The sequence below is a fragment of the Marinobacter nanhaiticus D15-8W genome, from assembly GCF_036511935.1.
Taxonomy (GTDB): domain Bacteria; phylum Pseudomonadota; class Gammaproteobacteria; order Pseudomonadales; family Oleiphilaceae; genus Marinobacter_A; species Marinobacter_A nanhaiticus.
In genome coordinates this window covers 1-57,671 of the sequence record NZ_AP028878.1, presented here as the reverse complement: position 1 = coordinate 57,671, position 57,671 = coordinate 1, and the positions used below count along the sequence as shown (strand labels likewise).

The following is a 57,671-nucleotide window of genomic DNA, read 5'->3' as shown; positions in this document are numbered from 1 at the left end:
TCCCAGATAGGCGAGGTTACGGTCCAGCGCAGCGGTGGGGCGGCGGGCGTTTTCATAGATCGGGTGCATGGGGAATTCGAAGGGCACACCGCCCTGCGCACGAATACCATCCTTTACGCGCTTGACCAGGTCGATGTGATGCCGGTTGCAGGGCGCCAGGTCCGACCCGGATTGGGCGATGCCGATAATGGGCTTGCCACTGGTCAGCTCTTCCAGCGTCATGCCGTAGTTCATGAACCTTTCGACGCACAGGGCGGTGGTACCCGGGTGTTCCGGGTTATCCAGCCACCAGCGCGATCGCAGGTCGCAAGACGATAGACGCTGTTTCTCTCTTGTCATGTTGTTTGCCATATCGCTCAGTGGAAAGGACGTGGCAGACCATCGCGTCGGTACCCGCTGGAAAGGCCTGCGCCGTCATCGAAGCGGGGTGCGGCCTGGACGGTCACTGCGTGCCTGCATCCCGTTGTTGTTTTCGGCATCGTGCGCATCAGACTTGCATAAAAGATACATAAAGAACCGTATGTTGAACAAATAAAAATTTATGTCTAATATCGGACCATGCATCGTGGCAAGCCAACGAAAGTGCGTGTCGATGGTGCGGGCGACAACAAAAACAACCTCCGAAGGAGTGCCTTATGTTCGCTATAAAACCCAGTCTTATAATCGCCAGCGCCCTGCTGGCGTTTGGTCTCTCAGGCGCGCACGCGGCCGAGTACTCGTGGAAGTTCCAGGCCTCGGAAACAGCCGGGGAGCCGAGTTTCAAGATCAAGAAGGAATGGACCGAAAAGATCGCCGAAATGACCGACGGACGGGTCGAGATCGAGCTGATGCCGATCAATTCGGTGGTCGGGCCTACCGAAACCCTGGAAGCCGTCAGCGCCGGTATCCTGCAGGGGCACATGACCGATCCAAGCTACTTTTCCGGTCAAAATCCGGCCTTCGGTATGATGGGGAACCTGGTCGGCGCCTGGAGCGATCCCATGGACTTCCTGGCCTTCATGAAGGAGAACGGCGGTGAGGATTTGTACAACGAATTGGTCGAACCTTACGGCGTTCACCTGATTTCGGCCGCCTGCTTCCCCCTCGAATCCATTCCTTCCACCGTGCCCATCAAAACGCTCGAAGATTTCAAGGGCCTCAAGATCCGCGCACCCCAAGGCATGGTGTACAACATCTTCGAACGTATCGGCGCAGCGCCGGTAAACCTGCCGGGCTCGGAGGTCTACACCGGTCTTGAGAAAGGCGTTATCGATGCGGCGGACTCCACCGTGCTTTCGAACAACGATGCCATGGGTCTGCATGCGTTCGCGCCATACCCGCTGTATCCCGGCTTCCACTCGATGCCGATGATCGCGGTCTCAGTCAACAAGAGGGCCTGGGACAAACTACCGGATGACCTCAAGACGACCGTCAAGTCGGCCTTCGACGACATGGCCTATGACCTGATTTCCCGCCTCCAGCAGCAGGACATCGATACGCTCAAGAAATTGCAGGAAGATCCCGATGTCCATCCCTACGACCTGTCCCCCGAAGAGCGCAAGAAATTCCGCACCGCGGCGGAGCAGGAATGGAAGGTCTGGGCCGAGAAGAATGACATGACCCGGGAAATCTACGACTCCGCCACAGCATTCCTGCGCTCGCGCGACCTGCTGTAAACCCTGTCCGGTGGGCGCGTTCCCGCCTTGGTGTCCAATTTCCGGCGACGGCGGCGCCTCGCGTCGCCTGGAGGCCCTATGTCCCGGTCCAATGTCCCCGAAGATCGCGTCGCAAATGACGAAACCGAGCTCGCCTATCAGGGCGAGGCGGCACGCAATGCGTTCGATCGCGCCGTGCTTCGCTGCGGCCGAGTGGTTGCATGGCTTGCGTTCATCGCCATGGCAATCAGTGTCTATGAAGTTTTCATGCGTTATGGCTTCAATTCGCCGACGTCCTGGGTCCATGAAACAGTCGTGATGCTGGTGGCCACCTTGTTCGCCCTCGGCGGCCCCGTGGCGATGGCGAGCGACCGCCATATCCGTGTCCGCGTGCTTTACGATTCCGCCGGACCGCGCCTCAAGTGTTGGCTTGAACGGTTCAATAACCTAGTGGCGCTGGGTTTCTGCCTGCTGATGAGCTATGCGGCGTACGTCATGTTCTGGAAATCGTCCCATAACCCGATGGGTGAATGGTCGCTGGAGCGTTCCGGGACCTCCTGGAACCCACCGTTTCCCAGCCTGATCAAAGGTATCATCCTGCTGGCCATCGCTATCATGACGATCCAGGCCATCCTCCACCTGGTGGAATCGTTCAGAAGGACACCCGACCGGGTACCTCCCGGAGGGCATGCTTGATGGAGATCGCAGAAGGAACCCTCCTACTGATTGGCGCAATCTTCGCGCTCTTGGTCACGGGTTTGCCCTTGGCCTTTATTACCGGACTGGTTGCACTGATCTTCGCATTTGGCTGGTTCGGCCCGATGTCGTTGCCACTGGTCACGAGTCGCGTCTATGGCTTTATCACCGAGTATTCACTGGTCGCGGTGCCGATGTTCGTGTTCATGGCTTCGCTGCTGGACCGATCGGGGATCGCCAGGGACCTGTTCAACGCCATGCGGGTCTTTGCCGGCAGGCTTCCCGGTGGTGTCGCGGTGCAAACGGTGGTCGTGGCCTTCTTCCTGGCGGCCCTGTCGGGCATCATCGGCGGCGAAATCGTCCTGCTGGGTATCCTGGCGCTTCCCCAGATGTTGCGGCTCGGCTACGACAAGCACCTGTCGATTGGCGTGGTCTGTGCCGGCGGCTCCCTGGGCACCATGATGCCGCCGTCGATCGTACTGATCATCTATGGACTGATTGCATCGGTCTCGATTGCCGATCTTTTCACCGCGGCGATCACGCCCGCCATCCTGCTGATGGTCAGCTATATCGGCTACGTCCTGGTGCGCTGCCTACGCAATCCCGAGATGGGTCCGCCCATGTCCGACGAGGACCGCGAGGACGGCTTCAGCAACCGGGGTCAGGCACTGAAAGCGATCGTAGTGCCGGGCCTGATTGCGGGCATGGTGCTCGGTTCCATCTATGGCGGCGTCGCATCCGTCACAGAAGCGGCGTCCATGGGGGTCTTCGGCGTGCTCCTGGCGATGCTGCTGCGGGGCGAATTTACCCTGCCCACCATCCATAAGAGCCTCGACCAGACCATGACCACCTGCGGCATGATTATCTGGATCGGGATCGGCGCGGCTGCGCTGGTCGGCGTCTACAACCTGATGGGCGGCAATGATTTTATCTCCGACATGATACTGGGGCTGGACGTCGAGCCGCTGGTCATCATGCTCGTCATGATGCTGATCCTGCTTGTCCTGGGTATGTTCCTGGATTGGATCGGCGTCGCCATGCTGACGCTGCCGATCTTCGTTCCCATCGTGACTGAACTCGGCTACAGCCCGATCTGGTTCGGCATCCTGTTCGCGGTCAATATGCAGGTGTCATTCCTGTCACCGCCTTTCGGGCCTGCTGCATTCTACCTCAAGGGGGTCGCGCCAGCCGGCATTTCACTCAAGGACATCTTCGTTTCCCTACTGCCTTTCGTGGCTATCCAGCTCTGCGTCCTGACCGCGCTCCTGCTCTGGCCCAACCTGGCCATGTGGCCACTGTAGTCGGAAACATATCACTGGGGATGCTTACAAGAGAGCGACAAACGACTCCTCGGAGCAACAAACGGCCGGGTACCGCACAGGTCGTCTGCCGACCCGGATCGTCAACCTCATAAATCACGGAGAGCACTATGACACTCTACGGTAAACAGCTGATCGGCCAGAACGCCGTCGCCGGATCGGGCGTCACCTTTGCTGGGCTCAACCCGGCCACAAACGAGAGCCTGGAGCCCCAGTATGCCGGTGCCAGCGACCAGGACGTCGAGCGCGCCTGCCAGTTAGCAGAAGAGGCTTTCGACCGTTATCGCGAAACCTCACTGGAGTCACGCGCTACATTCCTGGAGCGCATCGCCACAGAGATTGAGGCCCTGGGCGAGCCGCTCATCGAACGTGCCATGGCCGAATCCGGCTTGCCGCAGGCGCGACTGGAAGGCGAGCGAGGCCGTACCTGTGGGCAACTCAGGTTGTTTGCCAGTGTTGTCCGTGATGGCGAATGGCTCGACATCCGTATCGATCCGGCGCTTCCGGACCGCCAGCCGATGCCGCGCGTCGACCTGCGCCAGCGCCATATTGCGCTTGGGCCAGTCGCGGTGTTCGGCGCCAGCAACTTTCCCCTCGCCTTTTCGGTCGCCGGTGGGGATACGGCCTCGGCACTCGCCGCCGGCTGCCCGGTCGTGGTTAAGGCCCATCCGGCCCACCCCGGGACGTCGGAGCTGGTGGGGCAAGCGATCCAGGCGGCTGTTCGAGCCTGCGATATGCCGGCAGGCGTCTTTTCCCTACTGTTCGGTGCGGGCATTGATCTGGGGCAGGCGCTGGTAAAAGACCCACGCATCAAGGCTGTTGGCTTTACCGGGTCCCGCCGGGGAGGCACCGCCCTCATGGCTACGGCTCAAGCACGGCCCGAACCGATCCCGGTCTACGCAGAAATGAGCAGTATCAACCCGGTTTTCCTGCTCCCCCACGCCCTCAAGTCGCGCGGGGCCGAAATCGCCGAAGCCTTCGTCGCCTCCCTGAATATGGGTGCCGGGCAGTTCTGTACCAATCCAGGGCTGGTTATTGCGATCAAGGGTCCCGAGTTGGATACCTTCCTCCATGCTGCCGCCGAGGCGGTCACCCGGAGCACGGGCCAGACGATGCTGACCCCTGGCATACACGATGCCTATGGCGATGCCATCGAGCGTTTGTCAGGCAACGCGTCCGTGCGCGAAGTTGCACGTGGCCAGTCGGGGGAACAGGGGAACAGCTGTCAACCGGGCCTGTTCGCCACCAACGCGACCGATTTCCTGGCGGATGAACAACTTCAGGATGAGGTGTTCGGCGCCAGCTCGATGGTGGTGGTGTGCGACGACCAGGCACAGGTGCAAGCCGTGGCCAAGCACCTGGAGGGTCAGTTGACGGCAACACTCCAGATGGACGACACCGATACAGACGTTGCGCGCGGATTGCTGCCCATACTGGAGCGAAAGGCGGGCCGCGTGATGGTCAACGGTTGGCCGACCGGCGTGGAAGTCTGCCACGCCATGGTCCATGGCGGGCCCTATCCTGCAACCTCCGATAGCCGCAGTACCTCAGTCGGCAGCGCCGCGATCCACCGGTTCCTGCGCCCGGTGTGTTACCAGAACATGCCTGAGGCCCTGCTCCCGGAGGCCCTACGGGATAATAATCCCCATGGTGTATCCCGATTAATTGATGGTAAGCGCGACAACTGATCGGAAGCCTTTTTCAGTGACGGGCGACCCGCGGTCGCCCGCAGGAGTTCAAGATGAATACGCTCTCAGCATTGGATTGTCTTCCCGCAGATCACCTCCAGGCGCCCCTGGTCGGTCGGGTGTGGCGGGACACACCCCGGAGCGGACCTGCGATCGTCGCAATCCGCCAGGGCGAAGTGTTCGATATTTCGGCTCACGTAATGACCATGGCGGATCTGCTGGACCACCCTGAGGCGTTGGACGTGGTCATGCGGTCCCCGGGGGAGTCGCTGGGACCAGTAGAGGCCTTGCTAGACAATTCGTTGGCCGAACCCCAGCGGGCTCCCTACCTGCTGGCGCCCTGCGACATCCAGCCAGTCAAGGCTTGTGGCGTCACCTTTGCCGTCAGCCTGTTGGAACGCGTTATCGAGGAGCAGGCCGGCGGCGATCCCACCCGCAGCGATGCGCTTCGGAAGGAGATACAGTCAATACTGGGGAGCGACCTGGCGCAGATCGCACCCGGTTCCAGCGAAGCCATGACGCTCAAGGAGGAGCTCATCGAAAGGGGGCTGTGGTCTCAGTACATGGAAGTCGGTATCGGCCCTGACGCCGAGGTATTCTCAAAAGCGGCGCCCCTGTCGGCGGTCGGCTTTGGCGCACGGGTCGGCCTGCACCCGTCGTCCCATTGGAACAACCCGGAACCGGAGATTGTGCTGGCCGTCGATGCAAACGGCTGCCCCAAAGGCGCCACGCTGGGCAACGACGTCAACCTGAGGGATATCGAAGGCCGGAGCGCACTCCTGCTCGGCAAGGCCAAGGACAACAACGCGTCCTGTTCGGTGGGCCCCTTTATCCGGCTGTTTGACGCCCAATTCAATCTCGACAGCGTGCGTTCGGCCCGGGTATCCCTGCGTATCGAGGGCGAGCAGGACGGCTTCCTGTTAGAGGATGTCAGCGATATGGCGGAAATCAGTCGCGATCCGCTGGATCTCGTCCAGCAAACCTGCGGGCCCCATCACCAGTATCCCGATGGGTTCATGCTCTTCCTGGGGACCATGTTCTCGCCCATTGTGGACCGCGATGCAGCGGGCCAGGGCTTTACGCATCGTGTAGGAGATCGCGTCAGTATCGCGACGAAGGATCTCGGCATGCTGGTCAATATCGTCGATCGCAGCGACCGTCTACCACCATGGCACTTCGGTATACGAGCACTCTTCAGTCACCTGGCTTCACGCAGCGCTTAGGGTGGGTACGACGGGGCTAGTTTAAGAAGTGTGCCTGGCCACTAGGCGGCACGGCGGTGCCAGGCCTCCGGCCTCGGAACGAGGCAGGCGAACACCAAACCCCAGACCAACGCACCCACGCCAATCCAGAAGGCACTTTCCAGGGTGCCGCCGAAATCGAGCCACTGTTTGACCAGCCAAGGGCCGGCCATTTGCGAAAAGGCGTAGAGCGCAACCATCGCAGCCGATAACCGTGGCCCCTGGTGGGGGTGCAAGGCGCGGGCGATACGCTGGGTCAGCAGCACGGTGCCGAGGAACGTCCCGCCCACCAGCATGCCACAGAGCACAATCCCCACCGGCCCCGGCCAGAGGACCGCGGCCAGCACGCCCACCAACTGGACCACGAAGTTGATCCGAATGGCCGGCAGGTCGCCGATACGCCCGCCGAGATGATTCCAGATATAGGCAGACGGAATGGTCGCCAGGGCCACGATGAGCCAGGAACCATCGACCAGCCAGTCGCCCTCGGCCAATTGCATCCTGGCCAGCAACGGCAGGAAGGTCATGGGCAGGATATAGCCGAGGCCTGCCCCAAGATAGGACAGGAAGAGCGGCATGCTCGCGCGGTCAAACAGCGGCGACTTGCCCTCGGCGATGGCCGTGCCGTCAGCCTTTTGCGGGCGTACTGGAACGTCCAACCGGCTGAGACGCCGCCAGCCCCACCAGCACAACGGAATCGACAGCACCAATGCCGGCCACCAGCGTTCCGGGCCCGACAACCAGTCGGCGGAATAACTCACCAGCGCGCTGGACATCAGCAGGCCGATACCGACACCGAGATAGACCAACCCACTCATGGATGCCCGGTTGCGCAGCACCAGCCATTCAAGAATCAATGCCGGCGCCTGCACGAACACTACGCCGTTGGCCACGCCGTTGAGCCAGCGCACCGCGTCCAGCACCGCCACCTGCTCCACTTGAGTCTGTAACAGTGTGGTCAGCACATGAACCGCCAGTGAAAGGGGCAGGAGGAAGCGTATGTGATCGATGCGGTGCCAGCGGATCGCCAGCATCGCGCCCATGAGGTAGCCGAGGTAGTTCCAGGTGGCCAGTGAAGCGGCCTGTTGCGGATCGAGCAGGCCATCATCCACCAGGTAAGGCAGCAGCGGCGTGTAGTAGAAACGGCCCAGGGTATGGACCACCAGCAGGACAATGGCCCCGGCGGAGAGGGCCATCAGCACATCACGATTTGCAGGGCCGGGCCGGGACGACGAAGCCATGGTGCTTTCCTGGGCAACAGAAGGGGGAGGGAGAGTTTAGAGAACGGTGGATGCCCTGAAAAGGGTCAGTGAGGGCGAAGACAACCGATACAAGCAGAACTCAGCCCTCAGGCGCCAATATCCCGCTTGGCCTTGGCCCACTGATAGATTTCGCCAAAGGCCTTTGCCACGCTGTCCGGCTTCAGCGGTGGTTGGATGACCGCGATCATCTCGCCGTCCGGATTGAGCAGTGCCAAATGAGCGCTGTGGTCCACCAGGACATTACCCTTCTCATCCTTCCGGTGAACGAAGACCGCATTCATGCTCTTCGCCAGGTCTTTCAGGGTGTCCATATCGCCGGTCAGACCGTGGAAATCCTCGCCGAAGAAGTCCAGGTATTCACCCAGGCGTTCCGGCGTGTCCCGTTCCGGATCGGCGGATACCAGCAGGTAGGTGGGCTCGGGGAGATCCGCGGGAATGGCTTCGCCGGTGCGGCGCAACATCGCCATCGTCGCAGGGCAGACATCCGGACAGTAGGTATAGCCGACGAAAACGAAGGTCCAGCGACCTTTGAGTGCTTCATTGGTCACGGTTTCACCCTGTTCGTTGGTCAGGGTAAAGTCGGCCAGCGGCCGCCCTTCCTCGTAGACGAAGGTATTCAGCGCGCTGAGCTCTGGGGGCGGCGGCCCATCCTGCGCATCCGGGACCAGGAACACCTGACGTGCGACCACCATGCCGATCACTAGCGCCACCAGCAGGAGCAGCCCAATGAGGGTCAGGCGGATACGTTTGCGGGCGTTCTCTTGGCTCATGCACCTCAATCCATGGTCATTAACGGGCGACGATCAGAAAAACACGAAATGATCGACCAGCAGGACCACGAAAAGTGCCATCAGATAGGTAATGGAATACTTGAAGGTTTCCAGTGCCACCCGGCGATCGTCGCCCCGCAACAGTCGAATGGCATATTGCAGGAATCGCAGTCCCAGCGCCAGGGCTCCGACCAGGTAGATACCGCCGGACATACCGGTGGCGAAAGGCAGCATGCTTACCGCGATCAACATCAGCGTATAGAGCAGGATGTGGAGCTCTGTATAGCGGTTGCCGTGGGTGACCGGCAGCATGGGAATGCCCGCCTTGGCATATTCCTCCTTGCGGTGGATCGCCAGGGCCCAGAAATGCGGCGGCGTCCAGGCGAAGATGATCAGCACCAGCAGTAGCGCGTGGCCATCCACCTGGCCAGTAACCGCCGTCCAGCCCAGTAGTGGCGGCATGGCGCCGGCGATACCGCCGATCACGATATTCTGCGGCGTGGCGCGCTTGAGGAAGAGGGTATAGACACCGGCATAGCCGACCAGTGAGGCCAGGGTAAGCCAGGCGGTGAGGGCATTGACCTGCCAGACCAGCACCAGCATACCCGCCAGCGCCAGGGTGAGGGCGAAAACCAGTGCATCCATCGTGGTGACCCGGCCGGTCGCCACGGGCCGTTTGCGGGTGCGGGCCATGACCGTGTCGATCTTGTAGTCCACCACGTGGTTTACCACCGCCGCCGCCGCCGCCAGGAAGGCAATCCCCATATTGCCGAACACGAACACCGTCCAGTCCGGCACGCCCGGGCGGGCCAACAGCATGCCGATCACCGCGGTCAGCATCATCAGGGCGACCACGCGCGGCTTGGTCAGCTCCAGAAAATCCCGCCAGGTGGCCGGTCTGGACTGGGCGACGGCTGCATTGGATGGCTGGCTCATGCAGGCAACTCCTGTTTGATTCGTGCGGGTTTGGGCGCTCTCCGGACCACATGGAACGGCTGTATACGCCAGAGCAGGTTCACCACTGCCAGCAGCAAGCCGGCGCCGAGTGCGTTATGGGCGACGGCAATGGGCAACGGGATGTGCATCAGTACGTTGGCCACGCCGAGCGCCACCTGGGCCAGCAGGACACCGCCAGCTAATGCAACCCAGCGTCCCATGGCAGCCTCCCGTGCTGCCGGCCAGAGCCGGATCAGCAGGAGGCTGAGGTAGATTGTGAGCACCAGGGCCCCAAACCGGTGGGTCACGTGGATCGCCACGCGGCCATCGTTGGTCAGTTGCCCACCGAGATAATTCGGTCCCACCGCCTGGGTGATATCGAAGCCATGGCGGAAATCCATCTGCGGCCACCATTCGCCATGGCAGGTTGGCAGGTCGGTGCAGGCCACCGCGGCGTAATTGGCGGCGGTCCAGGCCCCAAGGGCGATCTGGATGATCACCAGCATCATGGCACCGAACACCCACGGTTTCATACGTGCCAGCGCCTCGGCCAGACGCGCTCCGGCCTTGGGCTGCTTGCCGCGCAATCGCAGGGTGAGCAGGAACAGCAGACTCAGGGTCGTGAATCCACCCAGGAGATGGAGGGCCACGACCTGGGGCCAGAGCTTGAGCGTCACCGTCCACATGCCGAAAGCCGCCTGCAGCACCACGAAGCCGGCAATGAACAACGCATGCTTCCAGGGCAGACCCTCCCGGCGATGGCGAAACCCATACCCAGCCAGTGTGAAGACCAGCAACGAGAGGGTACCTGCAGCATACCGGTGGATCATTTCCGGCCAGCCCTTGCTGACATCCACCGGCGCGTGGGGGAATCGAGCCTCGGCAATGGCAATGTGTTCAGCACTCTGGGGAACACTGAGGAAACCGTAGCAGCCGGGCCAGTCGGGGCAACCCAGTCCCGCATGCACCAAGCGCGTCCAGGCGCCGAGCATGACCACAACCACCGTCAGCACGGTAGCGACCAGCGCCAGACGTGCCATGAAACGGCGATGATGGTCCCTGCGATCCGCTGCTGTGGTTCTCATCCTCAACCCCCGAAACAGTTTCGGAAACACTGAATAAATACCTGCTGCGGCGAATCGGCTGCGTTGCGCGGTACTCGCAAGCTCACCTACCCGGCGGGTATGCCTCGCTTGCTGCGTTCCGTGCGCCTTGCGCTTCATCCACATCAGGCATTTCTTCAGCGTTTCCTTTTCAGGTCGGTTGCCGGTTCAACCGATATGGGAGATCTTCATCAGGTGCTTGAGGTCTTCAAGCATCGCCTTGCCGGTGTGGCCCGGCCCGTAGCGCATCATGATGTTGCCGAACGGGTCGATGACGTAGATCTGCGGTGTACGCTCGATATCCACATTGCCCGGCCACCGCGGTGATTCACCGTTGCCCGATTGCATCAGGGGCATGTCCGGGTAGCCTGAAAGATCGTCAGGAGCCTGCTCCAGGTATGCCGCACGCTGCATGCGATCCTGATTCTTGCCCAGTGCCGTATTGACCTGACGGGCCAGGTAAACCTGTTCCTGGCATTCGGCAGCGCATTCGCCGCCAGCGACCACCAGCATCATCCAGGTCGCGTCCGCTTTCTGCGGACCGAACCGATCCGCCAATGGTTCGCCGTCACCATTCACCAGACCCAGATCTGCCACGGCGACCGGTGGCCGGACCAGCGTGCCGTTATTGGATTGCCCGGTCGGATTCATCCAGCCGGTATAGAACATGACAGTGGCCACGATCATCGGCCCAAAGCCGATCGCGAACAGCAGCAACGCAATACGGCGCCCGCGCCTGACCTGTGCCGGGGTGGGTTCTGGCTTGTGCTGTTCGGACTCAGCCATTGCCATGCTCATCCTGCGACTTCTCCTTTCTGAAACTTGCCACTACCGTCAGTACCACCAGCGCCGTGGCCAGCGAGAACCATTGCAGCGCGTAGCCGTAATGGGTTTGCGGCCCCATCAGGTCCGGCGCCCAGTCGGCGCGGAAGGCACCGGGCTGGCCTGGATTCTCCAGCCGTAGCATGCGGCCAACAACGTCCGGGGCCACAGCCTGCACGTCGTCCGGACGGAGCGCCTGAACGCGTCGCGGCCAGCCGTTTTCTTCCGGCGTGTCTGCCAGCACCGGCGGCGTCGGGTAGTCCGCCACTCGTGCCCGGATCTGCACGCGGCCCGGCTGCGTATCCACCGGAGGTAGCTGGCTGCGCCGCTTGGGAGCCGGTAGCCAGCCTCGGTTGACCAATACCCGTGGTCCGTTTGCTGGCTGGAACAAGGTCAGCACCTCGTAGCCGGTGCGCCCATCCCGGGTGCGGTTGTCCAGCAGCCAGACATAGCTTGGGTCGTAATGACCGCTGAGTTGCACTGGCTGCCCCAGGGTCAGGCCCCGCTCTATAGTCTCGGGCCAGTCGCCTTCCTCCAGTTGCTGGTCCCATTGCTCCAGCTGTGCCGATTTTTCACCGGCCCGTTGCACCTGCCAGGTACCCAGGCCGAGCAACACCGGCAATAACAGCGCCGCAAACAGCCACAAGCGCCAATCCGGTTTCCACCTTCGCCCCCGCTCAACCATGCTTTGCTATAGTGAACTCACCCAATGTCCGCCCCGCGGGAGCCAAGACCATGCTTAAAGTGCTGATTGTCATACTCATGTTTGCCGTAGTCGTCAGCCTCTTCAGTGGCCTGTTCTTCCTGCTCAAGGATGAGGGCAAGACCCAGCGGGTACTGAATTCCCTGATCGTCCGCGTTTCCCTGAGTGCATTGCTGATCGCCGTCATCCTGCTCGCGCTCTGGCACGGTGACCTGACGCTCAACCCCACGCCCTAGATGATGTAAACGAACACGAACAGCCCCAGCCAGACCACGTCCACAAAGTGCCAGTACCAACTGGCCGCCTCGAACCCGAAGTGTTTCTCCGCAGAAAAATGCCCCTTGGTGATGCGGATCAGCATGATCGTCAGCATCAGCGTTCCGAGCAGCACATGCGCGCCATGGAACCCGGTCAGCATGAAGAAGGTGCTGCCATAGATACCCGACTGCAGGGTGAGGTCCAGTTCGGTATAGGCGTGGACGTACTCCTCCACCTGGAACGCGAGGAAGCCCAGGGCCAGGACGATAGTGGCCGCCAGCCAGATCTTAACGCGGGTGCGGTTATCCTTTTTTAACGCATGATGAGCAATGGTCACGGTAATCGAAGAGGTCACCAGCAGGATGGTGTTCACCAATGGCAGTCCCCACGGGCCAATCACTTCCTTCGGGCCGGGGAAAGCGTCGGGATCCGGGTTCTGCAGCAATGGCCAGGAGGAACGGAAGCCCTCCCAAAGGATGCTACTGGAGCCCTTGTCGCCTTCACCGCCCAGCCAGGGAATGGCAAAGGTACGGGCGTAGAACAAGGCCCCGAAAAATGCGGCGAAGAACATAACCTCGGAAAAGATGAACCAGCTCATGCCCCAGCGGAACGAGCGATCCATTTGTTCGCTGTACAGTCCCGCGCGGCTCTCCTGGATAACGTTGCCGAACCAGCCGAACAGCATATAAGCCATGACCAGCGCGCCGATGAAGAAGATCACCCAGGACGTGGTGGTGGATTCGCCCGCGGAGCTGTTGACCATGATCGAGCCGATACCCGCCATGGTTAAGAGAAGGCCAACGGTCGCGATGATTGGCCACTTGCTCTGTTCCGGAACGTAGTACGTCTGCTCTGTTGCCATGGCGGCCTCCGATGGCGTTATCCGTTATTCGTCATTGTTGTCGTTATGTTCCCGGGCATTGTTGCCCAGGGTATTGTTTCCCAGGGCATGAGTCGCCGGGGCGCAGTCAGTTGCCAAGGCGGCAGCTGTTGACTCACGGCCGGCGCTGCCGCGTCCTGGCCCAGCTTGCTCTGGTCGTAGAGCGTGTAGGAGAGGGTCAGGGTTTTGATCTCTGCCGGGAGCTCGCGGTCGACGATAAACACCAGCGGCATGTCGATGGATTCGCCCGCAGCCAGGGTCTGCTGGTTGAAGCAGAAGCATTCGGTCTTGTGGAAGAAAAGCGTGCCCTGGGACGGTGACAGGCTGGGAATGGCCTGGGCCGTCATCGCCGCAGCAGTGCGGTTCTCCGCGAAGAAGGCGACCTGGGTCGGTTCGCCCGGATGCACCGTGATGCTGGTCTGGCGGGGACGAAAGGTCCAGGGCATGCCCGGCCCGTTCTGGGCGATGAACTGGACCTTTACCTGCCGCTTCTGGTCCACCTCGGTCGAAACCGGGCCTTCATACCGTCCGCCAGTCTTGCCGTTGATGCCGGTGATATCGCAGAACACCTCGTACAGCGGCACCAGCGCAAACCCGAAGGCAAACATGCCCACCACGCCCGCCAGACACCAGCCGATCACGCGGGCGTTGGACTTGGTTTTCGGTCGCTGAGCCGTGGTCATACGCGTCTCCTGCCCTTACTTCACTTCCGGTGGCGTGGCAAAGGTGTGATAGGGCGCGGGTGAAGGCACGGTCCACTCCAGACCCTCGGCGCCTTCCCAGGGTTTGGCCTCGGCCCTCTTACCGCCGCGCACACACTTGATGACGATGTACAGGAACAGGAACTGGGTCGCCCCGAACATGAAGGCCCCCATGCTGGAGATCATGTTGAAGTCGGCGAACTGCAGGGCGTAATCCGGGATACGCCGCGGCATGCCCGCCAGCCCCAGGAAGTGCATGGGGAAGAACGCCAGGTTCATGCCGATGAAGGACATCCAGAAATGGGTCTTGGCCAGGGTCTCGTCGTACATATGCCCGGTCCACTTGGGTAGCCAGAAGTAGGCCGAAGCGAAGATGCCGAAGATGGCGCCCGGCACGAGCACATAATGGAAATGGGCAACCACGAAGTAGGTGTCGTGGTACTGGAAGTCCGCCGGCGCGATCGCCAACATCAGGCCGGAGAAGCCGCCAATCGTGAACAGGATGACGAAGGCCACCGCGAACAGCATCGGCGCCTCGAACGACAGGGAGCCACGGAACATGGTTGCCACCCAGTTGAATACCTTCACCCCGGTGGGTACCGCAATCAGCATGGTGCAGTACATGAAGAACAACTGCCCGGCCACCGGCATACCCACGGTGAACATGTGGTGGGCCCAGACCACGAAAGAGAGCAGCGCGATCGCGCCCACGGCATAGACCATGGAGGCATAGCCGAACAGGCGCTTGCGCGAGAACGCGGGAATGATCTCCGACACGGCGCCAAAGGCCGGCAGGATCATGATGTACACCTCGGGGTGGCCGAAGAACCAGAACACATGCTGGAACAGGACCGGGTCACCGCCGCCGGCGGCATTGAAGAAGCTGGTGCCGAAGTGGATGTCCATAAGCATCATGGTGACCACGCCCGCCAGCACCGGCATGACGGCAATCAGCAGGAACGCGGTGATCAGCCAGGTCCAGACGAACAGGGGCATCTTCATCAACGTCATACCCGGTGCCCGCAGGTTGAGGATGGTAGCGATGACGTTGATCGCCCCCATGATCGACGAGATCCCCATCATGTGGACGGCGAAGATGAAGAAGGTGGTGCTTGGCGGCCCGTAGGTCGTCGATAAAGGCGCGTAGAAGGTCCAGCCGAAGTTAGGCGCACCGCCGGACATGAACAGCGTCGACACCAGCATGGCGAACGCGGCGGGCAGAATCCAGAAACTCCAGTTGTTCATCCGCGGCAGGGCCATGTCCGGCGCGCCGATCATCAGCGGGATCATCCAGTTGGCCAGCCCCACGAAGGCCGGCATGACGGCGCCGAACACCATGATTAGCCCGTGCATGGTGGTCATCTGGTTGAAGAACTCGGGTTCGACGATCTGCAGACCGGGCTGGAACAGCTCCGAGCGGATCACCATCGCCATGGCCCCGCCCAGCAGGAACATGGTGAAGCTGAATATCAGGTACATGGTCCCGATATCTTTGTGGTTGGTGGTGAACAGCCACCGGGAAAAGCCCTTTGCAGGCCCGTGGTGGTCGTGTTCGTGATCGTGGGTGTCGATGACCGCACTCATGTGAACCCCCGTAACCGCCTCTTATTGTCGTCGGCGTAACTGTTGTCTGTTGCAGCCCCGCGACCTACCGCCATCGGGGCGCCTGAACTGTTACTGCGCGTTCTTGTAGTCGAGAACCTGCTTGGGCGTGACCATGTCACCGGTGTCGTTACCCCAGGCGTTGCGCTCATAGGTGATAACGGCGGCCAGGTCCACTTCGCTGAGCTGCGGACCGAAGGCCTGCATCGCGGTGCCGGACACGCCATTGACCACCACGTCCAGGTGGTCCTCGACCGCACCGGTCGCGATCGCACTGCCTGCCAATGCCGGGAAAGTCGGCGGCGAACCTGAACCATCTGCCTGGTGACAGGCGGCACAGTTGGTGTTGTAGGCTGTCTCGCCCCGGGCCATGAGCTCCTCGAGCGTCCATTCCTTGCTGGTCAGCTCGCGCTCTTTCTCAGCCATGGCAATCTGCTCCTGCACCCAGGCGTCGTACTCTTCCTGCGGCACAGCCTTGACCACGATCGGCATGAAGCCGTGATCCTTGCCGCACAGCTCGGTACACTGGCCGCGGTAGATGCCGGGCTCCTCGATCTTGGCCCAGGTCTCGTTGATAAAACCGGGAATGGCGTCCTTCTTGACCCCCAGGGCCGGCACCCACCAGGAGTGGATCACGTCGTTGGCGGTCATGAGGAAGCGGATTTTCTGACCCACCGGCAGGACCAACGGATTGTCCACCTCCAGCAGGTAATTCTCGTTCTTCTCGAGACGGTTGTAGATTTCGTCCCTGGGGGTCGCGAGGTTGGAGAAGTACCCGAATTCCTCGTTGATGAAGTCGTACTTCCACCGCCACTGGTAACCGGTCACCTTGACGTCGATCGCCGCGTCGTCGGTGTTGTACATGTCCAGCAGGGTGGCGGTCGCGGGTATAGCCATCCCCACGAGGATCGCAAACGGGATGATGGTCCAGGTGATCTCGACCCAGGTGTGCTCGTGGAAGTTGGCAGGTTTGTAGCCCTTGGATTTCCTGTGGGCAAGGATGGACCAGAACATCACCCCGAACACCACGACGCCGATGGCGACGCAGATCCAGAGGATGGTCATGTGAAGACCGTAAATATCGCGACTCACGTCCGTTACGCCGGGAGCCATGTTGACCGTCCAGTCGGCAAGAGCCGACTGCGACAGCGGGAGTGCGGCCAAAAGACAGCCGACTCGCATTGCCTTCGTGCGCATACCGTGTCTCCACAGAGTTTGTTCTTGTCGTTGACACAGCCCGGATCGCGAGACGAAAAACCCGTTCCACACGAACGTCGGCCGGTTTTCCTCTGCCCCGGACTGATCGATATCTTCTGCGTGACACTTCCTGCGGGAAGCGTTCCTGCCTCCCGCCCCTTGTACTCGGTATGCTCTCGCACCAGCAAACCGGCGCCGGGGAATGGAAGTCATTTCACGGATAACCACACTGAGTATAGACAGAGGTTGGGAAAACTCTCAAAAACCTGCTTAAAATTTAGACGTCTTAAAACGAATTTTTTATTGCCTTTACGAATAAATCGCTCTAACAGCCACTTTTTGGTGATAAAAGCACCAGCATTACCAATACAAACACCAGGAACATTCAACCCGGACAACAGGGACATCAAGTGTCGCGACGCAGAGTGCCGCTAAATACCCTCGACCGCCGCCTCTGGCACCTCGCCTGGCCGCTGATGCTCACCAATATTACCGTTCCGCTCCTGGGGCTGGTGGATACCGCGGTCCTGGGCCACCTGGACCACCCTGAATACCTGGGTGCCGTAGCCATCGGCGGCAACCTGTTCAGCATCCTCTATTGGACGTTCGGCTTCATGCGGATGGGCACCACCGGCCTGGCAGCCCAGGCCTATGGACGTCAGGACGACTTTGCCCAGAGCGCGCTACTGGTGCGTTCGCTGTTGCTGGCGATGGGCATCGGCCTGTTGCTGATCCTGCTTCGGGGGCCGCTGATTACGCTGGGACTCTACCTCATGGATGCCAGCGATGAAGTCACGGTCCTCGCCCGCGAATACACGGATATCCGGATCTGGAGCGCGCCGGCGGTGCTATGCCAGTACACCCTGGTGGGTTGGCTGATCGGCACCCAGTACCCTCGCGGCCCGATGCTCATGCTGATCCTGGCCAACAGCCTCAATATCCTGCTGGATGTGCTGTTCGTGACGGTCATGGGGTGGAATAGCCAGGGCGTGGCCGCGGCCACCGCCATTGCCGAATATTCCGCCGCCGGCCTCGGCCTGTGGCTGGTGTGGAAACGCCGTCCGAGGGATCTTGTCTTCGACCGGCACCTGTTCGGGGTTCTGGAAGACTACCTGGCCATACTGCGGGTCAACCGCTACATCATGGTGCGCACCATCCTGCTGCTTCTATCACTTGCGTTCTTCACCGCACAGGGCGCGCAGCAGGGCGATACCATCCTCGCGGCCAACGCTGTGCTGCTGACGTTCCTGATGCTGATTTCCAACGGCCTGGATGGTTTTGCCAACGGTGCCGAGGCGCTGGTGGGTGAAGCCGTCGGCCAGCGCCAACGGGAGCAGTTCCGCGCGGTATGCCGCACGGCACTGCGCTGGTCGATCTGGGGTGCCGCCTTATTTACGGGGCTTTTCTTCTTCGGCGGCGGATTCATCATCAGCCTGCTCACCAGTATTCCCGAGGTGTCCGGCGCGGCGCGGGAATACCTGCCATGGATTTGGCTCATGCCGCTCGCCGCGGTCTGGGGCTTCTTGCTCGACGGCATCTTTATCGGCGCCACCCGTACCCGGGACATGCAGAACACCATGCTTTTCTCGGTGATCGTGATCTACCTGCCGGTTTGGTGGCTGACCCAGGGCTGGGGCAACCACGGACTCTGGTTCGCCATCACCAGCCTGATGCTGGCCCGGGCGGGCAGCATGGGATGGCTTTTCCTGAGCCATACACACAACGATGTCTGGTTCAGTGACGAGGCGCACAAAAAGCATGCGGATTGACACAAACACTCACATTACGTTTGCCGCGGCGGCCGCATTTCTCAACTACACTGAAATTGAATTTTGATAGGGGAACGCTGAAGAAATACCTGATGGGGATGAAGCGCGAGGCGCACGGCGCGCAAAGAGCGAGGCATACCTGATTGGCAGGTGAGCTGTTGACCGGGGTTGCGCACAACCACCGCGCAACGAAGTGCTTCGCCGCAGTAGGTATTTATTCAGTGTTTCCCTAAGGGAGCCTCTGCACGCGTCCCACACGCCACGGAAACGGCGCCGCAGTATCAGGGAGGACGTGCCAGGACCAGAACGGGAGACTCCGTAACATGCACAGGCGACGACCCAACCGCCTGTTTGAGCAGTTGGGAGGCGTCTTGCAACCCGATCCTGGAATGATACGAGCAGTCCCTGTGATGACACCGTCAGCAGTACTTCACATTATTGACCAAGCACGCCGCCAGGAGGCCCGGTCCGGGACCTTCCTGGAACAGATGGATGAGCGCGCAGCCAGCCTGCCGGACAGCATCGTCGTGTCTGGCCCCAACCCCGCGACCTGTCTGTTCCAGTTCGCGGTGGAGTACATCGAAATGGCGCCACGCCTGATCGACTGTGTCGAAACCTGTGCGCGGGACTCCGGTCACGTGGCTCTGTTCCGGCCGTTTATCGAGTCGGCGATACGCTACTTTACCCGTCCGTCGCCACTGCTGGCTCGGTATGACGGGCTCGACGGCCTACTGATCAAGGCCTACCTGTGTCATCGATTGATGGAAGAGATGTACGAAAACAACTACTCCACACGCACCAGCCGCCTGGTAGAACTGGAAGCCACCCAGGCCAACCTGCTGGCCCATCACCTGATCGGCGAACCCTTCGCCAACGAATTGGACCAGTCGATCACTATCACCGTGGCCCAGATTGCACGGTCGCCGGATTACTACAACCTGAACCTCAATCCATTCGTGGAAAAAGCCCGGGACACGGCCTGGGACTGGATGCGGGAGTACTGGGAGAAGCTGCTGACCCGCAACCAGATTCGTTTTGACCTGAACCCGGGGCTCGACCCCTGCTAACCCATCCCAGCCCATGCAGTGGCAAGTTCGTATGGCCGACGTTAGGCTTTGCCGTGATGATCGCATCCCGACATGGCTGAAAGGGCGTTCGGGAACCCTGATCCTGTCACTGCCGGATGGCCTGGCCGCGACGCTTTGCAGATACCCGTGATCGCATCGTTCGTATAGCCCGATAATGCATGGATGCCAACAACAAGCAGTCTTGCTGGCGTTTTTCGATGATTGATTTATGCAACCTTATTCGGCCGCTATTTCACGTGGCACTTGCCCTGGCCGCGACGCCGCTCTGGGCACTCGACCTGAGCATCCGTGACGCGGTCTCCGGCGAGCCGTTGGCGCAGGCGGTCGTCAGCATACCGGCCGCCGCGAATGCCCAGGCACTCGACCACCCGGCCGTTATGGCACAACAGGATCGTTCGTTTACCCCGCACCTGCTGGTGGTGCCGGTAGGCACGGCGGTGGATTTTCCCAATCTGGACAATACCCAGCACCACGTCTATTCCTTCTCCCCGGCCAAGACCTTCAACATCGAGCTTTACGCCGATCGTCCAGAGGCGCCTGTCGTCTTCGACATGCCGGGTGTCGTGGAACTCGGCTGCAATATCCATGACCGGATGCGCGGCTTCGTCTATGTGACCGGTTCAGCCCAGACGGCCACCTCCGGTGCTACCGGCATCGCCCGTATCGAACCGCCGGGTAAAGGACCCTTCGAAATCCGGGTGTGGCACGAGCGTCTGGTGGACAACGCGCGGCCGCAAACCTTGATCATCGATGCCGGTGCCGAAAGCCCCTACATCATTTCACTAGCGGTGGTCGCGCCTGAAACAGACACCGATCCCTTCGCCGACCTGCAACGCCGATTCGACGCCCTGTGAAACTTCGCCTCCCAGCCATCGGCTTCCGCGGGCGCCTGCTGGCCGCCATGCTGACCCTGGCGCTAGTCACCAGCCTGGCCATTGCCGCGGCTTTTATGCTCTCCACGTTCGAGGAGGAGCAGGAGCGCGCAAGGGAACAATTGGATGTGGCTGGCGAAGTGGTCCAGGAAATCCTCCAGCGGCGCGCACAATTGCTGGTCAATACATTAAGCGTGCTGGTGGAGGATTTCGGCTTCAAGTCCGCCATCGCCACCCGGGAACCCGCCACCATCACCAGCGTGCTGGAAAACCATAGCCAGCGGTTCAACGCGGACCTGGCGATGATCATCGATCGCGAAGGCAACCTGCTGGCGAACCTCCATGGCCTGGTTAACCAGAACCGCCTGCCGTTCGACCGCCTGCTTCAGCAAGCCAACCGGCACGGCGTCGCGGCCGACCTGGTCACGTTGCAGAATCAGGCCTATCAGGCGTTAATGGTGCCGGTACAGGCGCCAGGGCTGCGCGTGTGGCTGGTTATGGGGTTCAGCCTCGACGATGAGTTTGCCGGAATTATCAGCCGCCTTACCGGCGTAGATGTCGTATTCCAATCCACCAGGCTACATGGAGCCAACAAGACACAGGCAGCCAGCGGAAAACAGGGACTAACGCGTTTCTACGGCCGCACGCTTGGTGACGGAGACCTGACACCGATCGCCGGCGATAGCCAGAAAACCACCTCCGATAGCGGCATGATCGGCGATCGCCGCTATTTTGCCCGCACCGCGCCGCTGGGCAAGGAAGGCGAAGCGCCTGTGGAAGCCCTGCTGCTGCTCGATCGCCAACAGGCGCTGGCCGACTATTACCGGCTCGCTCTGGACCTGATCCTGCTGGTACTCGCCTGTCTGGCACTCGCAGGGCTGCTGGCACTGGGCATGGCCCGTGCGCTGGGCCGGCCGGTACTGAAGTTGACCCAGTTCGCAGGGCAGATTGGCGAGGGCAAGGATCCGATACCGCCGGGGCTGAAAAGTCGGGATGAGCTGGGCAAGCTGGAACGGGTACTGGTCAATTCTGTCCGCCAGATCCGCCACCGCGAGCACCGGATCCAGCATGAAGCCACCCATGATAGCCTCACCGGCCTGCCCAACCGCTCCGCCATGGACGCCTACCTGAAAACCGTGCTGGAACAGCGCGTCCCCGGCTTCCTGATCAGTCTGACCGTGATCGGACTGAAAGAGCTCAGCGAAACACTGGGTTATGAAATCGGCGACCAGGCGCTTATCGCCACCGGCCTGCGCCTGCGCGGCACCGTCGGTGCCGAGAATATGCTGGCACGTACCGGTGGCAACGAATTCATGACGTTTCTGCCCGGTACCGACGAGGACCGGTTGCAGGACGCCATAATCGTGCTCAAGGCCCGGGCGGAGGAAAGCATGCAGCTTGACCAGACACCCCTGGCCGTGGAGCTGTCGGCCACCATTCTCCAACTTCCCGAACACGCCCGCAGTCTTGACGACATCCGCCGCCGCCTCAGTTTGACTCGTGAGAAAGCCGCCAAGGATGAGACCCGCATGGCGTTTTATGTCGAGGGCGGGGAAGAGCGGCATCTAAGGGAACTGAAGATCATCCAGGACCTGCACCAGGCCATCGCCCAGGGGCAATTGACCATGGTCTACCAACCCAAGATCCGGTTGGACACCGCTACGGTCGTGCAGGTAGAAGCACTCGTACGCTGGCAGCATCCGCAACTGGGATTCATAAACCCGGAAGAATTTATCAGCCTTGCCGAGCGCTCCGGCCAGATCCACCAACTGACAGAACACATCCTGCGCCAGGTCGAACTCGACGGTCGAGCCTGGCAGGCGGCCGGCATGCCCGGTATCGGGGTGGCGATCAACCTGTCCGCACTGGATCTGGCCAACCAGGCACTGCCGACGATTATCGAGATGATCTTCGCCGACTGGCCCCGCCCCCTGGAGATGCTGACCTTCGAGATCACCGAAGGCGCCGCCATGACCGATACGCAGGCCGCGGTAAGGACCCTGGGTAACCTGCGGCAACTGGGCGTCAAGCTGTCGGTGGACGACTTCGGGACCGGCTACAGTTCGCTCGCCCAGATGCGCCAGTTACCGGTACAGGAGCTGAAGATCGACAAGTCCTTCGTGCTGCGGCTGGATTCCACACCCCAGGACCAGTTAATCGTCAAATCCACCGTGGATATGGCCCATGGACTGGGCTTGAGTGTCGTCGCCGAAGGTATCGAGAACGAGGAAAGCTGGCGGTTGTTGCAAAGTTGGGGCTGTGAACTGGCCCAGGGCTTTTTCCTGGGCCGGCCCATGTCGCCTGAGCAATTGATCGACTGGTATGGCACGTTCGACCAGCGTTCGGAAAGCCTGGCCGATCAGCGACAACGCGCCTGAAAAGCGAATGAAGATTCCTGGAACTGACCGAAGAACCAAGAAACGGGACCCGTTTTGAAGAACACCCTACTTGTATTGATCCTGGGGCTGGCGAGTACCGCCGTGCTCGCCCAGCCGGGAAGTCGCCTCTGGGCCACCGGTGGCGTCACCACCATTGAAGGCAGTGCCGGCGGCGGACTGGTGCCGATGGCAGTGCTGGCCGGTTACGCCAGCGATACCGAGTGGGGCGGCACCCTGGCGCTGTCCCACGCGCCGTTGGACGATTACACCGTCGATGTCGTGGCCGGTGCAGTGAACTGGCACAACCGCCTCGAGTTGAGTGTCGCCCGTCAGACCCTGGACCTGGATACCCTCGGTGCGGCCCTTGATGAGGATCACCTGCAGCAGGACATCTTCGGCGCCAAGATCCGGCTCGCCGGCGATGTGGTGTACGGCTCATACGGCCAGTGGTCCCTGGGCGTCCAGCACAAGCGCAACCGCACGTTTACCGTACCCGAAGCCGTTGGCGCGAATGACGACAGCGGAACCGATATCTACCTGGCCGGCAGCAAGCTCTTCCTGGCCGGTTTCCTCGGCCGCAATGTGCTGGTCAACGGGGTGGTTCGTGGCACGAAAGCCAATCAGGGCGGACTGCTGGGGTTCGGCGGTGACGAGCTCGACCGGTACGAAGCGGTGTTCGAGGCCAGCGCCGGGCTACTCCTGAACCGCCAATGGTTGTTGGGCGGCGAATATCGCCAGAAGCCAGACAACCTGAGCTTCGCCGAGGAAGAGGACGGGTACGACCTGTTTGTCGCCTGGTTCCCGGATCGGCGTCTTGCCGTCACCGCGGCATGGGTAAACCTGGGCAGTATCGCCGGGCTGGACGATCAACAGGGCGCGTACCTGTCCCTGCAAGGCGCTTTCTAAGAGAGACGACACCATGGTGAACCGCCTTTTACCGCTGTTATTCCTGGTAATGCTGAGTGGTTGTCAGAGCCTGCCGCCGCAATCGTCACCCTCCCTTTACGACGCCCTCGGCGAACGCAAGGGCATCGCTCTGATTGTTAAGGATCTGCTCTACATCGTGGTGGAAGACGAACGTATCGCCGAGAAATTCCGGGCCGTTGATATCGCCGGCCTTCATCGCAACCTGACCGACCAGATCTGTGCGCTGGCGGACGGCCCGTGCACCTATAGCGGTCGCGGCATGTCCGCTTCCCATGCGGGGCTGGGGATCAACGAGACCCATTTCAATGCCCTGGCGGAGGACCTGATCCTGGCCATGGAACAGAACGGCGTGCCGGTGTCGGCGCAGAATCAGCTATTAGCTCGACTGGTGCGATTGCATGACGATATCGTGTTCCAGCCGGCCGCACGGCCCATCGATACGGCGCCGTGATACGTTTCTTCCATTGACCACGCCGACAGACCCGCTAAGCTCTCGCCTTCATTTGAAGAAGGAAGGTTCCAATGCTGGAAAATGCAGACCTCGGTAAACTGATCATCCGCCTTACGCTGGGTGGTCTGTTGTTGTTTCACGGGATCGCCAAGCTGTTCCATGGCGTCGGCTTTGTCGAGTCGCAACTGGCCAGCCATGGCCTGCCAACATTTCTCGCCTATGGGGTGTATATCGGTGAGTTGCTGGCGCCGCTGATGATCATCCTCGGCTACCAGACCCGAATCGGTGCACTGATCGTGGTGATCAACATGATCGTCGCCATCGCGCTGGTCCATACCCACGAATTGATGTCCCTGAGCCGGTCCGGCGGCTGGGCTCTGGAACTGCAGGGTTTCTTCCTGTTTATTGCGCTGGCACTGGTATTCCTGGGCCCCGGGCGCTACAAACTGCACTCCTAGGCCCTGAACCGGGCGCATGCCATCAGGCCGCTGGACGATCCCACGCTTTCGCCCAGCGGTCCTGGTTGCGTAGAGGACCGCATCGGCGGTCAGGGACGCCCCGGTCCTGTAGAGTCCGGAACCCTACCGGGCGTATCATTGACAGGACCGACGCCCGTTCCGCGGCGTCGACATGTGAGGTCGCTATCCTCACACCGCAGGCGTTCAGTAAGCCATCTTCGATTCGAACGGGACGGACACCACCATGACCCAGCCCCTGAAACCCGGCCGGTACCGCCATTACAAAGGCAAGGACTACGAAGTCATCGGCGTGGCTCGCCATAGCGAAACCGAGGAGGAACTGGTGGTCTACCGCCCCCTCTATGGCGACCAGGGCCTGTGGGTGCGACCCCTGAGCATGTTCCGCGAAACCGTCGATGTCGCCGGTGAAAGCGTGCCGCGGTTCAGCTACGTCGGCTGACGCGCCGGACCTCTATACGCGTCCCGCTCGGGATGTATGGAGCGGCATACCCATTCGCTTTGACTACGCCGGTCGTTTCCTGCACATTAGCGCGCTTTTCTGGAACACCCCGAGGAAAGCTCCATGAACGCTGTTGTTGCCGCCGTCGGCCTCATGCTCATCCTGAGCCTGTGCCGCATTCACGTCGTTGTTGCCCTGATTATCGGCGCCGTTGCTGGTGGCCTGGTTAGCGGCCTCTCACTGGAAGCCACGATTGCAGCCTTCAATAACGGTCTTGGCGGCGGCGCGACGGTCGCGTTGTCGTACGCCACCCTGGGTGCCTTCGCCGTGGCCATCGGCAAATCCGGCCTTGCCCACGCCCTGGCGGACAAGGCGCTGGCTATGGTGGGCCGTCAGGACGATGGGAATACGGGCGGAGGCGCCATCAAGTTCCTGATGATCGGCCTGCTACTGGCTATCGCCATCTCGTCCCAGAATATCCTGCCGATCCACATCGCCTTCATTCCACTGGTGGTACCGCCGCTGCTTTACGTGATGGCCAAACTGCGTCTGGACCGCCGGCTCGTTGCCTGCGTGCTGACCTTCGGGCTGATTACCCCGTATATGTTCCTGCCGGTGGGTTTCGGCGGTATCTACCTCAACGAGATCCTGCTGGCCAAGGTGGAAACCAACGGTGTCGCAGTCGATGGCCTCAACGTCATGTCCGCTATGGCATTGCCGGCCCTGGGTATGTTGATCGGCCTGCTGGTGGCCGTCTTCTTCAGCTACCAGGGCGGACGGGATTACGACCTGGCCGCGATTGAGCGCACGGAGCGCGTGGATATCAAGTACAGCAAGTGGACGCTGATCATGGCATTGGCAGCCATCGTGGTTGCGTTCGTGGTGCAACTGACGTTGGATTCCATGATCCTCGGTGCGCTGGCGGGCTTCGTGCTGTTCAACGTTTCCGGTGTCGTGAAGTGGAAGGAAGCCGACGACCTGTTCACCGAAGGTATGAAGATGCTGGCGATGATCGGCTTCATCATGATCGCCGCGTCTGGCTTTGCCGAGGTGATGCGCGAGACCGGCGAGATCAACACCCTGGTGGAAAGCTCCGTCGGTGCAATTGGGGACAATCAGGCCCTGGCGGCGCTGCTGATGCTCGTGGTGGGGCTACTGATTACAATGGGCATTGGCTCGTCCTTTTCCACCATTCCGATTATCGCGGCCATCTATGTACCACTGGCGCTACAACTCGGGTTCAGCCCGCTGGCTATCGTCGCCTTGGTGGGCACGGCGGGGGCGCTGGGGGATGCAGGTTCGCCGGCTTCGGATTCCACGTTGGGGCCCACCGCCGGGTTGAATGCGGACGGACAGCATAACCACATCTGGGATACGGTGGTGCCAACGTTCCTGCACTATAACCTGCCGTTGTTGGTGTTTGGCTGGATTGCGGCGATGACGTTGTAAAAGCAGGTACCGCTGGAAATGTAGCGGACGCTTTAGAGGGGTGTTGCAAAAGCTTGCGGCTTTAAGCCTCTCTCCCCTGGCGGGAGAGAGGTTTGGAGAGAGGGGGACGAGGCAAAGCCTCGCTCGAAGTCGGCTCTGGCAACGATGAGCGTCTGACGGCGCTACCCCCTCTCCCCGGCCCTCTCCCGCGAGGGGAGAGGGAGTTTATGCCGGTACTTTGGAGATACGGCTACTTCTGCAACACCCTCTTCAGCTTCCGAGCAGGCCGTAGGCTTGCCGATAGATCCCCGGGACCCTGACGGGTCCTCCGAAGCTGAAGCGTCGGCTACATGCTCGCGATAACTCGCCTACTCATCCTCATCGGCTGCTGACTTGAAGAACACGACCTGCTTCACCGTGTGATCGTCCTTGTTGTCGCGCTTGTTGACTCGCGTTTCCAGCTCTCCGATCGGCTGCCCGTCCGGGGTCTGCGCATCTTCAAAGCCGCAGGCGACACACTCCCTGAACTGCCCTTCCTCGGTCTGCTGCATCATCAGTTTGTCCATCTCGCCGCAGCGGGGGCAGACCGCGCCGGCGATGAATCGTTTCGGTGTAGCCATCGGCTCTCCACATCAGTGTTCGGGGCGGTCTGAGCCGCCCCGTTATTCGCCTGCTATTCAGGCAGCATCCGCAGTGATACCGCTTTGGCGCAGCAGGGCGTCGACTTCGGGCTCGCGGCCGCGGAAGGCCTTGAACAGCTCCATCGGCTCGCGCGAGCCGCCGCGTTCGAGGATGTTTTCCAGGAAGGCTTTGCCGGCCACCTCATCGAAGATGCCCCGCTCCTCGAACAGGGAGAAGGCGTCCGCCGCCAGCACTTCCGCCCACTTATAGCTGTAGTAGCCTGCCGCGTAGCCTCCGGCGAAAATGTGGGAGAAGCTGTTAGGGAAGCGGTTGAATTCCGGTGTCTCCGTCACGGCGATTTCCTCACGCACCTTACGGAACATCTCCAGCGGATTGACCGGTGAGCCCGGCTGGAATTCCGAATGCAGGCGGAAATCGAAAATGGAAAACTCCAGCTGTCGAACCATTTGCATACCGGACTGGAAGTTTTTCGCTGCCAGCAACTTGTCGAGCAGATCCTGGGGCAGGGGTTCGCCGGTTTCGTGGTGACGGGCAATCAGGTTCAGGGATTCCGGGTTCCAGCACCAGTTTTCCAGGAACTGACTGGGCAGTTCCACCGCGTCCCAGGCGACGCCGTTGATGCCGGACACATCAGCCACCTCGACCTTGGTCAGCATGTGGTGCAGGCCATGGCCGAATTCGTGGAACAGGGTGGTGACCTCGTCGTGGGTCAACAGCGCCGGCTTGTCGTCCACAGGCGGTGTGAAGTTACAGGTGAGGAAGGCCACCGGCAACTGCAGGCCGCCCCGCAGGTTACGCCAGCGCACCCGGCAGTCCGCCATCCAGGCACCACCGCGCTTGCCCTTGCGGGCGTATAGATCGAGGTAGAACCAGGCGATAGTCTCGCCGTCGCGGCTGATGCGATAGGCGGTGGCGTCCGGGTGCCAGGTCTCGACGCTCTCGTCCGCCTCGATCGTCAGGTCGAACAGGCGTTCGGTAACCCGGAACAGACCGTCCACTACCGTGTTTACCGGGAACCAGGGGCGCAGGGTTTCCGGTGAGATATCGTACTTCGCCTGACGCATTTTCTCGCCATAGAAACCCAGATCCCAGGCTTCCAGCGTGTCAACGCCATGCTGGTCCCTGGCGAAATCCTGTAGCTCGCGGTATTCCTGCTGTGCCACCGGGCGGGACTTGGCCGCCAGCTCGTCGAGGAAGTGCATCACCTCGTCGACGCTGCGCGCCATCTTGGTGGCGAGCGAACGCTCGGCGTAGTTCGCGAAACCCAGCAGCTCTGATTGCTGGTGCCGACGCTTGAGGATTTCCGCCATGATCGGGGTGTTGTCCCACTCACCGCCGTTAGGCCCCACATCCGACGCGCGTGTCACGAAGGCCTCGTAGACTTCCCGACGCAGTTCCCGGTTCTCGCAGTAGGTCATGACCGGCTGGAAACTGGGGAACTGCAGGGTGATGACATAGCCCTCGAGATCCCGCTGCTTCGCAGCCTGGCGCGCGCCTTCGAGAGCCGTTTCCGGCAGCCCCTTGAGTTCCGCAGCATCGGTAATGTGCTTGAACCAGTGGTCGGTCGCGTCGAGCACGTTATCGCTGAAGCGGTTAGTCAGCTCGGCCAGCTCCATGGACAGTTCGGCATACTGCTTCTTCTCGTCCTGGGGCAGGTCGACGCCACCCAGGTGAAAATCACGCAGTGTGTTGTTGATCGCCTTCTGCTGCTCCTCGGTCAGCGACTCGAAATCCTCATGCTCCCGGATTTTCCTGTAGGCGTCGCACAGTTCCGTGTTCTGGCTGATCTCGGTGCCGTATTCGGTGAGCTTGTCCAGGCACCGCTTGTAGACTTGGCGCAGTTCGTCGTTGTTCATGACGCCATTCAAGTGGGAAATGACCGACCAGGCCCGGCTCAGGCGGTCGTCCAGCGCCTGCATCGGCTGGGCCAGGGTGTCCCACGTTGGCTGTTCCTGGCTGGCCAGGTTCTGGATCTGCATCCGGTTATCACTGAGGATCTGGTCGATGGCCGGTTCCATGTGTTCGATCCGGATGTGTTCGAACCGGGGCAACAGGTCATCAGTCAGCAGCGGATTGTTCATGGGACTCCTTTCTTCCTCTCAATGAGATCGGCTATGTCGTGCAGTACGGAATGCGGATCAGACGTTGTCGATCGAATGGAAACGGGCAAGGGCCTCTTTCGCCTATGCCATACTCTTTCCTATGGTACGTCACAGATCCAGAAAAGCTTATCAAGTAAGGAGTATGTAATGGCGCGTTTACGTTCTCACAAGGGCTACACCCCAAAAACCGGCGACCGCGTATGGATCGATCCCAGCGCACAGGTCATCGGTGACGTGGAGCTGGGGGACGACTGTTCCGTCTGGCCGCTGACCGTCATCCGTGGCGATATGCACCGCATCCGCATTGGTGCACGTTGCTCGGTGCAGGACGGTTCGGTACTGCACATCACCCATGCCAGTGACTACAACCCCGAAGGCTGGCCGCTGATCATCGGCGACGACGTCACCATCGGCCACAAGGCCCTGCTGCATGGCTGCACCGTGGGCAGTCGCGTACTGGTGGGCATGGGTTCGATCATCATGGACGGCGCCGTGGTCGAGGACGATGTCATCGTTGCCGCCGGCTGCCTGGTGCCGCCGGGCAAGACACTGGAGTCGGGCTACCTCTATGTCGGCAGTCCGTGCAAGCAGGCCCGCGCGCTAACCGACAAGGAGCGCAGCTTCTTTACCTACACGGCGGGTAACTACGTCAAACTCAAGGATGAGTATCGGGTAGAGGCCACCGATGCGGAAGGTTGAAGTGGTTATAAGCCGCTCAAGGCTATGAACCAAATCGTCGAAAAAAAGAGCGCTTGAAATTTATCGGGCTGGACCTACATACGAAAATAGCCAGTTCAGGAATACCCAGCCAGTAGGCGCCACTGTGTCGGGATCTTCCTTGAACGGAGCTGATGTCGTCGCGTGGCCCGGTCGCCGGGTGAACGCACAAACTGATCTCAGGTTCGTTTGGAGGACACTCACATGAGCAATCTTACACGTTGGAACCCGATTAACGAGTTCGAGGATTTGCTGGAACGCTACAATCGACATTTCGGTCTGCCGAGTACGCGCAGCGGCAATGAAAACCGCGACCTGTTTCGCCGCAGCGATTGGGCACCGGCCGTCGACATCCGGGAGACCGCAGAAGCCTTCGAAATCCATGCGGAGTTGCCGGGTATCCAGAAAGAAGACGTCAAGGTGACCGTGCATGATGGCGTGCTGACCCTACAAGGTGAGCGCAAGAAACAGGAAGAGAGCGGTGACGAGAAGAATCACCGTGTCGAAAGGGTGTACGGTTCATTCATGCGCCGATTCACCCTGCCGGACAATGTCTCGGAAAATGATATCAACGCAGCTTTCAAGGATGGGGTCCTGGTACTGACCCTGAAGAAAGTGGAACCGGCCCAGCCGCGTTCCATCGAGGTCGAAGTCCACTAACCCAGGCCTCGACCTCGCCTCCGCAACCGGCGGGAGCGCTGGAGCATCAGCCCTGGGCTTCCGCCGCCCTTTTCGCCCCGAACGTCTGCAATGCAGCGATATAGTCGACGCTGCGACGGTGCTCGGAAATATGGTCCAGGATCGTCTGGCCCAGTTCGTTGGTGGCATTCAGGTCACGGCCCGCTTCGGTGAAAAATCCCAGGAAACGTTCGAAGTCACTGGCACGCATTGCCTGGTAAGCCTTGAGCAGTACCTGATAGTCCGGGTTCAGTTTACTGTCATAAGGGGTGATGAACAGAAAGCTCTTGACCCGCTCATCGCTCCACTCCTCCCCGATGACCTTCGGCTTGTCCGGTCCACTCATAGCTGCCCTCATCGAAGCGCATCAAAGCGCATTTTACGTTGGTTATGGTCATGTCACCGCCAGCGCGGCTGCCCTGAAGGGGCATAAGTATAACGATCTTGCTGCCCAAGCGTTATATGAATACCGCATGACGCCCTAGCCGCCGGTCATAAGCACGGGCACCGTCGTCAGGGAAAGATCTCAACGGGCATGGCGGCCGAAGCCGCAATACCGGTACATTGCGGATCGCGCACGGTAATTTCCACACGTCGGTTACGGGCCCGGTTTGCTGCCGAGGTATTGGGTACCAGCGGGTTGGTTTCGGCCCGGCCTGCAGCCACCACCCGCTCCGCCGATACCTTGCGATTCATCACCAATTCGTGGACGACGGAAACGGCCCGGGCCGCCGACAGGTCCCAATTGGATCGATAGCGACTGCTTACAATAGGCTTATTGTCGGTATAACCGGATACCACCACGTCCCCCTGGCATTCCGCCAGCACGTCCACCACCCGCTCGATGATCGGCCGCATTTCTGGCTTGAGTTCGGCGCTTCCGGACTGGAAGGTGGCGTCCTCCGCGAAACGGATAATGACATGCTCGGTATCGTACTGGACGTTCATGGCACCGCTGGCCACCTCGGCTTCGAGTTCGCGAATCAACTGAGTAGCCAGTTGCGTGATGCCGGCGGGAACTTCGGTGATCGTGCCGCCGCCCTGCGGACTGTCATCGATCAGCTCGGGTTGGTTTGGCGGTAGTGCCGCAGGGGTATCCGCAGCAACCGGCGGCGGCGTCTCGCTCTCGATCAGGGTCAATGGACTACCGCCCACGGCGTCGTCCTGGATAACGCTCGTGCCGAAGGCGCCCGCCAGCGACGCGGCCATGGACTTGTACTTGTCCACATCCATTTTCGAGTAGGAGAGCAACAGGATAAAGAACGTCAGCAGCAGTGTCGCCAAATCGGCAAAGGTGACGATCCAGTTGGGTGCGCCTTCCGGTTTCTTGCGCTTACGCTGGATACGGGCAACCGCCATCCGGCTCAGGCCTCCCGCTCACGCACCAATGCCTGGTGCTGCTCCGGAGTGATATAGGCCGATAGTAATTCGGTAATGACCCGGGGATTCTGACCTTTCATGATGTTCTGGATACTGGTGATGATCAGTGTCATGTTGCGCTGCTCGTCCTCGGCCTTGAGCTGGATCTTGTCCGCCAGGGGCAGGGCAATCAGCTGGGCGATAAAGGCCCCGTAAAGCGTGGTCAGCAGCGCGATGGCCATGGCAGGACCGATGGACGACGGATCATCGAGGGTGTTGAGCATCTGCACCAGGCCGACCAGGGTACCAAGCATACCGATGGCCGGCGCTGCTTCGCCGATACCACGGAAGATACGCTCAGCCACATCGTAGCGCTCCATGCGCTGCTGCATATCTTCCAGCAAGGCTTCTTCGATCAGTTCCGGAGGGTGGCCATCCACGCACAGGTTGATGGCTTTGCGCAGGAAATCGTTGCCGGTCTCATGGGATTCCAGCCCAAGGATACCTTCCTTGCGCACGACCCGCGCCAGTTCACCCACATTGCGGATCAACTCCAGGGGGCGATCACTGTTTTCGCGAAAGACGGTGCTCAAGGCCAGGCGGAAGGAACCGGTCACCGAACGTAGCCGGAATTTGATCAGCGTTACGGCAAAGGTGCCGCCCAGTACGATCATCAGTCCCGGGATATTGAGGAACGTCGCCAGCGTGGCATCTGCAAGCATCGCAACGGTCACGATCGCAATGCCCGCGATCAGACCGACTAGGGTCAGGATATCCATGGAATGCCTTATCAAAAGTCGGACCGTCCGCTCTCTGGACAGCCGGAATCGACGGGAACCCCTCCGAACGACGAAGGTTTCCGGTTAGCCTCCCAGAGAATAGCCTAAATAGTACCCTCGGGGCTGTAACCAAGCGTTAAGGCGATGTTGCGAAAAGCACCTGATTGGTAGGGATTTTTCAAAAGCTGGACAAGGGCGGATCGGTGCGGGGGAATTCTTAAGCTTAGCCCCACCTCTCCCTCAGGGGGCTTCACCCCCTGGAGGAAGAGAAACGAAGCCAACTGCGGCTATCCCACCCGGTCGCGCAGGGCTTCCATTACAAGGGACGTATCCGGTCGGATGCCCCGCCAGCGCGCAAAGGATTCAGCCGCCTGCTCCACCAGCATGCCGAGTCCATCGATCACCTGCCCTGCGCCCTGGTCGCTGGCCCAACGGTTGAACGGCGTCAGCTCGGGGCCATACATCATGTCGTAACTGACGGTCTTCGGGCCGATGATGCCGGGCGACAGCGGTGGCAGATCACCCTGCAGGCTGGCGCTGGTCCCGTTGATCACGAGGTCGAAAGTATCTTCGACCTCATCGAAACCGCACCCCCTGATCGGCAGCGGGCCCGCAAACAATCCCGCCAGTTTCTCCGCCTTGGAAGGCGTCCGGTTGGCGACGACGATCCGCAGTGGCTGTTGAGCGATCAGTGGGGCCAGTATGCCACGCACCGCACCACCTGCACCCAGGACCAGTATGCTCTTATCCTTGAGGTCGAGACCGTGATTGACGGTCAGGTCCCGCACCAGGCCCGGCCCATCGGTATTGTCGCCACAGAGCCGCTGCTGGTCGTCCCGATAAAGGGTATTTACTGCGCCGGCGGCGTCTGCCGCTGGCGTGCGTTCCTCCACCAGGTTCCAGGCTTCCTCCTTGAAAGGCACCGTAACGTTGAGGCCTTTACCTCCGCGGTTGAAGAAGGTGTTAACCGTGCCGGCAAAATCCTCGAGCGGCGCCTGTATGGCCGTGTATTCCAGCGCCTGCCCAGTCTGTTCGGCAAACAGGCTGTGAATGCGTGGCGACTTGCTATGGCTGATAGGGTGACCGACGACAGCGTAGAGATCGTTTTCCATAGGTCGGGATTCCTTATTGCTTCCTGATCTTAACGATCTTGCTCTTCGCTGCTCTCGTCAAGCCAATCGCGATCGGTCAGGTAATACGCCGTAAGTTCATGCTCGGGCGTACCCGGCTCCACGTGGCGTGCATAGTCCCAGCGCGCTAGCGGAGGCATCGACATGAGGATCGATTCGGTACGCCCGCCGGACTGCAGACCAAATAGGGTGCCGCGGTCGTAGACCAGGTTGAATTCCACATAGCGTCCGCGGCGGTAGAGCTGGAAATCACGCTCCCGCTCGCTATAGGGCGTCTCATGCCGGCGCTCGACGATGGGTTGGTAGGCAGGTAGGTAACTGTTACCAACGGCTTGCATGAAGGCAAAGTCCTGATCGAAGTTTCCGGTGTTCAGATCATCGTAGAACAGGCCGCCGACCCCCCGTGGCTCATGCCGGTGCTTGATATGAAAATACTCGTCACACCAGCGTTTGTAACGGGTATAGACTTCATCGCCGAAGGGGGCACAGGCCTGCTGGGCAGTGCGATGCCAGTGGACGCAATCTTCCCTGAAACCGTAGTAGGGGGTCAGGTCATAGCCGCCGCCGAACCACCACACCGGTTCGGCGTGTTCCGGCCGTGCAATGAAGAAGCGGACATTGGCATGGGAGGTGGGGACATAAGGATTGTTGGGGTGCATGACCAGCGAAACACCCATGGCTTCCCAGGGCGCGCCCGCCAGTTCAGGGCGATGAGCGGTCGCCGAGGGAGGCATCTGCCGACCCATCACATGGGAAAAATTGACGCCGCCTTTCTCGAAAACCCGACCTTCACTGATCACCCGGCTGATGCCGCCGCCGCCTTCGGGGCGATCCCAGGCGTCAGAGGCAAACCCTGCCTGTCCGTCCAGTTCCGTCAGGGTTTTGCAGATATGTTCCTGCAGCGCGAGTAAGTAGGTCTTAACTTCGTTGCTATTCGGCGTCATGCCAAACTCCGATCCGGAAACTTGCAATTCTGAAACTGGTAGCCGCTGCCACGGTGATCACCGCAACCGCCGCCCGCTCACCAGGTCGATGATACGGCTGGGCTGGCGCTGCCCCCCGAGGCGACCCGGCAGGGTAAAATCCAGTGCATCGCCAAAGTAACGGGACACCTGCCAGGGGTTCCTGGCTGGCTGCCGTCCGGCAGGATTGCAGGACGTAGAGACAATCGGCGCGCCAAACGCCCGACACAGGCGCTGCACCAACGGATGCGCGCTGACCCTGACCGCAACTGCACTGTGACGTCCGCGAATCCATTCGGGCACTTGCTCTTCCGGATCCGGTACCAGGCAGGTGACCGGGCCCGGCCAGTACTGTTCAGCTGACTTTCGCAGTGCCGGGTCCAGTGGATCAAACAGGTGTGCAACCTGGCCCAACGATGCGGCCACGAGGATAACCCCTTTGTGCTCGGGGCGGTCCTTTAGGGCCAGTACCTGTCCCACGGCTTCCGCGTTCCACGGATCGCAACCCAGCCCCCAGACGGCTTCCGTAGGATAGGCAATAACACCGCCCGCCTTTAGGCACTGGGCTGCCTGGTGGACGTGCCACCACCCGGGACGGACCAGCTCGGTTTGTTCGACGTCACGCATAACACCACCAGACTGCATACAGGCTCCGCATTATGGCGCCTGCGTCGGGTGATGAACAGACCGTCAGAGCCGCTGGTAGCCGCCCGGTACCGTTGCGACCAAGCCTTCCATTTCCAGTAGCAGCAGGGATTGCATCAGCGCATCCGCCGACAGACCCGAACGATCGCAGAGTTCGTCGGTCGAGCAGGGATCGAAATCCAGGGTCTCAAGGACCTGGCGCTCCCGTGCCTCAAGGTGCTCAGGTATCTCCGGTTGAGGCGGTGGGGCGGGCGTAGTTGAATTCTCGGGGGGATCGGTATCGGCTTGCCACCAGGCTGAAAGCTCTTCCTCGATATCCGCGACCGATTCAACCAGGGATGCACCCTGACGGATCAGCTGATGACAGCCGCGAGCCAGGGGATTGTGGATCGAACCAGGGATGGCGAAGACTTCCCGGCCCTGTTCCAGAGCCAGGCGCGCGGTAATCAACGAACCACTGCGCAGACTGGCCTCCACCACCAGCGTCCCCCGGCTCATACCACTGATGATGCGGTTGCGGCGCGGAAAGTGTCCCGGCCGCGGCGGCAATCCCGGCGGGTACTCGGAGATCAGGGCACCGTTTACCAGAATCTCCTGAACCAGCGACTGGTGCGCTGCCGGATAAGCAACGTCGACACCGGTTCCCAGCACCGCAAGGGTACGACCGGCCGCATCCAGCGCCCCGCGGTGTGCGGCACCATCGACGCCCAGCGCCAGGCCACTGGTAATTACGAAACCCCGCTCGGCCAGAGCCCGGGCAAACTGCCGCGCATGGTCCAGCCCGGCCCTTGAGGCATTGCGGCTGCCGACGATGGCCAGCTGCGGCTGGGACAGTATCTCCCGCTGGCCCCGCATGTAGAGTAATGGGGGAGCGGCGTGGATCTCCCGGAGCAACGACGGATAATCCCCATGCCCCCAATGCACCAACTCAATACCCTGTTCGCGAACTTTCTGCCAGGTGGTGTTGGCCTGCTGCAAGGTGTCCTGCTGAAGATCGTGCTGTTGCCAGGCCAGGATACTGGCGCGCGCAGGCGGCGGCAGACCAATGGATTTGAGTGTGGCCGCATTGAGGCTGAGCAGTTCCAGGGGATCCGGGAGATGATCGATGATCGCCTGCCAGCGATTCGCGCCGATCCCGGGAAGGTGTGAGAGCAATAACCAGGGGCTGTCGGGATCGTCGAAGAAATCGGGGGCGACCGATGCCCGGTTTGGGGTTGAGAGCATGCTTCGTTCCGTGAGCGTGTGCGGCATCGTCCTGATACCGGGATCGTAAAAAACGGGAGGCGGCTAAGCCGGCTCCCGTTCATTCTACACTATTCGTACACTAAACCACCGATCAGGGGTTGCCGACGCGGTCACCGACAGCCAGCGCACGCTGTGCCTTGAGGATCAGGCCATAGCTGATCTTGTCGTAGGTCTGGAAGATCATCATCAGACCAGCACGCTCGTCCGGCAGCTGGAGGACCTCCTTGGTGTACGGGTCACGCACCTGGTTGCCCGCCTGGAAAACCGCCAGCACGTCGCCGACTTTCAGCCCTTCGCGGGTACCGCGGTTTACGGTGACCACATTGTACTGGCCGATCTGGGTGACCCCATTGTCCACGGCGATCATGGTGCCATCGATCTCGGTATCCGGTGCGCTCGGTGTGAAGGTCGTGTTGATCTTGCGATCTTCTATTTCAAGCAGTCGGTCACCGATGCGGACCTCTTCCTGGGTATCCTTGAGTTCCAGGGTCAGCACTTCGCCGTTGGTATCGGTTACTTCACCGGTACCGATGGACTTGGCTTCCAGACCCAAAAACTCCTGGGTGTCCGGATCGACATAACGCTGGCCACGGCGGAAAACGCCGAGCTTGTCGGATTCCGCCTCACCACGGGCATAAACGGTATCCCCGGCGCCGGTAATGATGCGAGAGTCTTCACCTTCAAGAATATACGGCGCGCCTTCCAGTTCTTCCGGTGTCACGATACGTGTCTTCGACAGGAAACTGCTGATGGCATCCAGCGGAATCGCCGGTACCGGCGTATCGATCGGGGTGGAACGAACCTGCGGCGACAGTTTCGTTACGCCGTTGGAAGAACGGGCAACCTTGGTGACCCTGCGCTCACCATCAATGTAGACCAGGGCCAGTTCATCGCCCGGGTAGATCAGGTGGGGGTTGGCTACCTGTGGGTTAACATGCCAGATTTCCGGCCAGTACCACGGGTTATCCAGGAAACGGGAAGAAATGTCCCAGAGGGTATCGCCCTTGACGACCGTATAGCGCTCCGGGTGGTCCGACCGGAATTCGGGGCCGGCCGCATGTGCCCATTGCACCATCAGCAGCATCACAGCCGTCAGAACATACAGCAGTTTCCTCATTGTCTGAATCCTTGATCGCTTACTTTAACCGAGGGAGCTCGGGCACCTCTTCTTATATAGAGAGCGACCCTAAATCAGGGTCAACCAACTACGGTAAAGGGGTCCATTGCCCACAATATTGCCTACTATAGAAGATGTAAGGGAGTTTGTGATGTTATCTTTTGTTCTTCCAGTAAATTCTGGATTCAGTCCGTAACAGGACAACCCGGCGTGCGGCTGACACTTATTGCTGGAGAGCTCCACTGGTCAGTTTGTATTCAACCCGGGAGTTGATAGATAATAGGCTATCAGCGCCATTACTAGAGTTGGCTTGAAACTTCCGACCGCGCCACGATCATAGTAGGTATGAAGTTAGAAATGCGTAGACCGCTGTCGCATTTTGGTCACGGTGTTTTATAAAACCCGGTTCCATTCAACCTGTGGTGCAACGAACGAAATTAGAGACCCATGATACTTGAGATTCTGGAATTCCCCGATCCGCGCCTGCGAACTGTTGCCAAGCCGGTAAAAGAGGTGACGGACAAGACGCGGCAGCTGATCGATGACATGTTCGAGACCATGTACGATGCGCCGGGTATTGGCCTTGCAGCGACCCAGGTCAACGTCCACGAGCAAATCATTGTCATGGATCTGTCGGAAGACAAGAGCGAGCCGCGCGTCTTCATCAACCCTGAAATCGAAGTCCTCGATGGCGATTTCCAGGATATGCAGGAAGGCTGCCTGTCCGTACCGGGCTTCTATGAAGAGGTGAGCCGTCCGGATCATGTGATGATCCGCGCCATTGGTCGCGACGGCGAGGCCTACGAAGAGGAGGCTACTGGTCTGCTTGCGGTTTGTATCCAGCATGAGATGGATCACCTGAAAGGCAAGCTGTTCGTGGACTATCTCAGTCCACTGAAGCGTACGCGTATTCGCAAGAAGCTGGAAAAGCAGCACAAGATTCGGGCGTAAGCGCGCCAATCGGTTTACAATTGGTCACACGAGACCGGGCATCAGGCCCGGTCTTTTCGTTTATGCCGCCCGGCGGCCAGGATTTACTTACGTCGCGACCATACGGCTTTTGGACCCAAGCTTCAGCGCAGCAATGGGCGGAACGTCGATGAGAAAAATGGTTACCCGGTCAGATCGACGTATCAGACAGAAGGAGGCGCTGCGTGCGCATCGTTTTCGCCGGAACTCCGGATTTTGCAGCCGTCGCACTCAAGGCGCTCCTGCAACAGAACCATGACGTCGTAGCCGTCTACACCCAACCAGACCGGCCATCCGGCCGTGGTCGCAAGCTGACTCCAAGCCCGGTGAAACAGGTTGCACTGGATGCCGATATCCCGGTGTTCCAACCGCAAACCCTGAAATCCGAAGAGGCCCAGACTGAACTTGCCGCGCTTAAACCGGAGGTGATGATCGTTGCTGCCTATGGCCTGATCCTGCCCCAGGCAGTGCTCGATGTGCCGCCCCTGGGTTGTCTCAACATCCATGCGTCATTGCTTCCCCGCTGGCGCGGTGCGGCGCCCATCCAGCGAGCCATTGCCGCCGGCGATGAGGAAACCGGTATCACCATCATGCAGATGGACGCCGGCCTTGATACCGGCGATATGCTACTGAAGCTGACTACACCGATTCGCGACACCGATACCGGCGGCAGTCTGCACGACCGTCTGGCGGATCTCGGCGGCCAGGCGATACTGACAGCCCTGGATGAGTTGGGAAAGGGCAATCTCAAGGCGGAAACGCAGGACGATACCCTGGCGAGCTACGCTCACAAGCTCAGCAAAGAGGAAGGCCATCTCAACTGGTCCGGTTCAGCCGTCGACCTGGCGCGACGGGTTCGCGCCTTCAATCCCTGGCCGGGCACCTATGCCCAGAGCGGCGAACAGAAGATTCGCATTCATACGGCCGAAGCCATCGAGACGTCCAGTGACGCCGAACCGGGTACCATCCTCAAACGGGACCGTGATGGCATCGATGTCGCCTGTGCGTCCGGTATCCTGCGGCTCCACCAGGTTCAGTTGCCCGGCGCTCGGGCGCAGACCGTCGCCGACCTGATCAACGGCGGTCGCCCGGTGCTGCAGCAAGACGAGGTCCTGCACTGAATGGCCCGTCAGCGTCTTCCCATGCGGGCGGTGGCCGCCCAGGTATTGCAGGCGGTCAGTGACGGCCAATCCCTGGCCCAGGCCCTACCCACCGGTCTCGCCCAGGTGGCGGAAAGCGAGCGCAGCCAACTGCAGGCCCTATGCTATGGCACCTGCCGTTGGTACCACCGCCTGAATGCCGAACTCAAAAGTCGGCTGCACAAACCGTTGAAGAAGGGCGACCGGATAACCGTACCGCTGATACTGGTCGCCCTGTTCCAGATACGTCATAGCCGTCAGGCTGATTACGCGGTGGTTAACGAGACCGTAGAAGCCGGCCGTTCGCTGGGCAAGCCACATCTGGCCGGTCTGATCAATGCCATCCTGCGCGCCGCCCTACGCGAAGGCGAACCGGAACCCGCCAACGATGCTGACCGCCTGAGCCACCCCGAATGGATGACCGAAAAGCTGCGTCACAACTGGCCCGAACGGTGGCAGGCGATCCTCGAGGGTAACAACGATCAGGGCCCCATGACGCTTCGGGTCAATGCGCGGCAGCAAAGCCGGGAGGACTACCTGAAAGCGCTTGGTGAGGTGGGCATTACAGCGATAGCCACGCCGTTCGCCGAACAGGGTATCCAACTCGAGCGCCCCTGCAGCGTAGATCAGCTCCCCGGCTTCGATATTGGTGCGGTGAGCGTCCAGGACGAAGCGGCCCAGCTATGCACCCAGCTGCTGGACCTGCACCCCGGACAGCGGGTACTGGACGCCTGCGCAGCCCCGGGCGGGAAAACCTGTGCCATCCTTGAGACCGCCGAAGACCTGCAGGTCGTCGCGTTGGACCAGTCGGACGAGCGCATGGTGCGGGTACGGGAGAACCTCGATCGCCTTCAGGTCGATGCACAACTGCTCACCGCCGATGCGGCGCAACTCGAGCACTGGTGGGACGGTCAGCCGTTCGACCGCATCCTGCTCGATGTACCCTGCAGCGCCAGCGGCGTAGTCCGCCGCCATCCGGATATCAAACTGTTGCGGCGAGAGGAAGATATTCCTGCCCTGGCGGACATCCAGTTGAATCTGCTGGAGCAACTCTGGACCACCCTCAAACCGGGCGGTCGTCTGGTCTACGCCACCTGTTCGGTGTTCCCGCAGGAAAATCACCGTATAATCCAGCGTTTTATGAAGGCGCATGCGGACGCCGCCCTGACCATGCCCGATCTGGCGTGGGGGCTGGATACTGGCGCCGGACGGCAGCTTTTCCCTGAACGCGGGTCCCACGACGGCTTTTTCTATGCCTGTCTGACCCGGATCGACCACCCGTCAGCGAATCAGGCCACATCGTCATGAAAATCATCATCCTGGGCGCCGGTCAGGTCGGTGGCACCCTTGCCGAAAACCTGGCCAACGAAGCCAACGACATCACCATTATCGACAGTGATGGCACGCGGCTGAGGGAACTGCAGGATCGCCTGGATATACGAACGGTACAGGGCCGCGGCTCCTACCCCAGCGTGCTGCGTCAGGCCGGTGCCGAAGATGCCGACATGCTGATCGCCGTCACCAACAGCGACGAGACCAACATGGTGGCCTGCCAGGTGGCCTACACGCTGTTCAAGACCCCAACCAAGATCAGCCGCGTGCGGGCCAACGCCTATCTGGCGCGCAAGGAGCTGTTCGGCAGCGACGGATTCCCCGTGGATGTGCTGATCAGCCCGGAGCAGGTGGTCACCCGCCATATTACCCGGCTGATCGAGTATCCCGGCGCACTGCAGGTGCTGGAATTCTCCAAGGGCCTGGCCCGGCTAGTGGCGATTCAGGCGACCAAGGGCGGGCCCCTCGTCGGTCACGAGCTGTCCTATCTACGCACTCACATGCCCAAGATCGATACCCGGGTGGCTGCCATCTTCCGCAAGGACCGGCCAATTATTCCCCAGGGGGATACGGTCATCGAGGACGGCGACGAGGTGTTCTTCATCGCCGGCACCGACCATATCCGCTCGGTCATGAGCGAGCTCCAGCCCCTGGAAAAACCCTATAAGCGCATCTTCATCTGCGGCGGCGGCAACATCGGCCAGCGTCTGGCCCATAATCTGGAAAATCGCTACCAGGTGAAACTGATCGAACGTAACCGGGACCGCTGCGTCATGCTGTCGGAAAACCTGCGCAAGACGATCGTGCTGCAGGGCAACGCCGCCAACAAGGACCTGCTGCTGGAAGAGAACATCGAGAGTACCGATGTCTTCTGCGCGGTCACCAACGATGACGAAGCCAACATCATGGCGTCACTGCTGGCCAAACGCCTGGGTGTGCGCAAGGTGCTGACCCTGATCAACAATCCCGACTACGTGGATCTGATCCAGGGCGGGGAAATCGATGTCGCCATTTCTCCGCAACAGACCACTATCGGCAGCCTGCTTACTCACGTGAGGCGAGGGGACGTCGTAAACGTTCACTCACTTCGAAGAGGCGCAGCGGAGGCCATCGAGGCGATTGCCCATGGCGACCATCGGTCGTCGAAGGTGGTGGGCAAACGGCTCGACGAGATTACCTTGCCGGAAGGCACCACCATCGGCGCCATCGTCCGCCACAACGAGGTATTGATCGCCCATGACCACCTGCGCGTCCAACCGGATGACCACGTGATCCTGTTCCTCGTGGATAAGTCCCGTATCCGCGATGTCGAGCGGCTGTTCCAGGTAGGTCTGACATTCTTCTGATCCGGACTTGGGAACCCTAGTTTACCCATGCGACTGTCGGTCATTTTCAAGATTCTCGGCATCCTGATGATGCTGTTCAGCTTTACCATGCTGCCGCCGCTGGGCATCGCCCTGCTGTACGACGACGGCCAGTGGATGCGTTTCGCCGACGCGCTGGCCATCGTCTTCATCGGCGGCTTGCTGGTCTGGGCGCCGTTCCACTCGGTCTCCGGCGATCTGCGGGTGCGGGACGGCTTCCTGGTGACGACCCTGTTCTGGGTGGTGCTGAGTGTGGCCGGCTCGATTCCCTTCTATCTCAGCGACAACCCGCCCTATACCTATGTGGACTCCCTGTTCGAGGCGGTGTCCGGTCTGACGACGACTGGCGCGACGGTAATCACCGGCATTGACCAGTTGCCGGAATCGATTCTCTGGTATCGCCAGCAACTGCAATGGCTGGGGGGTATGGGGATCATCGTGCTGGCTGTCGCCATCCTGCCCATGCTGGGTATTGGGGGGATGCAGCTCTACCGCGCAGAGGTCCCCGGGCCGGTCAAGGACAACAAACTCACGCCGCGTATCGCTGAAACCGCCAAGGCCCTCTGGTACATCTATGTCTCGTTGACGATCGTCTGTGCCGTTGCATACTGGATTGCCGGTATGACCTGGTTCGATGCCATCGGCCATAGCTTTTCCACGGTGGCCATTGGTGGTTTCTCCACCCATGACGCCAGTATCGGCTACTTCAACAGCCCGGCAATCGAGATGATCGCCGTGGTATTCATGGTGCTGAGCGGTGCCAATTTCGCCTTGCATTTTATGGCCTGGCGCTCGCGCAACCCACTGCTGTACTGGACCGATTCGGAATTCAAGCTGTACATCGGCGCACTCGCGGCTGTCAGTCTGGTAACGATCCTGGCGTTGATCCTTACCGAAACCCTCAGCCCCTTCGAGGCGGTGACCGAAGGCATCTTCCAGGTGGTCTCGCTCGCGACCACCACCGGCTTTGCCACCGCAGATTTCTCGGTCTGGCCGCTGATGCTACCCTTCCTGCTGTTCGTCATGTCCTTTATGGGAGGCTGCGCTGCATCCACCGGCGGGGGCATCAAGGTCGTGCGCATCCTGCTGATCTTCCGCCAGGGGTCACGGGAGATGAAACGTCTGCTGCATCCCAATGCGGTGATGCCGGTCAAGCTCGGCAACCGACCGGTATCGGATCGGGTACTGCAGGCGGTCTGGGGGTTCTTCTCGGTCTATATGTTCATGTTCCTGGTGATGTTGGTGATCCTGCAGGCCACGGGTCTGGATCAGGTCACCGCCTGGACCGCCGTGGGCGCGACGATCAACAACCTGGGCCCCGGACTGGGAGAGGTCACCTATCACTACGGCACCATCAACGATGTCGCGAAGTGGGTGTTGTGCTTCTCCATGTTATTGGGCCGTCTGGAAGTATTCACCTTGCTGCTGCTTTTGACCCCGGCATTCTGGCGTCGCTGAAGCAGGCGTCTTGACCAGGTGAGGGGACCCCTCGATGACAAACCTGTATGAAACAGGATCAGGTTTCGAAATAGCATCCAGAGAAGCGTATAATGCCGACTTTCCGCGCGCCGCAAGGTATTCCGCCGCTCGTTTCCATAAGCTCCATCGATAAGGGGACCGCGTGATACCAGACCCCAGAGCAGATCGGCGCCACACTTATTCGAGCTCAAACAGGCAATCGTCGTGACTGAGATGGCAAACACGGACATCAAGACGTTCCAGGGCCTGATCCTGGCCCTTCAGCAATTCTGGGCGCAGCGCGGCTGCGTCGTTCAGCAACCGCTGGATATGGAAGTCGGGGCCGGTACCTTCCACCCCTCCACCTTCCTGCGTGCCATCGGGCCGGAGACCTGGAACGCCGCCTACGTCCAGCCCAGTCGCCGTCCCACCGACGGTCGCTACGGGGAAAACCCCAACCGCCTGCAGCATTACTACCAGTTCCAGGTCGTCCTCAAGCCGTCGCCGGACAACATTCAGGAGCTTTACCTGGATTCCCTGCGCGCACTCGGACTGGATCCGCTGGTGCACGACATCCGGTTCGTCGAGGACAACTGGGAATCGCCCACCCTGGGCGCCTGGGGCCTGGGCTGGGAAATCTGGCTCAATGGCATGGAAGTCACCCAGTTCACCTATTTCCAGCAGGTCGGCGGCCTGGAGTGCTATCCCGTGACCGGCGAGCTGACCTACGGACTGGAACGCATCGCCATGTACCTGCAAGGCGTGGACAGCGTCTACGACCTGGTCTGGACCCACGGTCCGGATGGGGTGGTGACCTACGGCGATGTCTTTCACCAAAACGAGGTGGAGATGTCCACTTACAACTTCGAGCAGGCCGACACCACCTTCCTGTTCCACTGCTTCGACGTCCATGAGCGCGAGAGCCAGCGGCTTATCGAAGCGGGTCTGGCCCTGCCGGCGTACGAGCAGGTACTCAAGGCCTCCCACACGTTCAACCTGCTGGATGCCCGCCACGCTATTTCCGTGACGGAACGGCAGCGCTACATCCTCCGCGTCAGAACCCTGGCCCGTGCCGTGGCCAAGGCCTACTTCGACAGCCGCAAGGCGCTGGGCTTCCCCATGGCCCCCGATGCCCTGCGGGAAGAAATGCTGGCTGACGCGGATAAAGGGGACGCATGATCATGGCAACACAGGATTTTCTGGTCGAGATCGGCACCGAAGAGCTGCCGCCCAAGGCCCTCAAGACACTTTCCGATGCTTTCACCGCGGGCCTGTGCAAAGGCCTGGACGATGCCGGCATCAGCTACGGCGCCTGCGAGCCCTTTGCTGCGCCGCGCCGCCTGGCCGTTCGTATCCGCAACCTGGCGGACGCCCAACCGGACAAGGCTGTGGAAAAACGGGGCCCAGCGGTCAAGGCCGCTTTCGATGACGCTGGTAATCCCACCCGTGCCCTGACCGGGTTTGCCACCTCCCTGGGCGTGACCCCGGATCAGTTGGACACCATGGAAACCGATAAGGGCGCGTGGGTTGTCTATCGCACCGTGGAGCAGGGCAAACCGACCACGGATCTGCTGCCGGATCTGGTGGAGCAGTCCCTTAACGGCCTGCCCATCCCCAAGCGTATGCGCTGGGGCGCCCACAAGACCGAATTTGTTCGGCCGGTCCACTGGATCGTACTGCTGTTTGGCAACAAGATCATCGACGCCTCGATCATGGGCCTGATGGCCGGCAACCAGACCCGTGGTCACCGTTTCCATTGCCCGAAGGAACTGATCGTACCCACACCGGACGCCTATGAGGTTGTCCTGCGCGAGGAAGGCTATGTACTGGCCGACTTCCAGGAGCGTCGTGAGAAAATCCGGGCCGGCGTAAACGCCATCGCCAAGGAACAGGGACCTGGCCAGGCCGTGATTGATGAAGACCTGCTGGACGAGGTCACCGCACTTAACGAGTGGCCGGTACCGTTGCTCGGCAAGTTTGAGTCACGTTTCCTCGACGTGCCCGCGGAAGCGTTGATCTCTTCCATGAAGGAACACCAGAAATATTTCCACGTGGTGGACGAGAGCGGGAAGATGCTGCCGCTGTTCATTACCGTCGCCAACCTTGAAAGCAAGGATCCGGTCCAGGTGATAAGCGGCAACGAAAAGGTCATCCGCCCGCGTCTGGCCGATGCCGCTTTTTTCTACGACACTGATCGCAAGCATACCCTGGAAAGCCGGGTCGACGCCCTTAAGCCGATTATCTTCCAGGAGAAGCTGGGCAGCCTGCACGACAAGTCGGTCCGCGTCGCTGCCCTGGCGAAAAAGATCGCCGAGGCGATCGACGGCAACCCGGCCCACGCCGAACGCGCCGCCATGCTGGCAAAGACCGACCTGGTCAGCGAGATGGTTCTGGAGTTCACAGACCTGCAGGGCATCATGGGAGAATACTACGCCCGCAACGACGGCGAGCCGGAGGATGTGGCCAAGGCGCTGAACGAGCAGTACATGCCCCGTTTCGCGGGTGACGACTTGCCGCAGGGTTTGACCGGTTGTGCCGTCGCCCTGGCTGATCGCCTGGACTCCCTGGTCGGCCTGTTCGGTATCAACCAGCCTCCATCCGGCACGCGGGATCCATTCGGCCTTCGCCGCTCGGCCCTGGGTGTCCTTCGCATCATCGTCGAGCGAGAATTGCCGCTGGACCTGCAAACCTGCTGCGAATGGGCCGCAGGAAACTTTTCCGGCCTGGAGCTCGACGATCCGGCCACCCCGGTGGTGGACTACATGCTCGAGCGCTTCCGTGCCCATTACGAGGAGCAGGGCATCAGCGCAGAAGTCTATCTGGCGGTCCACGCCCGTCGTCCCACCCGCCCGCTGGACTTCGAACAGCGCATCCGTGCCGTCGAGGCCTTCCGTCGGTTGCCGGCTGCCGAAACCCTGGCGGCCGCCAACAAGCGTGTATCCAATATCCTGATCAAGCAGGGCGGTGACAGCCTGAGCGACAAGGTCGACCGCAGCCTGTTGAAGGATGAAGCTGAGGTTGCACTGGCCAGTGCCGTGGAAGAGCAGAGCGGCAAGGTGACGCCCCTCTTCCAGCGCGGCGACTACGCGGCGGCGCTGACATCACTGGCCGATCTGAGGGAACCGGTCGATCGGTTCTTCGACGAAGTGATGGTCATGGCCGATGACGGCGCCATTCGCGCCAACCGCCTGGCCCTGCTGAACCGTTTGCGCAACCTGTTCCTGCAGGTCGCAGACATTTCGCTGCTACCCGCGGGTTAACCACCATGCTGGTGATCCTCGATCGGGACGGTGTGATCAACCGCTACAGCGGCGAATACATTTGTTCCGTCGAGGAATGGCTGCCGATCGCCAGCAGCATTGAGGCCATGGCCAGACTGACCCAGGCGGGCCACCAGGTGGCCGTTGCCACAAACCAGTCGGGTATCGCCCGCGGTTATTACGACCACCTGATCCTCAACCAAATGCACGCCCAGCTTCATCGACTGGTGGAGGCGCTTGGCGGCAAGGTCGATTGCATTACCTATTGCCCCCATCATCCCGACGAGGATTGCCAGTGCCGCAAGCCACGGACTGGCCTGCTGGAGGACATACGTCAGCAACTGGGGCTGGCTGATCTCAGCGATGCGGTGATGGTGGGGGACAGCCTCAAGGATCTGGAGGCCGGTCTGGCCGCTAGCTGCAGGGCCGCAGCCCTGGTTCGTACCGGCAATGGCAAGGAAACCGAACTCTACCTCAAGGAACATCCCCTTGAACGGGTTTCGGTCTGGGATAACCTGGCGGATTACGTGGCTCATCTCCTCGATAACGAGGCCGCTGAAAAAGCCCGCTAACGGGGCTGGCAATCTGCAGCATGATCAGTATAATACGGCGCAAATTCGGCGTGTGGCGCAGTCTGGTAGCGCACTTCGTTCGGGACGAAGGGGTCGCAGGTTCAAGTCCTGCCACGCCGACCATTTTCCCGCCTTTTCAATAGCTTATCCCCAACCCTAGATCTTTTCCAGTATCACTTCCGGGCTTGAAAGCTACAGTCTCACAGGCCATTCTTCGTTATACTGCTTCAGACTTTCTGATATCGATTTCGTGGTCTCCCCCCGCGTTGTCGATCTAATGGTTGTCGATTCGTGTACCAACGCCTTTATTTCTTCTATCCTCGGGTTGGATCTCTATGACTTCAGGTAACAACACCGCCACCGCCAATGGCCAGCAACAGCAACGCCCCTGGGTGGACCTACTGATCAGCATCATCATTCCCTCGGTCATCCTGATGAAATTCAGTGGTGAGCAGGATCTGGGGTCAGCCAAAGCACTGGTGGTTGCTCTGGCCTTCCCTTTGGGTTGGGGCCTCTATGAACTAGTACGCTTTGGTAAGCGCAACTTTATCGCCGTGCTGGGTTTGATCAGTATCCTGCTTACCGGCGGTATTGGCCTGCTGGAACTGGACGCGGAATGGCTGGCTATCAAGGAAGCGGCGGTCCCGCTGGTAATTGGTCTGGCGGTCTTGATCTCCACCCGCACCAAGTATCCGCTGGTGCGAACACTCCTTTATAACCGTACCGTGTTGGATGTGGACAAGATCCACGACGCACTGGTGGAAAAGGGCAACGAGACGATCTTCGAAGCCCGGCTGATGCGGGCCAGCTACTATTTTGCCGGTACCTTCCTGTTCAGTTCGATCATGAACTACATCATCGCCAAATGGATCGTTACCAGCCCATCCGGTACGCCTGCATTTAATGAGGAGCTGGGGCAAATGACGTTGGTCAGTTACCCGATGATCGCCATTCCTTCGATGCTGATGATGTTCGCTATCTTTTACTATCTCTGGCGTTCTATTCGGTCGCTGACCGGCTTCAAGTTTGAGGAGGTGCTGTCTCCTGCTCTTCACGAACAGCATGAGGCCAAGAAGAACTCGTCAGACCAGTAGCCAAGACATCGCTCTCCGAGACGCAAAAAGCCCGGTTCCTCTTCGAGGACCGGGCTTTTTCTTTGCCGGAATCCCGTTAAGGATTCCGTAGGTTTGGTTTGAACCGGACGATCAGACGTCGAGGTTGGTGACTTCCAGCGCGTTGGTCTGGATAAAGTCACGACGAGGTTCGACCTCATCACCCATGAGGGTGGTGAAAATCTGGTCCGCAGCGATGGCATCCTCTATGGTGACCTTCATCATGCGGCGCGTTTCCGGGTCCATGGTGGTTTCCCAAAGCTGCTCCGGGTTCATCTCACCCAGTCCCTTGTAGCGCTGGATATTAAGCCCTCGTTGAGCTTCCTTCATCAGCCAGTCGAGGCCGCCCTCGAAGCTGAGTACCGGCTGCTTGCGCTCCCCACGCTGGATATAGGCACCGTCTTCCACCAGTCCGTCGAGCTTCTCCCCGAGACGGGCAATCGCTGCGTAGGAGCCGGACTCGAAGAACTCGTGGTTGAACACATGGGTATGTGGAATACCGTGCACAAAGATGTCCACCTTAGGCACGAACAACTTGCGCTCGGGATCTTCATGCACCGAGAACACGTATTTGGTGCCCGTGCGGGTATCCAGGTCCAACCCGGCACCCAGGCGCGCCACCCACTTGTCCACAGCCTCTCGAGTGTTCAGGTCCTCGGGCTTAAGCGTGGTGTTATGCAGCATCTGCTCGAGTACACGAGCGGGGTAGGCACGGGACAGACGGTCAATCATCGCCAGGACGGACTGGTATTCCTTGACCAGTGATTCCAGCGCGGAGTCAGCGATCGGCGGCGCCGACGGGTTGACGTAGAACTGTGCGCCTTCCAGCGCGGTCTGGGTCAGGTAGGCTTCCTTGGCCTTCTCGTCCTTCAGGTACTGTTCCTGCTTACCGCGCTTAACCTTGTACAGCGGCGGCATGGCGATGAATACGTGCCCGCGCTCGATAATCTCGCGCATCTGGCGGAACAGGAAGGTCAGCAGCAGCGTGCGGATGTGCGAGCCATCCACGTCCGCATCCGTCATGATAATGATGGAGTGATAGCGCAGCTTGTCGGGATCGAACTCCTCGCGCCCGATACCGCAACCCAATGCGGTGATCAGCGTGCCAACCTCTGCAGAGGAAAGCATCTTATCGAAGCGAGCTTTCTCTACGTTGAGAATCTTACCTTTCAGGGGGAGGATGGCCTGGGTCTTGCGGTCGCGGCCCTGCTTGGCGCTACCACCGGCAGAGTCACCCTCCACAATGTAGAGTTCAGAGAGGGCGGGGTCCTTTTCCTGACAGTCAGCCAGTTTGCCGGGCAAACCGGCGATATCCAGGGCGCCTTTCCGACGGGTCATTTCACGTGCCTTGCGGGCAGCTTCCCGGGCTCGGGCCGCTTCGATCATCTTATTGACGATCAACTTTGCCTCGTTCGGCTGCTCCTGCAGGAAGTCGGAAAAACTCTGATACAACTCCTGCTCCACTGCGGTTTTAACTTCCGAGGAGACCAGCTTGTCCTTGGTCTGGGAGGAGAACTTCGGGTCGGGTACCTTAACGCTGATAATCGCTGTCAGGCCTTCACGAGCATCGTCGCCAGAGGTCGCTACCTTGGCTTTCTTGCCCAGGCCTTCCTGGTCGATATAGCTGTTCAGGGAACGGGTGAGGGCCGCGCGGAAACCTGCCAGGTGAGTACCACCATCCCGCTGGGGGATGTTGTTGGTGAAGCAGAAGATGTTTTCCTGGAAGGCATCGTTCCACTGCATTGCGACTTCTACCGCGATGCCGTCTTCCCTTTCACGATTGAAATGGAACACGCGGTTGATCGGCGTCTTGTTCGTGTTGAGATGCTCTACAAACGCTCGCAGACCGCCATCATACTGAAAGAGATCTTCCTTACCGGTGCGCTCATCCTGCAAGCGAATACGCACACCGCTGTTCAGAAAAGCCAGTTCCCGCAGGCGCTTGGCCAGGATGTCGTAATGGAAAACGATATTGGTGAAGGTCTCCGGCGAGGGTACGAAATGCACTTCAGTCCCGCTCTTGTCCGTATCGCCTTTAGCCTCAAGCGGCGCATCGGGCACGCCGTCACGGTAGATCTGCTCCCAGACCTTATTGTCTCGGCGAATCGTCAGCCGCAACTGGGAGGAGAGGGCATTGACGACCGAAACGCCGACACCGTGTAGCCCGCCAGAGACCTTATAGGTATTGTCGTCGAATTTGCCGCCGGCGTGGAGTACGGTCATGATGACCTCGGCCGCGGAAACACCTTCCTCTTCATGCAGGTCTACCGGAATACCACGGCCGTTGTCCCGTACCGTGACAGACTCGTCCGGGTGGATCACAATCCCGATCTCGGAGCAGAAGCCGGCGAGGGCCTCGTCGATCGAGTTATCCACGATCTCGAACACCATGTGGTGGAGACCTGTGCCATCGTCCGTGTCACCGATGTACATGCCTGGACGCTTGCGAACGGCATCCAGCCCTTTGAGGACCTTGATGCTGGAGGAATTATAAGAATTCGACGTAGTCATTCGGACGCTCCTGAAGCGCGGGTCTTGTTCGTGGGAACCGCTGATTCGGTCTAGCGGCAATCCTGGCCGGCCCTGAAAACCGGAATCAGAAGTTCCCTAACGTAAACTCGCCATGTTCCACGTGGAACATTTTGAAATCGGGCATTGGTTCCCGCCAGAGTTTGTCAGGGCGGGGCGGCTCGATAGAGGTGATAAACACCTGACTACCAAGATCACGGAGCTTGCCGGCCAACATCTGCCGATGCGGCTCATCGAGCTCCGCATTTATATCATCCAGTAAAAACGTACACTGCCGGCCAAAAGCCCTGAGCAATTGACCTTGGGCAATCTTCATCAAAATAACGAGGGTTTTTTGCTGACCTCGTGACAGGGTCTCTGCTACCGGACGACCCTGATACTTCACACGCATATCCGCCCGGTTCGGGCCATATAAGGTGTGCCCGACCTTGGCCTCCTGCTCGCGATGGTTTGCCAGGACATCCGCCAGGGTCGATTTGCGATCCCATCCAGGGAAGAATTCAAACTTGAGGTCGCTACCCCAAGGCACCCCAACATCCTCGATAACGGTCAGAAGTAGGGGGTGGAACCTTTCGAAAACGTCGCGCCTGGCATCGGTAACCTGTTCTGCCAGGGCCACGTATTGCTGGTCCCAGATCCGGAGTAACGCCTCGTCAATTCTACCATTTCTGAGGATTTTATTCCGCTGGGAAACGCTTCGCTGAAACTGTTGCCATAGCGCTGAAAAACCATGTTCCACGTGGAACACTGACCAATCCAGAAACTGGCGTCGCTTACCCGGGCCACCCGACACGATATCGAAAGTACCGGGATCAATCACCGAGACCGGCAAATGACGGGCAACAGCCGAAAGGCTACGAACCCGCTCCCCGTCGACTTTAAGGCGGGTCTCTCCCAGACTCAGGTCCCGCGACAAGCCAATTCGATGGGTCTGATGGTCGGCCGGTTCACCCTCGTCGCGCACTTCCCCGAAAACCGTAAGGCTTTTGGTGCCATGACAGACCACGGCCTCGTGGCGATTCACCCGGAACGAGCGGCCAAGTCCGAGATAGCCAATAGCCTCAAGCAGGCTACTTTTGCCACTCCCGTTTTCGCCGTAGATGAGATTTACAGACGGAGAGAAAATAAGGTCGGTGGGGGCAAGGTTCCGGAAATGCTGTGTCTGGAGTCTGATAAGTGCCATGCACCAATAGGATCCGTTCGGAAAAGCGCAGTGCCTAGTCTACAGGTTCCCTGGTCATACGTGCAGGTTTGATTGAAGAAGACAGCTCGCGCGGCGGGGCGTAACAACAGGCAGCGGATGAGAAGCGCGAAAACGACTGCCTTCCTTATATAGGTATGGCGTTAAGCTAATGAGCAATACAACGCACTGCGCAACCGTAATTATATCCCGAACCAAAAAAAGGGTTCATCGCGGATTAGCGTGACGGGGAGGCCGGGAGTCCTCCGCACGAGTCGTAAGACCTTGGGCACCTTCGGCGCCTCAGAAGCTGAAGCATCTGCTACATGCTCGAGTTATCTGGAAAATGTAGCCGACGCTTCAGCTTAGGAGCAGCCTGCAGGGCTGGCCATTCCCGGGATGCTTTCCGTTATACGATTCCCACTAAGGTGCGATGGACCAAAAAAAGGCCCCATCCGGGGGCCGTCTTTATCGCTAAGTGCTGGCTGACTATGGAGTTTGGAGTTGATCAATGCAACATCGTCAACCGCTCGTCCATGAACATATCCATCTCCGGCGCGAGGATGTGCACGTACCGGTCGAAATACAGGAATTGCTTGATCAGTAGCGCAAATTCCCGTGGGAAGTGCAGGCCGTGTTGTTCGCCAATCTTCACCATATCCATCAGGATATTGTTCACCTCATCCTCTGCCTCCTCGGCAAGGTACGGCGTATCCGGCACCATGTGATCCATTTGGTGGTATAGCCGCCGTAAATCATCGGCGAACTGGTCGACATCGATGGTTTCGTGTGTCACACCGATGCGCACCATGGCACCCGCCATACCTTCGAAATTACCGACCATGACCGCAGAGATAAAGTCAGATACGGCCTGCCACGTGTCCGGCTTTATCCGCCCGACAATGCCAAAATCGATAAAACCAACCCGACCGTCCCGCAATACCATCAGGTTGCCGGCATGCACGTCGGCGTGGAAGAACTCACATTGGGTAAGGCTGGAAAACCAGGTGTTCATCGCGGTGATCAACGTACGTTCCGGATCGCTGGTGACTTCGCGAATACTCTCAAGATCCGTCAACGGAACGCCATAGAACCGCTCCATCGTTAGCACACGACGCGTGCTGACGTTCTCGTAGACCATGGGAACGGTCGCGCCATCGTTATGGGAATCCAGCAGGAACTGCCGGAACGTCTTGAGGTTGTTCGCTTCCTTGATGAAGTCGCATTCCTCCATCATGGTCTTCTGGATCTCTTCGACAATGCCGGAAAGCGAAGTCCACGATAACTTCGGCGCAATGGTTTCCAGGATGCGCGCAGAGGCATAGAGAAAATTGAGGTCCGTGAGCAGGATATTTTCCACACCTGGTTTCTGGATCTTGATCACCACGTCCTCACCGCTGACCAGCTTAGCCGAGTGCACCTGGGCGATAGACGCCGACGCCAGTGGGACTGGATCGATCTCCGAATAGATCCGATCCAGCGGTTGTCCGAGTTCTTCCCGCAGGATCCGTTTCATCACGCTAAAGGGCAGGGCAGGCGTGCGATCGAGGCAGTTCTGGAATTCCTCGACGTAGCTGGGCGGAAAGAAGGTAGGAGAGCTGGCGATAAACTGGCCGAGCTTGATGTAGGTGGCGCCCAGATTCTCGAAGGTCTGTCGAAGCAACCTGGGTGTCGGAGGGCGATCGCCCCTGACCCAGTTGACGCCGGTCTTGCCCAGCACCGACAGGGTCTGGCCGATCCTGAACGCGCCCTTGATACCGTTTACTATCATGACCGTTTCTCCCTGTGTCTTGCGTGGAAACGACCGCTAATCGACAACCCAACCCGAAAAAGAAGCGGCCCGAACCAACGACGCCTGCCGGCAAGCAAGCCCCGCGGTCACTGCGCTAACCTTACAGCCTCATCGGCATGACGACATACAGACAGCTGGCGTCATTTTGGGCCTCGATCAGCGCGCTGCTATTGGGGTTGGACAGCGTGATCTTTACCTGGTCATCGTCCAGCGCATTGAGTACGTCCACCAGGTAGCCGACATTGAAGCCAATCTGCAGGGACTCGCCCTGGTAATCCACAGGCATGGCATCCTCAGCCTGTTCCTGATCCGGGTTGTTGGCGAAGATCTGCAGTTCACCAGGCACCAGGTTCAGCCGTACACCGCGGATGTTCTCGTGGGACAGGATACCCGCCCGCTGCAGGGTGTTCTTGAGCGTGGCGCGATCGGCCAGCATCGTCTTGTCACCGCCCCGGGGAATCACGCGGTTATAGTCCGGGAACTTGCCCTCGATCAGTTTGGACGTAAAGGTGTAGGCGCCAATAGTTGCACGCAGATGGTTGTCACCGAATACCAGTGTGACCGGCGTTTGGACGTCATCCAGCAGCCGCGCCAATTCAAGAACCCCCTTACGTGGGACAATGACCTGCCGCGGTTCGCTAATACCCGTCGCGACGCCCTGATGGGACATCGCCAGCCGGTGCCCGTCGGTCGCTACCGCGCGAAGATGCTCCGCGTCGACTTCCAGCAACAGGCCATTCAGGTAGTAGCGCACATCCTGCTGGGCCATAGCGAATGCAGTGGCGTCCAGCATGTCGCGCAAATCCGCCTGCGCAAGTTCCAGCCGAAAACTTTCGGCATCGTCTTCGACGTTGGGAAAGTGCTCCGCCGGTAGGGTTGACAGGGTGAAATGACTGGCCCCGCACCGCAGATGCAATCGGTCACCCTCCAGGTTGAGCTCGATCGGCGCCTCGTCGCCCAGCGCCCGGCAGATGTCCGAGAGCTTGCGCGCGGGTACCGTGATTCGCCCGGGCTGATCCACATGCACCGGCGTAATGCGGCCCACCAGTTCAACTTCCATATTGGTCCCGGTCAGCGTCAACGTGTTTTCTTCGGCTACCAGAAGCACGTTAGACAATACCGGCATCGTCTGTTTGCGTTCCACCACGCCGGCAATCGACTGAAGTGGGGTCAGGAGGGACTCGCGGCTGATCGTCAGTTTCATGGCACTCGGATTCTGCTCGTGGATTATTGGGGCACCTGAAAGGCGTTTCCTTTTATATACAAAGACCGTCTAGTCACGGGTTGCGTCTTATATACAAAGACCGTCTAGTCACGGGTTGCGTCTTATATACAAAGACCGTCTAGTCACGGGTTGCGTCTGCCAACGGGTTCAAGTCGTCAGCAACCGCATGAAGTTCTGGTAGTCCTCACGGATATTGGTATCCGATTCCTGCAACTCGACGATTTTCTTGCAGGCATGCAGGACCGTCGTATGGTCACGCCCGCCAAACGCGTCGCCGATTTCAGGCAGGCTGTGATTGGTCAGTTCCTTGGCCAGCGACATGGCCATTTGCCGCGGCCGGGTGACGGTACGGGTACGGCGCTTCGAGAGCAGATCCGCAACCTTGATCTTGTAGTACTCTGCCACCGTGCGCTGAATGTTGTCGATGCTTACCTGCTTCTCGTGCAGGGCCAGCAGGTCCTTGAGGCTCTCACGGATAAATGGCGGGGTAATTTCCTGCCCAGTGAAGTGAGCATTCGCTATCACCAAGCGCAATGCGCCTTCAAGTTCACGTACGTTGGAGCGAATCTTCTGGGCAATGAAGAAGGCGGCCTCGCTGCTGAGCCGGACATTGGCCTGCTCCGCCTTTTTCATCAGAATCGCGACCCGGGTTTCCAGTTCGGGCGGCTCGACCATCACCGTAAGCCCCCATCCGAAACGGGACTTCAGCCGCTCCTCCATATCGGAGATTTCCTTGGGGAACCGGTCGCAGGTGACAATGACCTGCTGTCCACCCTCGAGCAACGCATTAAAGGTGTGGAAAAACTCTTCCTGTGAGCGCTCCTTGCGGGCAAAGAACTGGATGTCGTCGATGAGCAGCGCATCTACAGACCGATAATAACGCTTGAATTCGTTAATCGCGTTGAGTTGCAGCGCCTTGACCATATCCGCCACAAAGCGCTCGGAACGCAGGTAGGCCACTTTGGCCCGGGGATTACGACGCACGATCTCGTTCCCCACGGCGTGCATCAAATGGGTTTTACCCAGACCCACCCCGCCATAGAGGAACAAGGGGTTATAGGCACCGCCGGGATTCTCTGCCACCTGCATGGATGCGGCACGAGCGAGTTGATTCGACTTGCCTTCGACGAAGGTTTCGAAGGTAAAGCTCTCGTTGAGGAAGCTCTGGTGCTTGATATCACCTTCGACCTGGACACTCCGTCGCGCCGATGCTGCGGGCCGCGCAGCCGGAGCGGTCGTGGGACTGGAGCGATCCACCAGCGTGGCGGCAACGCCTTTCTCTTCCTCGCTCACGGTCTCTGCGCTGTCTTCCTGCCGTGTCTGCCGCCGGGGCGTGTCTGAGGACCGGCGCACCGGTGCTGCAGCCGACTCTTCCGGGGCCGACCCTACACGCATATTGATACGAGGCGCCTGCCCGCCCTGCAAATCCTTCAGCACCTCTTCAATGCGGCGGAGGTATTTCTCATTCACCCAATCCATCACGAACCGGTTAGGGGCAAATAGCATAAGCTGATCGTCCCGGTGGTCGGACTGCAGCGGACGAAGCCAGGTATTGAACTGTTGTGCGGGAAACTCATCCCGAAGTACTTCAAGACACTGATGCCAAATGGTCTGTGGCACGACAGCCTGCCTCCAATGCGTAGCCGATCCCGGATAGGACGTTGCAGAACCATAGCGCTCGACCACGCGGCGTTGGAAGTCCACTCGTGCACGCGTCCGA

General features: G+C 60.0%; 51 protein-coding genes, 1 tRNA gene and 1 pseudogene (1 of these 53 running past the window's edge). 27 read left to right on the top strand and 26 right to left on the bottom strand.

What is annotated here, in order from left to right; translation table 11 throughout:
• Positions 1 to 339, bottom strand: the 5' portion of a protein-coding gene (locus RE428_RS00265) for an IlvD/Edd family dehydratase (RefSeq protein WP_085988676.1). The gene continues 1,467 nt to the left of window position 1, outside the view; the window shows 339 of its 1,806 coding nt (coding positions 1-339); its start codon is at positions 337 to 339; the stop codon falls past the left edge of the window.
• A 296-nt stretch (positions 340 to 635) separates the two neighbouring features.
• On the opposite strand from RE428_RS00265, the gene RE428_RS00260 reads away from it, so the two are divergent.
• The 5 genes from RE428_RS00260 (at position 636) to RE428_RS00240 (ending at position 6,560) form a co-directional block, all read left to right on the top strand.
• Positions 636 to 1,655 (top strand): TRAP transporter substrate-binding protein, encoded by a 1,020-nt coding sequence (locus RE428_RS00260; protein WP_004579560.1) that lies wholly within the window; start codon positions 636 to 638, stop codon positions 1,653 to 1,655.
• Positions 1,656 to 1,733: 78 nt separating this feature from the next.
• Positions 1,734 to 2,330 (top strand): TRAP transporter small permease subunit, encoded by a 597-nt coding sequence (locus tag RE428_RS00255; RefSeq protein ID WP_004579561.1) that lies wholly within the window; start codon positions 1,734 to 1,736, stop codon positions 2,328 to 2,330.
• The gene (locus tag RE428_RS00250; RefSeq protein WP_004579562.1) at positions 2,330 to 3,631 is read left to right on the top strand and encodes a TRAP transporter large permease; all 1,302 of its coding nucleotides are present in this window, start codon (positions 2,330 to 2,332) and stop codon (positions 3,629 to 3,631) included. Before RE428_RS00255 ends, RE428_RS00250 begins: the two co-directional genes overlap by 1 nt.
• A gap of 128 nt (positions 3,632 to 3,759) precedes the next feature.
• Positions 3,760 to 5,337 carry an aldehyde dehydrogenase (NADP(+)) gene (locus RE428_RS00245; RefSeq protein WP_004579563.1) on the top strand — a complete coding sequence of 526 codons (1,578 nt, stop codon included), beginning with the start codon at positions 3,760 to 3,762 and terminating at the stop codon, positions 5,335 to 5,337.
• A 53-nt stretch (positions 5,338 to 5,390) separates the two neighbouring features.
• Positions 5,391 to 6,560, top strand: coding sequence for a fumarylacetoacetate hydrolase family protein (locus RE428_RS00240; RefSeq protein ID WP_004579564.1), 1,170 nt, complete (start codon positions 5,391 to 5,393; stop codon positions 6,558 to 6,560).
• 41 nt (positions 6,561 to 6,601) lie between these two features.
• On the opposite strand, the gene RE428_RS00235 is transcribed toward RE428_RS00240, so the two are convergent.
• From RE428_RS00235 to RE428_RS00210, 6 genes are all read right to left on the bottom strand, one after another.
• Positions 6,602 to 7,819 (bottom strand): YbfB/YjiJ family MFS transporter, encoded by a 1,218-nt coding sequence (locus RE428_RS00235; RefSeq protein ID WP_004579565.1) that lies wholly within the window; start codon positions 7,817 to 7,819, stop codon positions 6,602 to 6,604.
• Between the two features lie 107 nt (positions 7,820 to 7,926).
• The gene (locus RE428_RS00230) at positions 7,927 to 8,610 is read right to left on the bottom strand and encodes an SCO family protein (protein ID WP_004579566.1); all 684 of its coding nucleotides are present in this window, start codon (positions 8,608 to 8,610) and stop codon (positions 7,927 to 7,929) included.
• A gap of 33 nt (positions 8,611 to 8,643) precedes the next feature.
• Positions 8,644 to 9,546, bottom strand: coding sequence for a heme o synthase (cyoE, locus tag RE428_RS00225; protein ID WP_004579567.1), 903 nt, complete (start codon positions 9,544 to 9,546; stop codon positions 8,644 to 8,646).
• The gene (locus RE428_RS00220; protein WP_040882961.1) at positions 9,543 to 10,631 is read right to left on the bottom strand and encodes a COX15/CtaA family protein; all 1,089 of its coding nucleotides are present in this window, start codon (positions 10,629 to 10,631) and stop codon (positions 9,543 to 9,545) included. Before RE428_RS00220 ends, cyoE begins: the two co-directional genes overlap by 4 nt.
• A 186-nt stretch (positions 10,632 to 10,817) precedes the next feature.
• A complete protein-coding gene (locus RE428_RS00215) occupies positions 10,818 to 11,435 on the bottom strand; it encodes a hypothetical protein (RefSeq protein WP_227500186.1) in 618 nt (205 codons plus the stop codon).
• Positions 11,428 to 12,117 carry an SURF1 family protein gene (locus RE428_RS00210; RefSeq protein ID WP_004579570.1) on the bottom strand — a complete coding sequence of 230 codons (690 nt, stop codon included), beginning with the start codon at positions 12,115 to 12,117 and terminating at the stop codon, positions 11,428 to 11,430. Before RE428_RS00210 ends, RE428_RS00215 begins: the two co-directional genes overlap by 8 nt.
• An 89-nt stretch (positions 12,118 to 12,206) precedes the next feature.
• Here RE428_RS00210 and RE428_RS00205 point away from each other — a divergent pair, with 89 nt between their 5' ends.
• A complete protein-coding gene (locus RE428_RS00205; protein ID WP_004579571.1) occupies positions 12,207 to 12,410 on the top strand; it encodes a twin transmembrane helix small protein in 204 nt (67 codons plus the stop codon).
• Here the strand turns inward: RE428_RS00205 and RE428_RS00200 are convergent.
• The 4 genes from RE428_RS00200 to coxB all read right to left on the bottom strand — a co-directional run bounded on the left by RE428_RS00200 (position 12,407) and on the right by coxB (position 16,812).
• Entirely contained in the window at positions 12,407 to 13,294 is an 888-nt protein-coding gene (locus RE428_RS00200; protein ID WP_004579572.1) for a cytochrome c oxidase subunit 3, read from the bottom strand. The genes RE428_RS00205 and RE428_RS00200 overlap by 4 nt on opposite strands.
• A gap of 17 nt (positions 13,295 to 13,311) precedes the next feature.
• The gene (locus RE428_RS00195; protein ID WP_004579573.1) at positions 13,312 to 13,995 is read right to left on the bottom strand and encodes a cytochrome c oxidase assembly protein; all 684 of its coding nucleotides are present in this window, start codon (positions 13,993 to 13,995) and stop codon (positions 13,312 to 13,314) included.
• A gap of 15 nt (positions 13,996 to 14,010) precedes the next feature.
• Positions 14,011 to 15,597, bottom strand: coding sequence for a cytochrome c oxidase subunit I (gene ctaD, locus RE428_RS00190; protein WP_004579574.1), 1,587 nt, complete (start codon positions 15,595 to 15,597; stop codon positions 14,011 to 14,013).
• Between the two features lie 90 nt (positions 15,598 to 15,687).
• On the bottom strand, positions 15,688 to 16,812 hold the full coding sequence (gene coxB / locus RE428_RS00185) for a cytochrome c oxidase subunit II (protein WP_004579575.1): 1,125 nt from the start codon (positions 16,810 to 16,812) through the stop codon (positions 15,688 to 15,690).
• A 476-nt stretch (positions 16,813 to 17,288) separates the two neighbouring features.
• Here coxB and RE428_RS00180 point away from each other — a divergent pair, with 476 nt between their 5' ends.
• The 9 genes from RE428_RS00180 (at position 17,289) to RE428_RS00140 (ending at position 26,664) form a co-directional block, all read left to right on the top strand.
• Entirely contained in the window at positions 17,289 to 18,581 is a 1,293-nt protein-coding gene (locus RE428_RS00180; RefSeq protein WP_081614635.1) for an MATE family efflux transporter, read from the top strand.
• A gap of 410 nt (positions 18,582 to 18,991) precedes the next feature.
• Entirely contained in the window at positions 18,992 to 19,648 is a 657-nt protein-coding gene (locus RE428_RS00175) for a hypothetical protein (RefSeq protein ID WP_004579577.1), read from the top strand.
• Positions 19,649 to 19,866: 218 nt separating this feature from the next.
• Positions 19,867 to 20,523 carry a methylamine utilization protein gene (locus tag RE428_RS00170; RefSeq protein WP_205624591.1) on the top strand — a complete coding sequence of 219 codons (657 nt, stop codon included), beginning with the start codon at positions 19,867 to 19,869 and terminating at the stop codon, positions 20,521 to 20,523.
• Positions 20,520 to 22,919 carry a putative bifunctional diguanylate cyclase/phosphodiesterase gene (locus RE428_RS00165; RefSeq protein WP_004579579.1) on the top strand — a complete coding sequence of 800 codons (2,400 nt, stop codon included), beginning with the start codon at positions 20,520 to 20,522 and terminating at the stop codon, positions 22,917 to 22,919. The genes RE428_RS00170 and RE428_RS00165 overlap by 4 nt, the downstream gene beginning before the upstream one ends.
• A gap of 54 nt (positions 22,920 to 22,973) precedes the next feature.
• Entirely contained in the window at positions 22,974 to 23,825 is an 852-nt protein-coding gene (locus tag RE428_RS00160) for a DUF3034 family protein (RefSeq protein WP_004579580.1), read from the top strand.
• Between the two features lie 13 nt (positions 23,826 to 23,838).
• Positions 23,839 to 24,297 (top strand): group I truncated hemoglobin, encoded by a 459-nt coding sequence (locus tag RE428_RS00155; protein ID WP_004579581.1) that lies wholly within the window; start codon positions 23,839 to 23,841, stop codon positions 24,295 to 24,297.
• Positions 24,298 to 24,368: 71 nt separating this feature from the next.
• Positions 24,369 to 24,755: a DoxX family protein gene (locus RE428_RS00150; RefSeq protein ID WP_004579582.1), complete on the top strand. Its 387-nt coding sequence runs from the start codon at positions 24,369 to 24,371 to the stop codon at positions 24,753 to 24,755.
• A 244-nt stretch (positions 24,756 to 24,999) separates the two neighbouring features.
• Positions 25,000 to 25,215 (top strand): DUF1653 domain-containing protein, encoded by a 216-nt coding sequence (locus RE428_RS00145; protein WP_004579583.1) that lies wholly within the window; start codon positions 25,000 to 25,002, stop codon positions 25,213 to 25,215.
• A gap of 123 nt (positions 25,216 to 25,338) precedes the next feature.
• A complete protein-coding gene (locus tag RE428_RS00140) occupies positions 25,339 to 26,664 on the top strand; it encodes a Na+/H+ antiporter family protein (RefSeq protein ID WP_004579584.1) in 1,326 nt (441 codons plus the stop codon).
• A gap of 347 nt (positions 26,665 to 27,011) precedes the next feature.
• On the opposite strand, the gene RE428_RS00135 is transcribed toward RE428_RS00140, so the two are convergent.
• Positions 27,012 to 27,263 (bottom strand): YheV family putative zinc ribbon protein, encoded by a 252-nt coding sequence (locus tag RE428_RS00135; RefSeq protein ID WP_004579585.1) that lies wholly within the window; start codon positions 27,261 to 27,263, stop codon positions 27,012 to 27,014.
• Between the two features lie 57 nt (positions 27,264 to 27,320).
• A complete protein-coding gene (prlC, locus tag RE428_RS00130; RefSeq protein WP_004579586.1) occupies positions 27,321 to 29,366 on the bottom strand; it encodes an oligopeptidase A in 2,046 nt (681 codons plus the stop codon).
• A 168-nt stretch (positions 29,367 to 29,534) separates the two neighbouring features.
• Between prlC and RE428_RS00125 the strand changes: the two genes are divergently transcribed.
• Positions 29,535 to 30,086, top strand: coding sequence for a gamma carbonic anhydrase family protein (locus RE428_RS00125; RefSeq protein WP_004579587.1), 552 nt, complete (start codon positions 29,535 to 29,537; stop codon positions 30,084 to 30,086).
• Positions 30,087 to 30,308: 222 nt separating this feature from the next.
• Positions 30,309 to 30,764 carry an Hsp20/alpha crystallin family protein gene (locus RE428_RS00120; RefSeq protein WP_004579588.1) on the top strand — a complete coding sequence of 152 codons (456 nt, stop codon included), beginning with the start codon at positions 30,309 to 30,311 and terminating at the stop codon, positions 30,762 to 30,764.
• Positions 30,765 to 30,810: 46 nt separating this feature from the next.
• On the opposite strand, the gene RE428_RS00115 is transcribed toward RE428_RS00120, so the two are convergent.
• The 8 genes from RE428_RS00115 to RE428_RS00080 form a co-directional block, all read right to left on the bottom strand.
• Positions 30,811 to 31,128 (bottom strand): PA4642 family protein, encoded by a 318-nt coding sequence (locus RE428_RS00115; RefSeq protein WP_004579589.1) that lies wholly within the window; start codon positions 31,126 to 31,128, stop codon positions 30,811 to 30,813.
• A gap of 167 nt (positions 31,129 to 31,295) precedes the next feature.
• Positions 31,296 to 32,141 carry a flagellar motor protein MotB gene (locus RE428_RS00110; protein ID WP_004579590.1) on the bottom strand — a complete coding sequence of 282 codons (846 nt, stop codon included), beginning with the start codon at positions 32,139 to 32,141 and terminating at the stop codon, positions 31,296 to 31,298.
• Positions 32,142 to 32,146: 5 nt separating this feature from the next.
• Complete coding sequence (locus RE428_RS00105; protein WP_004579591.1) at positions 32,147 to 32,920, bottom strand: motility protein A; 774 nt, start codon at positions 32,918 to 32,920, stop codon at positions 32,147 to 32,149.
• 287 nt (positions 32,921 to 33,207) lie between these two features.
• Positions 33,208 to 34,032, bottom strand: a complete 825-nt coding sequence (aroE, locus tag RE428_RS00100) for a shikimate dehydrogenase (protein WP_004579592.1) — start codon at positions 34,030 to 34,032, stop codon at positions 33,208 to 33,210.
• A gap of 29 nt (positions 34,033 to 34,061) precedes the next feature.
• Positions 34,062 to 34,994: an oxygen-dependent coproporphyrinogen oxidase gene (gene hemF / locus RE428_RS00095; RefSeq protein WP_004579593.1), complete on the bottom strand. Its 933-nt coding sequence runs from the start codon at positions 34,992 to 34,994 to the stop codon at positions 34,062 to 34,064.
• 57 nt (positions 34,995 to 35,051) lie between these two features.
• Positions 35,052 to 35,639, bottom strand: coding sequence for an L-threonylcarbamoyladenylate synthase type 1 TsaC (tsaC, locus tag RE428_RS00090; RefSeq protein WP_051079825.1), 588 nt, complete (start codon positions 35,637 to 35,639; stop codon positions 35,052 to 35,054).
• 63 nt (positions 35,640 to 35,702) lie between these two features.
• Entirely contained in the window at positions 35,703 to 36,881 is a 1,179-nt protein-coding gene (gene dprA / locus RE428_RS00085; protein ID WP_004579595.1) for a DNA-processing protein DprA, read from the bottom strand.
• A 112-nt stretch (positions 36,882 to 36,993) separates the two neighbouring features.
• A complete protein-coding gene (locus tag RE428_RS00080) occupies positions 36,994 to 38,019 on the bottom strand; it encodes a LysM peptidoglycan-binding domain-containing protein (protein ID WP_004579596.1) in 1,026 nt (341 codons plus the stop codon).
• A 447-nt stretch (positions 38,020 to 38,466) separates the two neighbouring features.
• Here RE428_RS00080 and def point away from each other — a divergent pair, with 447 nt between their 5' ends.
• From def to RE428_RS00030, 10 genes and pseudogenes are all read left to right on the top strand, one after another.
• A complete protein-coding gene (gene def / locus RE428_RS00075; RefSeq protein WP_004579597.1) occupies positions 38,467 to 38,970 on the top strand; it encodes a peptide deformylase in 504 nt (167 codons plus the stop codon).
• Between the two features lie 203 nt (positions 38,971 to 39,173).
• A complete protein-coding gene (gene fmt / locus RE428_RS00070; protein ID WP_004579598.1) occupies positions 39,174 to 40,109 on the top strand; it encodes a methionyl-tRNA formyltransferase in 936 nt (311 codons plus the stop codon).
• A complete protein-coding gene (rsmB, locus tag RE428_RS00065; protein WP_004579599.1) occupies positions 40,110 to 41,435 on the top strand; it encodes a 16S rRNA (cytosine(967)-C(5))-methyltransferase RsmB in 1,326 nt (441 codons plus the stop codon).
• Positions 41,432 to 42,805: a Trk system potassium transporter TrkA gene (gene trkA / locus RE428_RS00060; protein WP_004579600.1), complete on the top strand. Its 1,374-nt coding sequence runs from the start codon at positions 41,432 to 41,434 to the stop codon at positions 42,803 to 42,805. Before rsmB ends, trkA begins: the two co-directional genes overlap by 4 nt.
• A gap of 27 nt (positions 42,806 to 42,832) precedes the next feature.
• Positions 42,833 to 44,281, top strand: a complete 1,449-nt coding sequence (locus tag RE428_RS00055) for a TrkH family potassium uptake protein (RefSeq protein ID WP_004579601.1) — start codon at positions 42,833 to 42,835, stop codon at positions 44,279 to 44,281.
• A gap of 234 nt (positions 44,282 to 44,515) precedes the next feature.
• On the top strand, positions 44,516 to 45,460 hold the full coding sequence (gene glyQ / locus RE428_RS00050; protein ID WP_004579602.1) for a glycine--tRNA ligase subunit alpha: 945 nt from the start codon (positions 44,516 to 44,518) through the stop codon (positions 45,458 to 45,460).
• A gap of 2 nt (positions 45,461 to 45,462) precedes the next feature.
• On the top strand, positions 45,463 to 47,541 hold the full coding sequence (gene glyS, locus RE428_RS00045) for a glycine--tRNA ligase subunit beta (RefSeq protein ID WP_040882968.1): 2,079 nt from the start codon (positions 45,463 to 45,465) through the stop codon (positions 47,539 to 47,541).
• Positions 47,535 to 48,113 (top strand): annotated as a pseudogene (gene gmhB / locus RE428_RS00040) (D-glycero-beta-D-manno-heptose 1,7-bisphosphate 7-phosphatase); the annotation flags it as partial. The gene glyS and the pseudogene gmhB, both read left to right, overlap by 7 nt.
• A 46-nt stretch (positions 48,114 to 48,159) precedes the next feature.
• A tRNA-Pro gene (locus RE428_RS00035) sits at positions 48,160 to 48,236 on the top strand.
• Positions 48,237 to 48,448: 212 nt separating this feature from the next.
• Positions 48,449 to 49,207 carry a VC0807 family protein gene (locus tag RE428_RS00030; RefSeq protein ID WP_004579605.1) on the top strand — a complete coding sequence of 253 codons (759 nt, stop codon included), beginning with the start codon at positions 48,449 to 48,451 and terminating at the stop codon, positions 49,205 to 49,207.
• 111 nt (positions 49,208 to 49,318) lie between these two features.
• Here the strand turns inward: RE428_RS00030 and gyrB are convergent, their stop codons facing one another.
• From gyrB to dnaA, 5 genes are all read right to left on the bottom strand, one after another.
• A complete protein-coding gene (gyrB, locus tag RE428_RS00025) occupies positions 49,319 to 51,736 on the bottom strand; it encodes a DNA topoisomerase (ATP-hydrolyzing) subunit B (RefSeq protein ID WP_004579606.1) in 2,418 nt (805 codons plus the stop codon).
• A gap of 85 nt (positions 51,737 to 51,821) precedes the next feature.
• A complete protein-coding gene (gene recF / locus RE428_RS00020; RefSeq protein WP_004579607.1) occupies positions 51,822 to 52,937 on the bottom strand; it encodes a DNA replication/repair protein RecF in 1,116 nt (371 codons plus the stop codon).
• 505 nt (positions 52,938 to 53,442) lie between these two features.
• On the bottom strand, positions 53,443 to 54,705 hold the full coding sequence (locus RE428_RS00015; RefSeq protein WP_004579608.1) for an ABC1 kinase family protein: 1,263 nt from the start codon (positions 54,703 to 54,705) through the stop codon (positions 53,443 to 53,445).
• 121 nt (positions 54,706 to 54,826) lie between these two features.
• A complete protein-coding gene (gene dnaN, locus RE428_RS00010; protein ID WP_004579609.1) occupies positions 54,827 to 55,930 on the bottom strand; it encodes a DNA polymerase III subunit beta in 1,104 nt (367 codons plus the stop codon).
• 168 nt (positions 55,931 to 56,098) lie between these two features.
• Positions 56,099 to 57,571, bottom strand: a complete 1,473-nt coding sequence (gene dnaA / locus RE428_RS00005; RefSeq protein WP_004579610.1) for a chromosomal replication initiator protein DnaA — start codon at positions 57,569 to 57,571, stop codon at positions 56,099 to 56,101.
• Between the last annotated feature and the right edge of the window lie 100 nt (positions 57,572 to 57,671).

Bases quoted from the DNA above. Each gene is read 5' to 3' on its own strand.
- RE428_RS00260 (WP_004579560.1), top strand. From the start codon at position 636: ATGTTCGCTATAAAACCCAGTCTTATAATCGCCAGCGCCCTGCTGGCG.
- RE428_RS00255 (WP_004579561.1), top strand. From the start codon at position 1,734: ATGTCCCGGTCCAATGTCCCCGAAGATCGCGTCGCAAATGACGAAACC.
- RE428_RS00250 (WP_004579562.1), top strand. From the start codon at position 2,330: ATGGAGATCGCAGAAGGAACCCTCCTACTGATTGGCGCAATCTTCGCG.
- RE428_RS00245 (WP_004579563.1), top strand. From the start codon at position 3,760: ATGACACTCTACGGTAAACAGCTGATCGGCCAGAACGCCGTCGCCGGA.
- RE428_RS00240 (WP_004579564.1), top strand. From the start codon at position 5,391: ATGAATACGCTCTCAGCATTGGATTGTCTTCCCGCAGATCACCTCCAG.
- RE428_RS00235 (WP_004579565.1), bottom strand. From the start codon at position 7,819: ATGGCTTCGTCGTCCCGGCCCGGCCCTGCAAATCGTGATGTGCTGATG.
- RE428_RS00230 (WP_004579566.1), bottom strand. From the start codon at position 8,610: ATGAGCCAAGAGAACGCCCGCAAACGTATCCGCCTGACCCTCATTGGG.
- cyoE (WP_004579567.1), bottom strand. From the start codon at position 9,546: ATGAGCCAGCCATCCAATGCAGCCGTCGCCCAGTCCAGACCGGCCACC.
- RE428_RS00220 (WP_040882961.1), bottom strand. From the start codon at position 10,631: ATGAGAACCACAGCAGCGGATCGCAGGGACCATCATCGCCGTTTCATG.
- RE428_RS00215 (WP_227500186.1), bottom strand. From the start codon at position 11,435: ATGGCTGAGTCCGAACAGCACAAGCCAGAACCCACCCCGGCACAGGTC.
- RE428_RS00205 (WP_004579571.1), top strand. From the start codon at position 12,207: ATGCTTAAAGTGCTGATTGTCATACTCATGTTTGCCGTAGTCGTCAGC.
- RE428_RS00200 (WP_004579572.1), bottom strand. From the start codon at position 13,294: ATGGCAACAGAGCAGACGTACTACGTTCCGGAACAGAGCAAGTGGCCA.
- RE428_RS00195 (WP_004579573.1), bottom strand. From the start codon at position 13,995: ATGACCACGGCTCAGCGACCGAAAACCAAGTCCAACGCCCGCGTGATC.
- ctaD (WP_004579574.1), bottom strand. From the start codon at position 15,597: ATGAGTGCGGTCATCGACACCCACGATCACGAACACGACCACCACGGG.
- coxB (WP_004579575.1), bottom strand. From the start codon at position 16,812: ATGCGCACGAAGGCAATGCGAGTCGGCTGTCTTTTGGCCGCACTCCCG.
- RE428_RS00180 (WP_081614635.1), top strand. From the start codon at position 17,289: ATGCTCACCAATATTACCGTTCCGCTCCTGGGGCTGGTGGATACCGCG.
- RE428_RS00175 (WP_004579577.1), top strand. From the start codon at position 18,992: ATGACACCGTCAGCAGTACTTCACATTATTGACCAAGCACGCCGCCAG.
- RE428_RS00170 (WP_205624591.1), top strand. From the start codon at position 19,867: ATGATTGATTTATGCAACCTTATTCGGCCGCTATTTCACGTGGCACTT.
- RE428_RS00155 (WP_004579581.1), top strand. From the start codon at position 23,839: ATGGTGAACCGCCTTTTACCGCTGTTATTCCTGGTAATGCTGAGTGGT.
- RE428_RS00150 (WP_004579582.1), top strand. From the start codon at position 24,369: ATGCTGGAAAATGCAGACCTCGGTAAACTGATCATCCGCCTTACGCTG.
- RE428_RS00145 (WP_004579583.1), top strand. From the start codon at position 25,000: ATGACCCAGCCCCTGAAACCCGGCCGGTACCGCCATTACAAAGGCAAG.
- RE428_RS00140 (WP_004579584.1), top strand. From the start codon at position 25,339: ATGAACGCTGTTGTTGCCGCCGTCGGCCTCATGCTCATCCTGAGCCTG.
- RE428_RS00135 (WP_004579585.1), bottom strand. From the start codon at position 27,263: ATGGCTACACCGAAACGATTCATCGCCGGCGCGGTCTGCCCCCGCTGC.
- prlC (WP_004579586.1), bottom strand. From the start codon at position 29,366: ATGAACAATCCGCTGCTGACTGATGACCTGTTGCCCCGGTTCGAACAC.
- RE428_RS00125 (WP_004579587.1), top strand. From the start codon at position 29,535: ATGGCGCGTTTACGTTCTCACAAGGGCTACACCCCAAAAACCGGCGAC.
- RE428_RS00120 (WP_004579588.1), top strand. From the start codon at position 30,309: ATGAGCAATCTTACACGTTGGAACCCGATTAACGAGTTCGAGGATTTG.
- RE428_RS00115 (WP_004579589.1), bottom strand. From the start codon at position 31,128: ATGAGTGGACCGGACAAGCCGAAGGTCATCGGGGAGGAGTGGAGCGAT.
- RE428_RS00110 (WP_004579590.1), bottom strand. From the start codon at position 32,141: ATGGCGGTTGCCCGTATCCAGCGTAAGCGCAAGAAACCGGAAGGCGCA.
- RE428_RS00105 (WP_004579591.1), bottom strand. From the start codon at position 32,920: ATGGATATCCTGACCCTAGTCGGTCTGATCGCGGGCATTGCGATCGTG.
- aroE (WP_004579592.1), bottom strand. From the start codon at position 34,032: ATGGAAAACGATCTCTACGCTGTCGTCGGTCACCCTATCAGCCATAGC.
- hemF (WP_004579593.1), bottom strand. From the start codon at position 34,994: ATGACGCCGAATAGCAACGAAGTTAAGACCTACTTACTCGCGCTGCAG.
- tsaC (WP_051079825.1), bottom strand. From the start codon at position 35,639: ATGCGTGACGTCGAACAAACCGAGCTGGTCCGTCCCGGGTGGTGGCAC.
- dprA (WP_004579595.1), bottom strand. From the start codon at position 36,881: ATGCTCTCAACCCCAAACCGGGCATCGGTCGCCCCCGATTTCTTCGAC.
- RE428_RS00080 (WP_004579596.1), bottom strand. From the start codon at position 38,019: ATGAGGAAACTGCTGTATGTTCTGACGGCTGTGATGCTGCTGATGGTG.
- def (WP_004579597.1), top strand. From the start codon at position 38,467: ATGATACTTGAGATTCTGGAATTCCCCGATCCGCGCCTGCGAACTGTT.
- rsmB (WP_004579599.1), top strand. From the start codon at position 40,110: ATGGCCCGTCAGCGTCTTCCCATGCGGGCGGTGGCCGCCCAGGTATTG.
- trkA (WP_004579600.1), top strand. From the start codon at position 41,432: ATGAAAATCATCATCCTGGGCGCCGGTCAGGTCGGTGGCACCCTTGCC.
- RE428_RS00055 (WP_004579601.1), top strand. From the start codon at position 42,833: ATGCGACTGTCGGTCATTTTCAAGATTCTCGGCATCCTGATGATGCTG.
- glyQ (WP_004579602.1), top strand. From the start codon at position 44,516: ATGGCAAACACGGACATCAAGACGTTCCAGGGCCTGATCCTGGCCCTT.
- glyS (WP_040882968.1), top strand. From the start codon at position 45,463: ATGGCAACACAGGATTTTCTGGTCGAGATCGGCACCGAAGAGCTGCCG.
- RE428_RS00030 (WP_004579605.1), top strand. From the start codon at position 48,449: ATGACTTCAGGTAACAACACCGCCACCGCCAATGGCCAGCAACAGCAA.
- gyrB (WP_004579606.1), bottom strand. From the start codon at position 51,736: ATGACTACGTCGAATTCTTATAATTCCTCCAGCATCAAGGTCCTCAAA.
- recF (WP_004579607.1), bottom strand. From the start codon at position 52,937: ATGGCACTTATCAGACTCCAGACACAGCATTTCCGGAACCTTGCCCCC.
- RE428_RS00015 (WP_004579608.1), bottom strand. From the start codon at position 54,705: ATGATAGTAAACGGTATCAAGGGCGCGTTCAGGATCGGCCAGACCCTG.
- dnaN (WP_004579609.1), bottom strand. From the start codon at position 55,930: ATGAAACTGACGATCAGCCGCGAGTCCCTCCTGACCCCACTTCAGTCG.